The 57,393-nt window shown below is 72.7% G+C and carries 51 protein-coding genes; 11 read left to right on the top strand and 40 right to left on the bottom strand.

The genetic code is table 11. The features are described from left to right. Window positions 1–20: 20 nt before the first annotated feature. From ACFV88_RS16925 to ACFV88_RS16845, 17 genes are all read right to left on the bottom strand, one after another. Entirely contained in the window at window positions 21–329 is a 309-nt protein-coding gene (locus ACFV88_RS16925) for a DUF2469 domain-containing protein (protein ID WP_385491553.1), read from the bottom strand. Between the two features lie 55 nt (window positions 330–384). Continuing rightward, entirely contained in the window at window positions 385–924 is a 540-nt protein-coding gene (locus ACFV88_RS16920) for an NUDIX hydrolase (RefSeq protein WP_385491550.1), read from the bottom strand. Window positions 925–986: 62 nt separating this feature from the next. After that, window positions 987–1,766, bottom strand: coding sequence for a signal peptidase I (lepB, locus tag ACFV88_RS16915; RefSeq protein ID WP_385491547.1), 780 nt, complete (start codon window positions 1,764–1,766; stop codon window positions 987–989). A 163-nt stretch (window positions 1,767–1,929) separates the two neighbouring features. Then, on the bottom strand, window positions 1,930–2,820 hold the full coding sequence (gene lepB, locus ACFV88_RS16910) for a signal peptidase I (protein WP_385491794.1): 891 nt from the start codon (window positions 2,818–2,820) through the stop codon (window positions 1,930–1,932). After that, a complete protein-coding gene (gene lepB / locus ACFV88_RS16905; protein WP_385491545.1) occupies window positions 2,738–3,877 on the bottom strand; it encodes a signal peptidase I in 1,140 nt (379 codons plus the stop codon). Before lepB (ACFV88_RS16905) ends, lepB (ACFV88_RS16910) begins: the two co-directional genes overlap by 83 nt. Further along, entirely contained in the window at window positions 3,870–4,634 is a 765-nt protein-coding gene (gene lepB / locus ACFV88_RS16900; protein ID WP_385491542.1) for a signal peptidase I, read from the bottom strand. The genes lepB (ACFV88_RS16905) and lepB (ACFV88_RS16900) overlap by 8 nt, the downstream gene beginning before the upstream one ends. Before the next feature lie 256 nt (window positions 4,635–4,890). After that, complete coding sequence (rplS, locus tag ACFV88_RS16895; protein ID WP_385491539.1) at window positions 4,891–5,241, bottom strand: 50S ribosomal protein L19; 351 nt, start codon at window positions 5,239–5,241, stop codon at window positions 4,891–4,893. Between the two features lie 137 nt (window positions 5,242–5,378). Then, window positions 5,379–6,200: a tRNA (guanosine(37)-N1)-methyltransferase TrmD gene (trmD, locus tag ACFV88_RS16890; RefSeq protein WP_385491536.1), complete on the bottom strand. Its 822-nt coding sequence runs from the start codon at window positions 6,198–6,200 to the stop codon at window positions 5,379–5,381. Next, complete coding sequence (rimM, locus tag ACFV88_RS16885; RefSeq protein WP_385491532.1) at window positions 6,200–6,808, bottom strand: ribosome maturation factor RimM; 609 nt, start codon at window positions 6,806–6,808, stop codon at window positions 6,200–6,202. Before rimM ends, trmD begins: the two co-directional genes overlap by 1 nt. A 188-nt stretch (window positions 6,809–6,996) precedes the next feature. Beyond that, window positions 6,997–7,233, bottom strand: coding sequence for an RNA-binding protein (locus ACFV88_RS16880; protein ID WP_040247777.1), 237 nt, complete (start codon window positions 7,231–7,233; stop codon window positions 6,997–6,999). 4 nt (window positions 7,234–7,237) lie between these two features. After that, a complete protein-coding gene (gene rpsP, locus ACFV88_RS16875; RefSeq protein ID WP_385491530.1) occupies window positions 7,238–7,666 on the bottom strand; it encodes a 30S ribosomal protein S16 in 429 nt (142 codons plus the stop codon). Between the two features lie 628 nt (window positions 7,667–8,294). Continuing rightward, window positions 8,295–8,891 (bottom strand): hypothetical protein, encoded by a 597-nt coding sequence (locus tag ACFV88_RS16870; RefSeq protein WP_385491527.1) that lies wholly within the window; start codon window positions 8,889–8,891, stop codon window positions 8,295–8,297. 1,290 nt (window positions 8,892–10,181) lie between these two features. Beyond that, on the bottom strand, window positions 10,182–11,720 hold the full coding sequence (ffh, locus tag ACFV88_RS16865) for a signal recognition particle protein (protein ID WP_385491525.1): 1,539 nt from the start codon (window positions 11,718–11,720) through the stop codon (window positions 10,182–10,184). Between the two features lie 136 nt (window positions 11,721–11,856). Further along, window positions 11,857–14,397, bottom strand: coding sequence for a [protein-PII] uridylyltransferase (locus ACFV88_RS16860; protein ID WP_385491522.1), 2,541 nt, complete (start codon window positions 14,395–14,397; stop codon window positions 11,857–11,859). Between the two features lie 55 nt (window positions 14,398–14,452). Next, window positions 14,453–14,791 (bottom strand): P-II family nitrogen regulator, encoded by a 339-nt coding sequence (locus ACFV88_RS16855; RefSeq protein ID WP_385491519.1) that lies wholly within the window; start codon window positions 14,789–14,791, stop codon window positions 14,453–14,455. After that, window positions 14,788–16,137: an ammonium transporter gene (locus ACFV88_RS16850; protein ID WP_385491516.1), complete on the bottom strand. Its 1,350-nt coding sequence runs from the start codon at window positions 16,135–16,137 to the stop codon at window positions 14,788–14,790. The genes ACFV88_RS16855 and ACFV88_RS16850 overlap by 4 nt, the downstream gene beginning before the upstream one ends. 283 nt (window positions 16,138–16,420) lie before the next feature. After that, the gene (locus tag ACFV88_RS16845) at window positions 16,421–17,893 is read right to left on the bottom strand and encodes a hypothetical protein (protein WP_385491791.1); all 1,473 of its coding nucleotides are present in this window, start codon (window positions 17,891–17,893) and stop codon (window positions 16,421–16,423) included. Between the two features lie 475 nt (window positions 17,894–18,368). Here ACFV88_RS16845 and ACFV88_RS16840 point away from each other — a divergent pair, with 475 nt between their 5' ends. Then, the gene (locus tag ACFV88_RS16840; protein ID WP_385491513.1) at window positions 18,369–19,037 is read left to right on the top strand and encodes a bifunctional DNA primase/polymerase; all 669 of its coding nucleotides are present in this window, start codon (window positions 18,369–18,371) and stop codon (window positions 19,035–19,037) included. Window positions 19,038–19,178: 141 nt separating this feature from the next. On the opposite strand, the gene ftsY is transcribed toward ACFV88_RS16840, so the two are convergent. Next, entirely contained in the window at window positions 19,179–20,387 is a 1,209-nt protein-coding gene (gene ftsY, locus ACFV88_RS16835; protein ID WP_385491510.1) for a signal recognition particle-docking protein FtsY, read from the bottom strand. Between the two features lie 146 nt (window positions 20,388–20,533). On the opposite strand from ftsY, the gene ACFV88_RS16830 reads away from it, so the two are divergent. Beyond that, window positions 20,534–21,769 (top strand): GNAT family N-acetyltransferase, encoded by a 1,236-nt coding sequence (locus ACFV88_RS16830; RefSeq protein ID WP_385491507.1) that lies wholly within the window; start codon window positions 20,534–20,536, stop codon window positions 21,767–21,769. A gap of 59 nt (window positions 21,770–21,828) precedes the next feature. Here ACFV88_RS16830 and ACFV88_RS16825 read toward each other — a convergent pair whose 3' ends face one another. The 4 genes from ACFV88_RS16825 to ACFV88_RS16810 form a co-directional block, all read right to left on the bottom strand. Next, window positions 21,829–23,241: a sugar porter family MFS transporter gene (locus ACFV88_RS16825; protein ID WP_385491504.1), complete on the bottom strand. Its 1,413-nt coding sequence runs from the start codon at window positions 23,239–23,241 to the stop codon at window positions 21,829–21,831. Between the two features lie 246 nt (window positions 23,242–23,487). After that, entirely contained in the window at window positions 23,488–27,075 is a 3,588-nt protein-coding gene (smc, locus tag ACFV88_RS16820) for a chromosome segregation protein SMC (RefSeq protein WP_385491501.1), read from the bottom strand. Between the two features lie 408 nt (window positions 27,076–27,483). After that, on the bottom strand, window positions 27,484–27,693 hold the full coding sequence (locus ACFV88_RS16815; RefSeq protein ID WP_385491498.1) for a hypothetical protein: 210 nt from the start codon (window positions 27,691–27,693) through the stop codon (window positions 27,484–27,486). Between the two features lie 382 nt (window positions 27,694–28,075). Continuing rightward, window positions 28,076–28,357: an acylphosphatase gene (locus tag ACFV88_RS16810; RefSeq protein WP_385491495.1), complete on the bottom strand. Its 282-nt coding sequence runs from the start codon at window positions 28,355–28,357 to the stop codon at window positions 28,076–28,078. A gap of 136 nt (window positions 28,358–28,493) precedes the next feature. Here ACFV88_RS16810 and ACFV88_RS16805 point away from each other — a divergent pair, with 136 nt between their 5' ends. After that, window positions 28,494–29,918, top strand: coding sequence for a CAP domain-containing protein (locus ACFV88_RS16805; protein WP_385491492.1), 1,425 nt, complete (start codon window positions 28,494–28,496; stop codon window positions 29,916–29,918). Between the two features lie 33 nt (window positions 29,919–29,951). Here ACFV88_RS16805 and mutM read toward each other — a convergent pair whose 3' ends face one another. From mutM to recG, 8 genes are all read right to left on the bottom strand, one after another. Further along, window positions 29,952–30,827, bottom strand: a complete 876-nt coding sequence (gene mutM / locus ACFV88_RS16800; protein ID WP_385491489.1) for a bifunctional DNA-formamidopyrimidine glycosylase/DNA-(apurinic or apyrimidinic site) lyase — start codon at window positions 30,825–30,827, stop codon at window positions 29,952–29,954. Between the two features lie 92 nt (window positions 30,828–30,919). After that, complete coding sequence (gene rnc / locus ACFV88_RS16795) at window positions 30,920–31,747, bottom strand: ribonuclease III (protein WP_385491486.1); 828 nt, start codon at window positions 31,745–31,747, stop codon at window positions 30,920–30,922. Between the two features lie 19 nt (window positions 31,748–31,766). After that, window positions 31,767–31,940 carry a 50S ribosomal protein L32 gene (rpmF, locus tag ACFV88_RS16790; RefSeq protein WP_006139588.1) on the bottom strand — a complete coding sequence of 58 codons (174 nt, stop codon included), beginning with the start codon at window positions 31,938–31,940 and terminating at the stop codon, window positions 31,767–31,769. 2 nt (window positions 31,941–31,942) lie between these two features. Next, complete coding sequence (locus tag ACFV88_RS16785; RefSeq protein WP_385491484.1) at window positions 31,943–32,596, bottom strand: YceD family protein; 654 nt, start codon at window positions 32,594–32,596, stop codon at window positions 31,943–31,945. A 204-nt stretch (window positions 32,597–32,800) separates the two neighbouring features. Then, complete coding sequence (locus ACFV88_RS16780) at window positions 32,801–33,970, bottom strand: ATP synthase F0 subunit B (protein ID WP_385491481.1); 1,170 nt, start codon at window positions 33,968–33,970, stop codon at window positions 32,801–32,803. 395 nt (window positions 33,971–34,365) lie between these two features. Continuing rightward, window positions 34,366–34,860 (bottom strand): pantetheine-phosphate adenylyltransferase, encoded by a 495-nt coding sequence (gene coaD, locus ACFV88_RS16775; protein ID WP_385491788.1) that lies wholly within the window; start codon window positions 34,858–34,860, stop codon window positions 34,366–34,368. 26 nt (window positions 34,861–34,886) lie between these two features. Then, window positions 34,887–35,489 carry a 16S rRNA (guanine(966)-N(2))-methyltransferase RsmD gene (rsmD, locus tag ACFV88_RS16770; protein WP_385491479.1) on the bottom strand — a complete coding sequence of 201 codons (603 nt, stop codon included), beginning with the start codon at window positions 35,487–35,489 and terminating at the stop codon, window positions 34,887–34,889. A 94-nt stretch (window positions 35,490–35,583) separates the two neighbouring features. Beyond that, the gene (recG, locus tag ACFV88_RS16765; RefSeq protein WP_385491477.1) at window positions 35,584–37,875 is read right to left on the bottom strand and encodes an ATP-dependent DNA helicase RecG; all 2,292 of its coding nucleotides are present in this window, start codon (window positions 37,873–37,875) and stop codon (window positions 35,584–35,586) included. 374 nt (window positions 37,876–38,249) lie between these two features. Here recG and ACFV88_RS16760 point away from each other — a divergent pair, with 374 nt between their 5' ends. Together ACFV88_RS16760 and ACFV88_RS16755 are read left to right on the top strand one after the other, a co-directional pair. Then, the gene (locus tag ACFV88_RS16760; RefSeq protein WP_385491474.1) at window positions 38,250–40,100 is read left to right on the top strand and encodes an HSP90 family protein; all 1,851 of its coding nucleotides are present in this window, start codon (window positions 38,250–38,252) and stop codon (window positions 40,098–40,100) included. Continuing rightward, the gene (locus tag ACFV88_RS16755) at window positions 40,097–43,153 is read left to right on the top strand and encodes a tetratricopeptide repeat protein (RefSeq protein ID WP_385491472.1); all 3,057 of its coding nucleotides are present in this window, start codon (window positions 40,097–40,099) and stop codon (window positions 43,151–43,153) included. The genes ACFV88_RS16760 and ACFV88_RS16755 overlap by 4 nt, the downstream gene beginning before the upstream one ends. 21 nt (window positions 43,154–43,174) lie before the next feature. Here the strand turns inward: ACFV88_RS16755 and ACFV88_RS16750 are convergent, their stop codons facing one another. Next, window positions 43,175–44,929, bottom strand: coding sequence for a DAK2 domain-containing protein (locus ACFV88_RS16750; protein ID WP_385491469.1), 1,755 nt, complete (start codon window positions 44,927–44,929; stop codon window positions 43,175–43,177). Window positions 44,930–45,199: 270 nt separating this feature from the next. Between ACFV88_RS16750 and rpmB the strand changes: the two genes are divergently transcribed. Further along, entirely contained in the window at window positions 45,200–45,385 is a 186-nt protein-coding gene (gene rpmB, locus ACFV88_RS16745; protein ID WP_015036441.1) for a 50S ribosomal protein L28, read from the top strand. A 91-nt stretch (window positions 45,386–45,476) separates the two neighbouring features. Here rpmB and thiD read toward each other — a convergent pair whose 3' ends face one another. Together thiD and ACFV88_RS16735 are read right to left on the bottom strand one after the other, a co-directional pair. After that, the gene (thiD, locus tag ACFV88_RS16740) at window positions 45,477–46,325 is read right to left on the bottom strand and encodes a bifunctional hydroxymethylpyrimidine kinase/phosphomethylpyrimidine kinase (RefSeq protein ID WP_385491467.1); all 849 of its coding nucleotides are present in this window, start codon (window positions 46,323–46,325) and stop codon (window positions 45,477–45,479) included. 203 nt (window positions 46,326–46,528) lie between these two features. Beyond that, entirely contained in the window at window positions 46,529–47,494 is a 966-nt protein-coding gene (locus ACFV88_RS16735; protein WP_385491464.1) for a thiamine-phosphate kinase, read from the bottom strand. A gap of 263 nt (window positions 47,495–47,757) precedes the next feature. Here ACFV88_RS16735 and ACFV88_RS16730 point away from each other — a divergent pair, with 263 nt between their 5' ends. Together ACFV88_RS16730 and ACFV88_RS16725 are read left to right on the top strand one after the other, a co-directional pair. Continuing rightward, window positions 47,758–47,991, top strand: coding sequence for an Lrp/AsnC family transcriptional regulator (locus tag ACFV88_RS16730; protein WP_103548548.1), 234 nt, complete (start codon window positions 47,758–47,760; stop codon window positions 47,989–47,991). A gap of 20 nt (window positions 47,992–48,011) precedes the next feature. Then, window positions 48,012–48,500, top strand: coding sequence for a DUF3515 domain-containing protein (locus ACFV88_RS16725; RefSeq protein ID WP_385491462.1), 489 nt, complete (start codon window positions 48,012–48,014; stop codon window positions 48,498–48,500). 57 nt (window positions 48,501–48,557) lie between these two features. Here the strand turns inward: ACFV88_RS16725 and ACFV88_RS16720 are convergent, their stop codons facing one another. From ACFV88_RS16720 to ACFV88_RS16710, 3 genes are all read right to left on the bottom strand, one after another. Further along, a complete protein-coding gene (locus ACFV88_RS16720; protein WP_385491459.1) occupies window positions 48,558–49,709 on the bottom strand; it encodes a D-alanine--D-alanine ligase family protein in 1,152 nt (383 codons plus the stop codon). A gap of 90 nt (window positions 49,710–49,799) precedes the next feature. Further along, complete coding sequence (locus ACFV88_RS16715) at window positions 49,800–50,810, bottom strand: NAD(P)H-dependent glycerol-3-phosphate dehydrogenase (RefSeq protein WP_385491456.1); 1,011 nt, start codon at window positions 50,808–50,810, stop codon at window positions 49,800–49,802. Then, entirely contained in the window at window positions 50,807–51,610 is an 804-nt protein-coding gene (locus ACFV88_RS16710) for a lysophospholipid acyltransferase family protein (protein WP_385491453.1), read from the bottom strand. The genes ACFV88_RS16715 and ACFV88_RS16710 overlap by 4 nt, the downstream gene beginning before the upstream one ends. Before the next feature lie 210 nt (window positions 51,611–51,820). Between ACFV88_RS16710 and cofC the strand changes: the two genes are divergently transcribed. After that, complete coding sequence (cofC, locus tag ACFV88_RS16705) at window positions 51,821–52,501, top strand: 2-phospho-L-lactate guanylyltransferase (protein WP_385491450.1); 681 nt, start codon at window positions 51,821–51,823, stop codon at window positions 52,499–52,501. A gap of 10 nt (window positions 52,502–52,511) precedes the next feature. Beyond that, window positions 52,512–52,715: a hypothetical protein gene (locus tag ACFV88_RS16700; protein WP_385491448.1), complete on the top strand. Its 204-nt coding sequence runs from the start codon at window positions 52,512–52,514 to the stop codon at window positions 52,713–52,715. A 169-nt stretch (window positions 52,716–52,884) separates the two neighbouring features. Here ACFV88_RS16700 and ACFV88_RS16695 read toward each other — a convergent pair whose 3' ends face one another. From ACFV88_RS16695 to leuC, 4 genes are all read right to left on the bottom strand, one after another. Further along, window positions 52,885–53,562, bottom strand: a complete 678-nt coding sequence (locus ACFV88_RS16695) for an HU family DNA-binding protein (protein WP_385491445.1) — start codon at window positions 53,560–53,562, stop codon at window positions 52,885–52,887. A 171-nt stretch (window positions 53,563–53,733) separates the two neighbouring features. Continuing rightward, entirely contained in the window at window positions 53,734–53,961 is a 228-nt protein-coding gene (locus ACFV88_RS16690; protein ID WP_385491442.1) for a hypothetical protein, read from the bottom strand. Between the two features lie 369 nt (window positions 53,962–54,330). Next, window positions 54,331–54,924 carry a 3-isopropylmalate dehydratase small subunit gene (leuD, locus tag ACFV88_RS16685; protein WP_385491439.1) on the bottom strand — a complete coding sequence of 198 codons (594 nt, stop codon included), beginning with the start codon at window positions 54,922–54,924 and terminating at the stop codon, window positions 54,331–54,333. 5 nt (window positions 54,925–54,929) lie between these two features. After that, window positions 54,930–56,360 carry a 3-isopropylmalate dehydratase large subunit gene (leuC, locus tag ACFV88_RS16680; RefSeq protein ID WP_385491437.1) on the bottom strand — a complete coding sequence of 477 codons (1,431 nt, stop codon included), beginning with the start codon at window positions 56,358–56,360 and terminating at the stop codon, window positions 54,930–54,932. 187 nt (window positions 56,361–56,547) lie between these two features. Here leuC and ndgR point away from each other — a divergent pair, with 187 nt between their 5' ends. Continuing rightward, window positions 56,548–57,264 carry an IclR family transcriptional regulator NdgR gene (ndgR, locus tag ACFV88_RS16675; protein ID WP_010984119.1) on the top strand — a complete coding sequence of 239 codons (717 nt, stop codon included), beginning with the start codon at window positions 56,548–56,550 and terminating at the stop codon, window positions 57,262–57,264. The last annotated feature ends 129 nt before the right edge of the window (window positions 57,265–57,393 follow it).

Here is a 57,393-nt window from a genome sequence, read left to right as displayed (position 1 = left end):
GGGCCGAGCCCGCGGAAGGCTCAGCTGCCGGGGAGCTCCAGATCGCTCTTGTTCAGTTCCTCGATGTTGACGTCCTTGAACGTGAGCACCCGCACCTGTTTCACGAAGCGCGCCGGCCGGTACATGTCCCACACCCAGGCGTCGGCCATCGTGACCTCGAAGAAGACCTCGCCCTGAACGGACTGCACCTGCATCTCGTAGTCGTTGGTGAGGTAGAAGCGCCGCTCGGTCTCGATCACGTACGTGAACAGCCCGACGACGTCGCGGTACTCCCGGTAGAGCTTCAGCTCCATCTCGGTCTCGTACTTTTCGAGGTCCTCGGCGCTCATGGCATGTTCCCCTTCAGCCGTGCGTCCCCCCATTGTGCGCCAGCACCACGGAGCCCTAGACGATTTCGGTGTCCAGGACCTCGGGAGTGGCCGGGGGCCCTTCATCAAGCAGCCGGCGCAACAGTCCGGCGAGTCTGGTCGGGTACACCGTCTCATGCGTCCCGGCCAGTTCCCGGCACGACCACCAGCGTGCTCCGACGACGCTGCGCCGTTCCAGCTCGGTGAATCCGGCACCCCCGGGCGCCACCTCGGCGGTGCGGGCGGTGCGGGCTAGGTAGTACCACTCGTCCTGGTCCCAGCGGCGCCCGGCGAACGGGAACGAGCAGATCCGGCGCCACACCACGGGCCCCAGCACCACGTCCGTGATGCCGGTCTCCTCGGCCAGTTCCCGCACGGCGGCCTGTTCACGGGTCTCGCGGCCCTCCACGCCCCCGCCGGGGGTGAACCACCAGTCGTCGGCCGGATCGTCCGGCTCGTGGCCGTGGAGCAGCAGGACGCGGTCGTGCGGATCGAGCAGCACCACCCGGGCCACCCTGCGCAGCGGGCGCCCCGGGGCGAGCGGCGGAACGCGTCGGTCCTGCGGCGCCTCACCCATCCCGTCGTCCCCTCCCGACCTCTGGGATCACTGTATGCCGTGCGCTCCGGGGGCGTCCGGAGTCATCCGGTGCCGACCGGTTCCCCGGTGTCCTTTGGCGCCGCCGCACCCTTGCGGCGTCGGGCGACCCGGCGGGCGAGCGGACCGTACGCGGCCCCGCCCAGGACCAGCACCGTGCCCAGCACCGCCGCGGTCAGCAGGGGCCGCAGCGGACCGGGCTCGGACACCCCGCCGGGCAGCGCGGCGAAGGCGGCCGGGCGGGCGAGCACCCCGTCCACCGGCCAGACGACGGCGTCGACCCGGGCCACCACCGACGACCGCGGCACGGCGCCGCCGGCGCTCTGGAGGTGGGTGGTGGAGTCGAGGGAGCCGGCCCGGGCGTCGCCGAGCAGGAACAGCCCGTCGTCGGGCACGGTGGTGGTGGGGATGCCCGTGACGGAAGCGGCCTGGGCGGGCGCGAGGTACGGCTCGTCCAGTGCGGTGCCGTTGACGGTGAGCCTGCCGTCCGTGCAGCAGGCGACGGTGTCCCCGCCGACCGCGACGACCCGTTTGACCATGGGCAGGTCGCCCCAGGCGGCCTGGTGGAAGACGACCACGTCACCGCGGCGCACCTGCTCGCCGTCGATGCGCTCGGCGAGGACCCGGTCCCCGGTGCCGATGGTCGGTGCCATGGAAGCGGTGGGGACGGTGTAGGGCCGGTAGACCAGCGCGCCCCAGGCGAAGGCCCCGAGGAACAGCACGCAGCCGAGGGCCACGGCCACTCCGGACAGGGCCGCGCCCGTCCGCCCCGGGACCGGCGCACCGGTGTCGACCGTGCCCACGGAATCTTCGGTCCCGCTCATCGCAGCCCCCCGTACCCGATCGTCGAGCCAGCGGTCCCCGGCGGCGCGGACGGCGCTCCCGGGCCGGTGCTCTGGGCGGCACCCTACCCGGCGGTAGGCGCCACGCACAGCGGTGTCCGCCGTGCACCGTGCACGGCGGACACCGAGGGACGTGCGGTCCTGGCTAGGACGCCGAGCGGCGTGCGGCCCTGCGCCGCCACAGCACGATCGGCAGCGCGCCGGCTAGGCCCAGGAATCCGGGCGCCGCACCGAGCGCGGCGTTCAGACCGGGCTGGTCGAAGGTGTCGGGGACGGGCAGCGTCGCCCAGCGGGTGGGCGGCCAGGCGATCACCACGGCACGACCGACGACCTCGTCGACGGGGACGAAGCCCTCGTTCTTGTCGCGCTGGTGGTACCGGGAGTCCTGGGAGTCCTGGCGGTGGTCGCCCATGACCCACACCATGCCCTCGGGCACCTTCTTCTTGAACTGGCCGCCGTACTCGTCCACCGAACACGGGGTGTCCCCGGGGAAGACGTACGGCTCGTCGAGGGGCTTGCCGTTGAGGAGCACCGGGCCGGTGCCCTTGCACTCCACGGTGTCGCCGCCGACCCCGATGACCCGCTTGATCAGGTCCTTCTCCTCGGCGGACGGCATCAGGCCGATCCAGCTGAGGCCCTTCTGGATGACGTTGACCTCGGGGATCGGCTCGCCCGCCAGCCACTGGTCCGGATCGTGGAAGACGATCACTTCCCCGCGCTCCGGTTCGGACCCGAACCAGGGGGTCAGCTTGTCGACCAGCACCCGGTCACCCTTCTGGAGGGTGTCCTGCATGGAGTTCGAGGGGATGGAGAACGCCTGCACCAGGAACGTCTTGATCACCAGTGCCAGCACCAGGGCGATGCCGACGAGCAGCGGCAGTTCCTTCCAGAAGGAACGCGGCTTCTTCGGCTGGCCACCGCCCCGCTCGTCCCCGTCGTCCGGGGTGTCCCCGTCACCACCACCGCCGCCCGTGGGTGCGGTGTCCCCGCTGCGCGGCGCGGGGTCGGGCCCCGGGCCGCCCGCGTCCGACGGCAGCCCGCCCGGGCGCCCGGGGCGCTCTTCGGGGCCATCGTGACCGGATCGTGCGCCGACCGCCAAATCCCCCACATCCACTCCTCAGTCCGTACCGCTGCCTGCCCCACATGCGACGCAGGCCCACCACTCCCATAACGAGCGGGAGTTCCGCAGGGGTCGGGAGGGGGATCAATCCGTTGTGATCCGCGGAGGACACCCTATGCGACGCGGCCGTCACGGGCACCGCGGCGTCCTGGGCGGCGGTAGCGCCCGGCGCCCCGGGCGGATCCGGGACGGAGGCGTAGGTGTCCGGTTCGTCGAGCCGTCGCCAGTGGTCGAACGGCCAGGCGATGAACAGGGCCCGGCCGACGACGCTCTCCTCGGAGACGGTGCCGTCGTGCCCGCCGGTGCGGTGGTAGCGGGAGTCCGCGGAGTTCTTGCGGTGGTCGCCCATGACCCACAGCCGGCCCTGGGGGACCTTGACCTCGAACGTCAATTCGGAGGGTTGGTTGCCGGGGTTGACGTACGGCTCGTTGAGGGGTGTGCCGTTGACGGTGACCCTGCCGTCCGCGTCGCAGCACTTGACCGTGTCACCGCCGACGGCCACGACGCGCTTGATCAGGTCCTGCTCGTCCGCGGAGGGCATCAGGCCGATCCAGCCGAGCGCCTGCTTGACCTGTTTGATGACGACGGGGTCGTCGGGGGGCCGCACCGGTTCGTCCCCGAGCCAGCCGCCGGGGTCCTTGAACACGACGACGTCACCACGCTCCGGCTTGCCGCCGAACCAGGGCGTCAGCTTGTCGACCAGTACCCGGTCCCCGATCCGGATGGTCTGCTCCATGGAACCGGACGGGATGACGAACGCCTGGACCAGGAAGGTCTTCAGGACCAGGGCTATCAGGGCCGCCGCACCGAGCAGCAGCGGTATCTCCTTCAGCGCGGAGCGCCGGCGGCGGCGCTTAACCTTGCGCGCGAGCTTGCGGCGTTCGGCGCGGCCGGGCGGGCCGGTGGGCCGGGTGCCGGTCGGCAGCCGGGGGTCGGCGCCGGGGCCGGAGCGGGGGCGCCGGCGACTACCCATGGCCGCCGCCGACGGCGGGCGGATCGGGTACGCGCGCGAAACCGCCCCCGCGGTCGACTCCGGTCAGTCGGTCGAAGGGCCAGGTGATCCACTCGGCCCGGCCGATGACGTGGTCGAGCGGGATCATGCCGCCGCCGGGCGAGCCCAGGTGGTCCCGGGAGTCGCTGGAGGCGGAGCGGTGGTCGCCCAGGAGGAACAGGCTCGCGCCGGGCACGACCACGTCGAAGGGAACCTGTGAGGGCCGTTCGCCGGGGCCCAGGTAGGGCTCGTCCACGGCTCGGCCGTTCACCTCGATCCTCCCCCGCCGGTCGCAGCACACCACCCGGTCACCGCCGGTGCCGACGATGCGCTTGATGTAGTGGGCGTCGCCGAAGTAGCCGGTGCCGTCGAAGACCACGACGTCCCCCCGCTGCGGCTCCGCCCCCAGACGGTACGCCAACTTGTTGACGAGGACGCGGTCTCCTGCGCGCAGTCCCGGCTCCATGGAGGAGCTGGGGATCGCGAAGGGCTTCAGTACGAACGTGGTGACCAGCAGCAGGAGCACCAGCAGGACCAGGACGGCGAGCGTCAACCGGCCGCCGGGCAGCCACTCGGCGAGCCGGGAGCGGCCCCCTCGGGCCTCCGACGCCTCCGACGCCTCCAGTGACCCGGGTGACTCACCTGACTCCGACGGCTCGGCCGAGTCGGGCCCGTCGGGAACACCGGGCGGGCCGGGGGCACCGGGGTCGGGATCAGCGGGGGCCGGGGCGGGCTCCACGGCCGGTTCGGTGGGGGGTTCGGCGGAAACGGAACGCGACCGCCCCTCCGGGTCCCCCGGCTCCGGGGCGGGCCCGGATGCGGAGGAACGGGAGGAACGGTCGCGTTCCGATCGCTGTGCTGCGGTGTCCATCGGTGCCTGATGCTATCCGGCACCGATGAGGACCCGCGGGCGCGAGTGGCCGTGACGCACGTCACCCGGTCCCATCGAGGCACCAGGGGTGCCGCGGTCGGGGACCGGGGAGCGGTGCGACGACTCAGTTGTCGCGCTTCTCCTTGATCTTCGCGGCCTTGCCGCGCAGGTCGCGCAGGTAGTAGAGCTTCGCGCGACGCACGTCACCGCGGGTGACGAGCTCGATCTTCTCGACGATCGGGGTGTGCACCGGGAAGGTGCGCTCGACGCCGACGGAGAAGGAGACCTTGCGGACCGTGAAGGTCTCACGGACGCCCGAGCCCTGGCGACGGATGACGACGCCCTTGAACTGCTGCACACGGGAGCGGTTGCCCTCGATGACGCGCACGTGGACGTTGACGGTGTCACCCGGGCGGAAGGCCGGGACGTCGCTGCGCAGCGACGCGTTGTCGACGGTGTCGAGCAGGTGGGACATGATCGTCTGCTTCCTCGCCCATGCCACAGGTCATCGGCGAATCTCTTGGGAGGTGGTAGTGGGGTGTCGTGCCCACTGGAGCGGGCGTCGTGTCCCCCTGTGGCAGGGGCGCACGCCGAGCGACGCACGACAACGGCTCATTGTTCCACGGTGTGCGCGGTCCGCCCAAATCGACCGTCGGCGCCGGGCGCCCAGCCCAGGATCGACAGGGTCTCGCGGTCCTTCTTGTCGAACGCGGCCGGGTCGGCCCGCTCGATCAGGTCGGGTCGGTGGCGGCTGGTGCGATGTAGGGCCTCGTCGCGGCGCCAGCGGGCGATCTTGCCGTGGTGGCCGCTGACCAGCACCTCGGGGATGCCGCGACCGCGCCACTCGGGGGGCTTGGTGTAGACGGGGCCTTCGAGCAGGTCCGCCATCGCCCCGGGGGCGAAGGAGTCGTCCCGGTGGGACTCGGCGTTGCCGAGGACGCCGGGCAGCAGCCGGGCCACCGCCTCGGTGATCACCAGGACGGCCGCCTCGCCGCCCGCGAGCACGTAGTCGCCGATGGACACCTCGTAGACCGGGGTCCGCGTCGCGTACTCGTCCGTGACGCGCCGGTCGATGCCCTCGTAGCGCGCGGGCGCGAAGATCAGCCAGGGCCGCGCGGAGAGTTCGACGGCGAGTTCCTGGGTGAAGGGGCGCCCGCTCGGGGTGGGGACGACGAGCGCGGGGCCGTGCGCACCGGATTCGTAGCCGTCGGCGACGACCTCGTCCAGCGCCTCGCCCCAGGGCTCGGTCTTCATGACCATGCCCGGACCGCCCCCGTAGGGGGTGTCGTCGACGGTGTGGTGCCGGTCGTGGGTCCAGTTCCGCAGGTCGTGGACGTGCACACCGAGCTGTCCGCGGGCGCGCGCCTTGCCGACGAGGGAGACGTCGAGCGGGTTCAGGTACTCGGGGAAGATCGTGACGACGTCGATCCGCATCAGACGCCGTCCCCGACCGTCCCCGTGCCCGCACCGGACGTGTCGCCCGCACCGGAGGTGTTCCCGGCCTCGGCGTCCCGGGCGGAGGCGACCTCCGCCCGGTCGTCGATCAGACCGGGCGGCGGGTCGATGACGGCGCGCTGCTCGGCGAGGTCGATCTCCACGACGATCTCCTCGACGAAGGGGATCAGTTCCTCCCTGCCGTCGGGGCGCTCCACGACGAACAGGTCCTGCGAGGGCAGGTGGGAGATCTCGGTGATCCGGCCGACCGGGGTGCCGTCGATGGTGACGACGTCGAGGTCCATGAGCTGGTGGTCGTAGTACTCGTCGGGCTCGGCCGGGCTCTCGTCTGGGTCGATCTCGGCGATGAGCAGGGTGTTGCGCAGGGCTTCGGCGGCGCCGCGGTCGCGCACTCCGGCGAAGCGCAGCAGCAGCCGTCCGCTGTGGACGCGGCCGGTCTCGATGGTGAGGGGGCCCGTGGCGGCCGGATCGGTGGCGAGGACGGCACCGGGGGCGAGCCGCAGTTCGGGTTCGTCGGTGCGCACCTCGACGGTGACCTCGCCCTTGATCCCGTGGGCGCGGCCGATCCGCGCGACTACGAGCTGCACGTGTCTTGCTCCTGGTGAGGGGACGACTGGGGCGGACGGAAAGCAGGGGTGGAGCGGGGAGGTGGCCGGGGAACGTACTGGGGCCGGGGGTGGTTCACCCCCGGCCCCAGTACTTCAGCCATCACTGTGAGAACCGCCGTGCGAGCGGGCCGCGACCCCTGGGGGTCGGGCGCGCCCGGTGGGCGGATTCAGACCTGGTCGACGTCGACGAGGTCGACGCGGATGCCACGGCCGCCGATGGCGCCCACGACGGTCCGCAGGGCGCGTGCGGTGCGGCCGTTGCGGCCGATCACCTTCCCGAGGTCATCGGGGTGGACCCGAACCTCCAGAACGCGTCCGCGGCGCAGGTTGCGCGAGGCGACCTGCACGTCGTCCGGATTGTCGACGATGCCCTTCACGAGGTGCTCAAGAGCCTCCTCAAGCATCTCGTCAGCCCTCGGTCGACTCAGACTCGGCGGCAGCCTCGTCCTTCTTCTCAGCCTTGTCAGCCTTCTTCTTCTGCGTGATGGCCTCGCCCTTGCCGTCCGACTCGCCACCAAGCGACTCGAACAGGGGGCGGGCGGCCTTCTCGGCCGCGACGAGCAGCGGAGCCGGGGCGGGCTCGCCCTTGAACTTCTGCCAGTCGCCGGTCTTCTTCAGAATCGCGAGCACGGGCTCGGTCGGCTGCGCGCCGACACCCAGCCAGTAGGCGACGCGCTCGGCGTCGACCTCGATGCGCGACGGGTTCTGCACCGGGTGGTACAGGCCGATCTCCTCGATGGCCCGGCCGTCACGGCGGGTACGGGAGTCGGCGACGACGATGCGGTAGTGAGGCGAACGGATCTTGCCCAGACGCTTCAGCTTGATCTTGACTGCCACGGGAGTGGTGTCTCCTGGTGTTGACGGGTGTGGGCACGACGGATTGCCGCGTGGGGTTGCGGTACCCGAGTTGCCCGATGGACGCGTCAGCCGGAGGAGAGAGGGGTCCTGTGCGGCCGTCGAGTACAGCTAGTCATTGTGCCACATGAGGGAGGGGGCGCCCGAATCGCGTCCGGACGCCCCCTCACCCGTACTGACGGGTACTGCGTGAGTGCTGAGCGCTGCTCCGTACCACCGGGTGCCGCTGCGCGCCGACCCCCCGACGGTGCGGACCACCACCTACCTGACGGGTGGTGGTCTCCACGGTCGAGGGTCCGCCGCGCGGGCGGTACGGGAACTGCTGGCCGTCCGCGGCCCTCGCGGACGGTCCGACCCGCGGCCGTCCTGATCGGCCGCCGTGACGCGTGACGGAAGCGGAACGTGACTCCGCGAGCCCGCTCGCCGCGCGCCGAAACCTTGAGAAGTGGTCCCCCTTGCTGAGCCCCGACGCCCCCGGCGTCAGGTCGGAACGCTCCGGATGCCCTCGCGCGACGCCCCCACGTCACGCCCTGTGCATCCGCACGTTCCGGACGGTTCCGCCCGGCGCTCGCCGGCTGCGCGGTCCGTCCTCATCCCGTCGTGGCGGCCGTCAGCTGGCCACCGCGACGGGTTCGGGGATGCGGAAGGGCTTCCCGCACCCCCCGCAGACGATCGGCGCCTGCGCGAGGACCGACGGAACGACGCGCACGTTGCGCCCGCAGTCGCAGACCGCCTTGACACGGACACCGCCCCCGGAGGAGCCGTGCCGCGCGGCGGGACCGCGGAAGGTGCGGGCCACGTTGTCGGACTCGGTCGCCGCCGTGTGCGCCCTGAGCGCGCGCTGGAGGCGATCGATGGTCGGGCGGTACCGCTTCTTGGCCTCGACGTTCAGGGTGACCAGGGAGAAACCACTGCTCGGGTGTGGTTCCTCCGGATGGTCGAGGCCCATCTCCTCGGCGATCGCGAGGAATCTGCGGTTGTGGTAGCGGCCGGCGCGCGAGGTGTCGCGGACACCTCGCGCGGCGGCGATGCCGTGGACTGCCTCATGGAGGAGTCGCTCGAAGGAGAGTTCGTGCCCGCAGGCGGACGACGACTCTCCGATCAGTGATTCGGGCGCGGCCAGGTCCGGCAGCTCGGGGTGGTGCCTTTGAATGTCGGCCCACGCGGCTGCCAGCTCTGCGGCGAGAACTGGTGGTGTCGTGCTCACGTCGTGACAACGAGCCGGAGTGCCTCCGTGTTCCTATTCCGGGGCATCCCAAATATTTTGCACGTACCCGTCAGTTTGCGTTGTTCTGCACCTGATCCGTGGCGCACCCCCAGGGATGGGTCCGGGTGCGCTGATCTGCGGATATGTAGGGAGAAGAGGTGCACGGGCGGCGAGCTGTCCCGCCGGGCGCCGTACCCCGGGCGGTCCGGTACGACCGACGGGTTTCGGCCGATCGACGTATGGCACCGGCACGTGCCACGGGGCGGTGCTCGGCGTCTCGTGCGTCGGGATCGCCACGATGTAGTAGAGGCGGGCCACGACGGCGGGGTTCCCCCAGCAGGTCCTCGGCCGCGGGAACGGTGTCGTTCTCGGCGATCGGACAGCGGACGGACACCCCGTGCCGGGCGAGTCGTTTCTGCCCTTCGGCACCCGGTGCGGCCCGGGGGATGCGGGCCCGGCCACCCGAGACGGCGGCCTCCACGGCGTCCGCGACGTTGGTGACGTCGGCGGTGCGGGAGAGGCGGCGCTCGCGGGCCTGGGTGAGCAGGAGCGCCCGGCCAGGATATCCGGCACCACCGCCGCGAGCGCGTGGGATGTCACGGGTTTCTTGCCGTCGGGGACGCGCCGCACGAGGACCCCGGTACCGCTCCCGACGTCCCGGGGCCCGCTGTCCACGCGCAGCGGAACGCCCGTCAACTCCCGGTCCACGGAGCATCGTCCGAAGGCGAGGCCGGGGCGGTCGTCCAGCTGGGCCCGGACGCCCGCCACGCGGAGCCGGTCGGCGGTCGCCCGGACGGCTGCGTGCACCCCTTCGCCCCGCTTGGCCGCCCGGACCGGCGCAGGACGCGGCGGGACGCGCAGGCCGTGTTCGTCGCCGTGCGTGATCACCACGAAGGCCTCGACGTGTTCGAGCTCGCGGGTCGGGTCGTCCGGGTCGGGCCGCGTCCGCTCCCCCCGGCCGTACCCGTACGGTCGGATGACCGGGGTACCGCGCACCGGCCCGTTGACGGCCAACTCCGCCTCGGTCGCGAGGACTTGGTACCGGCGGGGGAAGTCCTCGGTCCGAGCGGTGAGGACGGGTGCCTGTGCCATCCGGGCATGGTACGGGGCGGCGCCCGGGGGCCGGGAATCCGATCGGGCGCCGGGTTGACGCGCCACCGTCGATCAGGGGTGCGCTCCACCCCTGACTCCAACGGGTTCCCGTCGTAACGGAGTTGGCGTCGGGGGTGGGAGCGCGGTCCCGGTACGGATGGTGGGGCGACCCTCGGCCGCCCCACCGCCGTGGAGAGGTCAGCCCATGAACTTCTTGAACTCGTCGGGCAGTTCGAAGTTCTGCGCGGGCTGGTCGGGCAGTCCGAAGGCCGCGCCCTGCTCACGGCGGGTGGCGGCCTCCTCCTCCTGCTGCTTGCGCTTCATCGGGTTGCCCGACCGCTGCTTGCCCTTGGCGATCTTCTGCTTCTTCTTCTGGCGACCGGGGCCGCCACCCATGCCCGGGATGCCGGGCATGCCGGGCATCCCGCCGCCCTGGGCCATCCGGGACATCATCTTGCGGGCCTCGAAGAACCGCTCCACCAGGTTCTTGACCGCGCTGACCTCGACGCCGGAGCCCCGGGCGACCCGGGCCCGACGCGATCCGTTGATGATCGTCGGGTCCTGCCGCTCCGCGGGCGTCATCGACTTGATGATCGCCGCGGTGCGGTCCACGTCCCGCTCGTCCAGGTTGTTGATCTGGTCCTTGATCTGCCCCATGCCCGGCAGCATGCCGAGCAGCTTGCTGATGGAGCCCATCTTGCGGACCTGTTCCATCTGGGCGAGGAAGTCGTCGAGCGTGAAGTCCTTGCCCTTGCTGGAGGCGAGCTTGGAGGCCATCTCCTCGGCCTCCTGCTTCGAGAAGGTCTGCTCGGCCTTCTCGATCAGGGTGAGGACGTCACCCATGCCCAGGATGCGCGAGGCCATCCGGTCCGGGTGGAACGCGTCGAAGTCGTCCAGCTTCTCGCCGTTGGACGCGAACATGATCTGACGGCCGGTCACGTGCGCGATCGACAGCGCGGCACCACCACGGGCGTCGCCGTCGAGCTTGGACAGCACCACGCCGTCGAAGCCGACGCCGTCGCGGAACGCCTCCGCGGTGTTGACGGCGTCCTGACCGATCATCGCGTCGACGACGAACAGCACCTCGTCCGGGGAGACCGCGTCCCGGATGTCGGCCGCCTGCTGCATCAGTTCCTGGTCGATGCCGAGGCGTCCGGCGGTGTCGACGATGACGATGTCGTACTGCTTGGAGCGCGCGTACTCGATGGAGTCCTTGGCGACCTGGACCGGGTCGCCCACCCCGTTGCCCGGCTGGGGGGCGTACACGCCGACCTCGGCCCGCTCGGCGACCACGCTGAGCTGGTTGACGGCGTTGGGGCGCTGGAGGTCGCACGCGACGAGCAGCGGCGAGTGGCCCTGACTCTTGAGCCAGCGGCCGAGCTTGCCGGCGAGGGTGGTCTTGCCCGCGCCCTGGAGACCGGCGAGCATGATCACGGTCGGCGCGGTCTTCGCGAACCGCAGTCGGCGGGTCTCGCCGCCGAGGATGCCGACCAGTTCCTCGTTGACGATCTTGATGACCTGCTGCGCGGGGTTGAGCGCCTGCGACACCTCGGCGCCGGTCGCCCGCTCCTTGACCTGCTTGATGAAGGCCCGGACGACGGGGAGTGCGACGTCCGCCTCAAGGAGGGCGATACGGATCTCCCGCGCGGTGGCGTCGATGTCCGCCTCGCTCAGGCGACCCTTGCCGCGGAGGTTCTTGAATGTCGCTGCGAGGCGATCCTGGAGAGTGTCGAACACGGCGGTCGCGAATCCTCGGGTCGAAGGGGGCGGACGGGTCGTCCCCCAGGGTAATCGGTCCCGCCAGCCGTAGGACCCTCTGCGACGGGTCCCGTACCGGTGTGGTGGCGGGCCCGTCGTCCGGGCGCTCCGGCGCTCACCCCCGCAGGGCGGACTCCAGGTCCCGGGCGAGTGCGGCGGCCCGGTCGGCGGCCAGGGGCGCACCGGCCGGGTCGGTGACGTAGAAGGCGTCCACGGCATTGGCACCCAGGGTGCTCACGTGCGCGCTGCGGACCCGTACCCCCGCGCGTTCCAGGGCCTGTCCGATGCGGTGCAGCAGTCCGGGGGCGTCCTGGGCGCGGACCTCGATGACGGTGGCCTGCCGGGAGGCGGACCCGGCCACGGTGACCTGCGGCGGGGGCGGTTCGATGCCCCGGCGCCGGGGGTGCGCGGCGTCCCGCTCGGCGAGGCGCGCGGCGATGTCGAGGGAGCCGTCGAGGGCCCGGACCAGGTCGGCGCGGAGCCGGGCGGCCTGTGGCAGCGACCCGTACTGGGCGCCCACCCGCCAGTCGAGGAGGAGCACCGCACCGCCCGGGCCGTCGGCGGATTCGGTGCCGAGCCCGGCGGGGAGGGCCTGCTCGCGGAGTTCGGCGGCGCGCACGGTGAGCCGGTGGGTGGCGAGGACCCCGGCGACGGCGGGCAGCACACCGGGCCGGTCGGGGACGGCGACGAGCAGTTCGACGCCGAGGGGCTCGGGGTGGTCGCCGTCGCCGGAACCGGCCGGGGGCGGCGGTTGTTGGGCCCGTAGCGCGAGGACCGGGCCGCCGGTGCGGTGGGCCTCGACGACGAGCCGTTCGTGGTCGGCGCACCCCCCCGACAACCCCGCCGACAACGACGCCGCCGACGCCACGGTCGGTGCGGCGGGGGGCGTCCCGCCGAGTCGGTCGGCGACCCTGCGGACCAGGTCGGCGACGAGGGTGCCGCGCCAGGTGGACCAGGCGGCCGGGCCGGTGGCGAGGGCGTCGGCCTCGGTGAGGGCGTGCAGCAGTTCCAGGGTGCCGGTGGTGCGGACGGCCCCGGCGACGGTCGCCACGGTGGCGGGGTCGTCCAGGTCGCGTCGGGTGGCGGTGTCCACGAGCAGCAGGTGGTGGCGGACCAGGGTGGCGAGGACCGCCGTGTCGGCCGGGTCGAAGCCGATGCGGGCGGCGGTGTCCCGGGCGATGGTGGCGCCGGTGACCACGTGGTCGCCGGGCCAGCCCTTGCCGATGTCGTGCAGCAGGGCGGCGACCAGCAGCAGGTCGGGGCGGGCGACCCGCCGGGTGAGGGCGGCGGCCCGGACGGCGGTCTCGACCAGGTGCCGGTCGACGGTCCAGGTGTGGACCGCGTTGCGCTGGGGGCGGCAGCGCACCCGTTCCCAGTCGGGCAGCAGTCGGCTGACCAGTCCCCCGGCTTCCAGCGCCTCCCACACCTGGACGGTGGGGTGACCGGCGCCGAGGAGGGTGACGAACTGTTCGCGGGCCTCGGCGGGCCAGGGCACGGGCAGCGGCCCGGTGGAGCGGGCGAGGTGGCGCACCGCGTGCGGGGAGAGCGGCAGTGCGGCCTGGGCGGCAGCGGCGGCGGCGCGCAGCGGGAGCACCGGGTCGCGTTCGGGGCGGGCGCTGCGGGCCAGGGACACCTCGCCGTCGTGTTCGACGACGCCTTCGGCGAGCGGGGTGCGGGGGGTGGGGTCGGTACCGCGGCCCCGACCGGTGAGGACGGCCCGCAGCCGGGGGCGGGCGGCGCGGGCGCGCAGCACCCGGCCGACCTCGCGCCAGGTGACCTCGGCGGCGTAGGCGAGGACGCGGCCGGCTTCGTAGACCTGGCGGAGCAGGGCGTCGGCGTCGAGGAGGCCGAGGGCGGCGGCGACCTGGTCCTGTTCCTGGAGGGCGAGGCGGTCGGTGGCGCGGCCGGTGGTGAGGTGGAGGGCGTCACGGGCGTCGAGGAGGCGCCGGCGGGCGTCGGCGAGGCCGTGCCGGGGCGCGTCGGCGAGCCAGGAGGCGGCGACGGCGGCCAGGGCGGTGGCGTCGCGCAGTCCGCCGCGGGCCTCCTTGAGGTCGGGTTCGAGGAGGTGGGCGAGTTCGCCGTGGCGCGCGGCGCGTTCGGCGCACAGGTCGCGCAGTGCGGGCAGCCGCTTGGGGGCGTGGTTGCGCCAGTCGGCGAGGGCGGTGGCGCGCAGCGCGGCGGTGAGGGCCGGGTCGCCGGCGAGGTGCCTGGCGTCGAGGAGGCCGAGTTGGACCTTGAGGTCGTCGGTGGCGGTGCGGCGCGTTTCGGCGGGGGTGCGCACGGAGTGGTCGAGGGCGAGGCCGAGGTCCCAGACGGGGTACCAGAGCCGGTCGGCCAGGGCGGCGGTCCGGGTCCGGTCCCCGCCGTCGTGCAGGAGCAGCAGGTCGAGGTCGCTGCGCGGGGAGAGTTCGCCCCGCCCGTAGCCGCCGACGGCGACGAGGCTGACGCCCCGCGGTGCGTCGGCGGCTTGGAACAGGGCGGCGAGCCAGTCGTCGGTGAGGGCGGAGAGGGCGGCGCGGCGTTCGGGGCCGGTGCGGGAGCGCCCGTGCAGGAGGCGCACCCTGGCCGCCGCGTAGCCGCTGGGCGAGGGGCCCTGCACCGGCCCGTCGGGTCCGTCGGGTTCCGGGGTGCTGCGGTGCTGGTCGACGGTGGTCACCCGGCGGCTCCGTTCTCTCGTTCCCCCGTGGGTCATCGGTGCGGTCGGCGCCGGCTCAGAGGGCGTCCGGGCCGCGTTCGCCGGTTCTGACCCGGACCGTGGTGTCGACCGGGACGGACCAGACCTTGCCGTCGCCGATCTTGCCGGTGCGGGCGGCCTCGACGATGACGTCGATGAGCTGTTCGGCGTCGTCGTCCTCGGCCAGCACCTCGATGCGGATCTTGGGGACGAGGTCGACGGTGTACTCGGCGCCCCGGTAGACCTCGGTGTGGCCGCGCTGGCGGCCGTATCCGCTGGCTTCGGTGACGGTCAGCCCGTGGACGCCGAAGGCGTGGAGGGCTTCCTTGACCTCGTCGAGCCGGTGCGGCTTGACGACGGCGGTGATGAGCTTCATGCGTCCACCTTCTCGTGGGACTCGGCGGGTGCGGACTCGCGGACCGGGGCGGAGGTGCGGGTGGTGGCGCCGCCGCCGGCGCCGCTGAAGTCGTAGGCGGTCTCGGCGTGTTCGGTGCGGTCGATGCCGGACACCTCGACCTCTTCGCTGACCCGCATGCCGAGGGTCTTGTCGATGACCAGGGCGAGGAGCGCGGAGACGACGAAGGAGTACAGCAGGACCCCGCCGACCCCGGCGAGCTGCTTGACGAGCTGGTCGGGTCCGCCGCCGTAGAAGAGGCCCTTGGCCTCGGACTGACCGCCGCCGGTGGCGAAGAAGCCGACGAGGACGGAGCCGGCGATCCCGCCGACGAGGTGGACGCCGACGACGTCGAGGGAGTCGTCGTACCCGAAGCGGTACTTGAGGCCGACGGCCATGGCGCACAGCACACCGGCGATCGCGCCGATGGCGAGCGAACCGAGCGGGGAGCTGGAGCCGCCGGCCGGGGTGATGGCGACGAGTCCGGCGACGGCACCGGAGGCGGCACCGAGGGTGGTGCACGCGCCGTGCCGGAGCTTCTCGTAGCCGAGCCAGGCGAGCATGGCGGCGGCGGTGGCGACCTGGGTGTTGAGGAACATCAGCGCGCCGACGCCGTCGTCGTTGCCGAGCCAGGAGCCCGCGTTGAAGCCGAACCAGCCGAACCAGAGCAGTCCGGCGCCGAGCATGACCAGCGGCAGGGAGTGCGGGCGCATCGGGTCCTTCTTGAAGCCGACGCGCTTGCCGAGCACCAGGATCACGCCGAGGGCGGCGGCGCCCGCGTTGATGTGGACGGCGGTGCCGCCCGCGAAGTCGATGACGCCCAGTTCGAAGGCCCAGCCGCCGGTGCCCCACACCCAGTGGGCGACGGGGAAGTAGACGACGGTCGCCCACAGGGCCACGAACAGCGCCCAGGCGCTGAACTTGACCCGGTCGGCGAGGGCACCGCTGATCAGGGCGGGGGTGAGGACCGCGAACATCAGCTGGAAGACCGCGAAGACGTACACGGGGACGGTGTAACCGTCCCAGAGTTCGGTGAGTCCGATCCCGCTGAGGCCGAGGTAGTCGGAGGACCAGCCGATCAGGCCGGCGCTGTCGGTGCCGAAGGCGAGGGAGAAGCCGTACAGCACCCACAGGACGGTGACGATGCCCAGACTGATGAAGCTCATCATCAGCATGTTGAGGGTGGACTTGACGCGGACCATGCCTCCGTAGAAGAAGGCGAGGGCCGGGGTCATCAGCATGACCAGCGCGGAGCAGATGAGCATGAATCCGGTGTTGGCGGCAGACAGCGCCGGGGCGTCTGCGGCGAACGTGATGCCTGGGGGCATCGGCGTCTCCTCGTCGTGGAACGGGCCCGAGCGGGCGGGGCCCGGGGCTGAGGGTGGCGTGAGGGGTGGCCGGAGGGGGCGCCGGGTGGCTCGGTCGCCCTCCTTGTGGGCCAGAGACTCGCGCGGCGCCGTTTCCACGGATGCCGCCGGTTGTTTCACGCCAGTGACGAAGAGACCGGGGGTGTTACGCACGGGTGAACACCCCAGGAACTCGGGGGCACGCCCGGAGCGGGCCTGCGCGGGAGCGGAAGCCGTTCCCGCGGACCGGGCGCAGCGGCTGCCGTCAGACCGCCTCGGCGCTCTCCGGCAGCTGCGCGGCCAGCCGCTCGGTCAGCTCGACGACGTCGTTGAGGTGGCCGTACTCCCGGGCGGCGTTGTCCACCGTCTTGCGGATGCGGGTGTTCACCCGCTCGGAACGGACCCGCTTGGCCACCGCCAGGGCTTCGTGGGCGAGCCGTGCGCTCTCCTCCGGTTCCTTCTGGAGGAGGTGGACGGTCGCCATGCCGATGAGGTTCAGCGCGTACGACCTCTGGTGGTCCTCGTCCTTCGCGAAGAGCTCGACGGCTTTGTTCATCACGGGCTCGGCGAGCGCCGCGTAGGTGGGGCTGCGGCCGGCGACGTAGGCCAGGTCGCGGAAGGAGTGCGCGTTCTCGCCGTTCAGCTCGGCCTCGGTGAAGAAGCCGATCCAGTCCGGCTCGGGCTCGTCGCACTCCAGGGCGTCCCCGAAGGTGTCCTCGGCCATCCGGACGGCCCGCTTCACCTTGCTGGGCTGGCCCATGTTGGCGTACGCGCGGGCCTCCATCGCATACAGCATCGCCTGGGTGCGGGCGCTGGCGCAGTCCCGGCTGCCGTACTGGGCGAGGTGGATGAGTTCCAGGGCGTCGTCGGGGCGGCCGAGGTGGATCATCTGGCGGCTCATGCTGGACAGGACGTACGAACCCAGCGGTTTGTCCCCCGCTTCCTTCGCGGCGTGCAGCGCGAGCACGAAGTACTTCTGCGCGGTGGGCTGGAGCCCCACGTCGTAGCTCATCCAGCCGGCCAGTTCGGCGAGTTCGGCCGCGACCTTGAACAGTCGCTGGCTGGTGGCGGCCGGCTGGGGTTCCTGGAGCAGGTCGGTGACCTCGTGGAGCTGCCCGACGACGGCCTTGCGCCGCAGCCCGCCGCCGCACTGGGCGTCCCACTGCCGGAACATCTGCGTGGTGGACTCCAGCAGGTCCAACTCGGGCTGGGAGAGGCGGTTCCCGCGGCGCAGGGCGGCGTCGTCGGGTTCGGGGCGCGGCGCGCCGGGGGTGGGGACCAACCAGCGTTGCATGGGTTCGATGAGTGCGGGTCCGGCGGCCAGCCCGAGGGAGGTGCCGAGGAAGCCGCGGCGGGCCAACATCAGGTCGCTCCGGGAGAACTCGCCGATCAGGGCCACTGTTTGGGGCCCGGTCCAGGGCAGGTCGACCCCGGCGACCGAGGGCGCCCGGTGAGGGGCACGCAGCCCGAGGTCCTCGACGGCGACCACACAGCCGAAGCGTTCGGAGAACAGCTCGGACAGGATGCGCGGGATCGGTTCGCGCGGATTCTCCCCGTCGAGCCAGCGGCGGACCCGGGAGGTGTCGGTGGAGATGTGGTTGGCGCCCAACTGCCGGGCTCTGCGGTTCACCTGACGCGCCAACTCGCCCTTGGACCACCCGCTCCGGGTGAACCACGAGCCCAGCATCTCGTTCGGGCGCTTCTCAGCGTTCGAACCGCCCTCACCGTTGCCGCCCACCGGAACGCCCCCATCCGTCACGCCATTTGTCCACACTTCTAGTCAAGCCCTATCAGCATGCCGTGCGTCACAGTGCCTTGTCCGGCGCTTGTCACCCTTCGAACGGGGGACCGAGCCGCCGCCGGCCCGCTCCGAAGGGGAATGGCCCGCGGGATCCGTGCACTGAAAGTAATCTGACGATCACGCATTCGGCGAGGCGGATCACGGAAACGCCACCATTCGCCACCCCTTCGAATGAACCCGACTGCCTTTCTGCGCGCTTGACTTGACGCAGATGCGGCGGCAAGGGCGGAGTGACGCACGGCGGAGCGCGGAATACCGCGCACGCCACGGAAAGTGCTTCCGGGCGCCGTCCGGATACCCGCGTTGACGGGGCATGACGCAAACGGACGGTCATCACGCGCATCCATATCGTGACCGAAGCTCGCGACCGTGAGTTCGTAACCACCGGCGCGCGGAACCTGTTGGAGGAGGCATGGACTTCACGATCGGCGGCATCCGTGACATCCGGTCGGGTTCGCGTCGCCGCGGACGCACCGACGAGTGCACGGCTGCGGCGGAGTTCACCGGGCTGTGGGGCTGGGACGTGGTGCCCGGCGCCCGGTCGACGGGCGGCTGCTGCTCCTGCGGCCGGACGGGGGCGGACGACCGCGGTCGCTGCGGGGCCCCGGGCGCCCATCCGCTGGAGGGCGCCCCGGTCATCCCCGCGGGGTCCACCCTCGACGAGGTCGCCCGGGCCTGGGCGCGGTTCCCCGGGGCCACGGTGATGCTGCCGGTGGGCCGGTCCTTCGACGTGTTGGAGGTCGGCGCGACGGCGGGCCGGCGCGCCCTGGTCCGGCTGGAGCGGATGGGCCTGCCGCTGGGGCCGGTGGCCCTGACCCCCGACCACCGCGCCCAGTTCCTCGTCGCACCCGGAGCAGCCGACGGACTCCCCCGGCTGCTGTACCGGATGGGCTGGGACGGCGCCGCCCTCGACCTGCGCGCACTGGGACCCGGCGACCACGTCACCGCACCGCCGTCCGACCGCGGCGGGCTCGGCCCGGTGCGCTGGCTGCGGGCCCCCGGCCTCGACGCGGCCCGCCCGCCGCAGGCCCACCTGCTGCTCGGCACCCTCGCCTACGCGGCCCACCGCTGCGACCGCTGACCCCTCGGGCGCCCGCCGTCGGGCCGCACGACGAGGGCCCGACGGAACCGAGGGGGGTCGGTCGACCACCCCTGGACTCCGCCGGGCCCGATGACGCGGCGCACACCCGGCGCGGGCGCGGTGGACCGCACCCCGCCCGGGTTACTCCCCGATAAGCGCATCCACGAACGCCTCGGGCTCGAAGGGCGCGAGGTCGTCCGCGCCCTCGCCGAGGCCCACCAGCTTCACCGGGACGCCCAGCTCGCGCTGGACCGCGATCACGATGCCGCCCTTCGCGGTCCCGTCGAGCTTGGTGAGCACGATGCCGGTGACGTCGACGACCTCCGCGAACACCCGGGCCTGCACCAGCCCGTTCTGCCCGGTGGTCGCGTCGAGCACCAGCAGCACCTCGTCCAACGGGGCCTGCTTCTCGACGACCCGCTTGACCTTGCCCAACTCGTCCATGAGGCCGGTCTTGGTGTGCAGCCGCCCCGCGGTGTCGATGAGGACGACGTCGGCACCCTCCTTGATGCCCTCCTTGACCGCGTCGAAGGCGATGGACGCCGGGTCCCCGCCCTCGGGGCCCCGCACGGTCCGGGCGCCCACCCGATCGCCCCAGGTCTGGAGCTGGTCGGCGGCGGCGGCCCGGAAGGTGTCGGCGGCGCCGAGCACGACGTTCTTGCCGTCGGCGACGAGGACCCGCGCGAGCTTGCCGGTGGTGGTCGTCTTGCCGGTGCCGTTGACCCCGACGACCATCACGACACCGGGGGTGTCGAGCCCGGACTCGGCGTTCACCTTGCGGTCGAAGTCGGGCACCAGCAGCGTCAGCAGCTCCTCGCGGAGCAGGGCGCGCAGCTCCTCCGGGGTGCGGGTGCCGAGCACCTTGACGCGCTCGCGCAGCCGCTCGACGAGTTCCTGGGTGGGCTGCACGCCCACGTCGGCGGTGAGGAGGATGTCCTCGACCTCCTCCCAGGTGTCCTCGTCCAGGCGCTCCCGGGACAGCAGGGTGAGCAGACCCTTGCCCAGCGCGTTCTGCGAGCGGGAGAGGCGGGCCCGCAGCCGCACCAGCCGTCCCGCGGTCGGTTCCGGCACCTCGATCGGGGGCGCGGCGGGCGCCTCCTCGACCTCGGCCTGGGCGGTGGCCGGAGCCGGGGCGCCGGAGAGGTCGACCTCCTCAACGGTGCGGCGGGGCTCCTCCCGGGGCGGCTCGGCCTCCTCACCGACGTGGGGCTCGGCCGGAGGGGCGGTGAGGTCGGGCGCGGCGGGCGGCGGCGGGGGCAGCTGCCGCTTGCGGCGACTGCCGACCACCAGCGCGCCGGTGGTCCCGAGCAGCACCACGGCGATGACTACAGCAAGAATGACGATGTCCATAACGCACCCAGTATCGACCACCCCCGCCGGCCCGGACGAGAAGCACGACCGAATGCCCCCGCACCCCGCCGTCCGCGACGGTCGCGCGGTGCCCGCCCCGGAAACTCGGATGCCCCGTTCGAGGGGTGCGGGTTAGCGTCACCGGCATGACCTTGGAGTACCGCACGATTCCCGAGGCCGAGCTCGACCATGCCTTGGACCTGCACTACCTCGTCTTCCTGGAGAAGTCACCCGAGGACGAGTCCCGTGCCAAGCACAAGGAGGCCCTCGCCCGCTGTGACCTCATCGGCGCCTACGAGGGCGAGGACCTCGTAGGGCTGTTGGCCGCCCACGACCTCGATCTGTCCGTGCCCGGCGGCTCCCTGCCCACCGCGGGGGTGACCTTCGTCTCGGTGGCACCGACCCACCGCCGCCGGGGCGTCCTCAGCGGCATGGTCGACGAGCTGTGGCGGCGCTGCGCCGAGCAGCGCAAGCCGCTCGCGGCGCTGTGGGTGTCGGAGGCGACGATCTACGGCCGCTACGGCTTCGACCCGGCGACCCACGCGTACACGGTGACCCTCGACGCCACCTATCCCCTGGACCTGCGGATCGAGCCCGACGGGCGTCCGTTGCGGCTGGTCCCGTTCGCCGGGGCGCCCGAGGTGATCAGCACCCTGCACGAGACGGCCCGCGGTGAGCGGGCGGGGCGGGTGCGGCGCGACGACTGGTGGTGGCGCCACCTCGTCCTGCCGGAGACGTTCGAGGAGGACGAGGACATGTCGGAGCCCCGGGTGGTGACCCTGGGCGATCCGGGCGAGCCGCCCGCGGGATACGTGGCGTACCGGACCAAGTCCGACGACGAGGGCCGCGGCACGCTGTACGTCATCGAGCTGGAGGCCGAGTCGCCGCAGGTGGCCGCCGCCCTGTGGCGCTACCTGGTCTCGATCGACCTGGTCGACAAGGTGCGCGCCTGGGGCCGGCCGTTGGACGATCCGCTGCTCCTCTTCGCGGCCGACCGGGACCAGGTCGACGTGACCCGCCAGTTCCCGGCGCTGTGGGTGCGGCTCGCCGACGTGCCGGCCGCGCTGGAGGGCCGGACCTGGTCGGCGCCGCTGGACCTGGTCCTGGAGGTGTCCGACCGGGGGGTGCCGGGCAATGCGGGCCGCTACCGGGTGACGGCGAAGCCGGACGGGGACGTCCACCGGGCCCGGGTGACCCGCACCGACGAGGCCCCCGACCTGACGCTCGACGTGCGGGAGCTGGCCGCCTGCTACCTGGGCGGGACCGCGCCCGTCGAACTGGTGCGGGCGGGCCTGCTCACGGAGCACCGGGCGGGCGCGGCGACCCTGTTCGGGCTGGCCTCCCGGACGGAGCTGCTGCCGCACACCGCGGACGAGTTCTGATCCCGGCCCCCCCGCTGCCGGGAGCCGGCGGCGGGGGGAGCCCGGGCCGGCGGGAGGGGTCAGCCCATCTCCTCCAGCGTCTTGCCCTTGGTCTCCTTCACGAACTTCAGGACGAAGGGGATCGAGAGCGTGGCGAAGCAGGCGTAGATGATGTACGTGGCCGACAGGTTCCAGTCCGCGAGGGACGGGAAGGTCGCGGTGATGAGCCAGTTGGCGATCCACTGGGCGGAGGCGGCGACGCCGAGGGCCGCCGCGCGGATGCGGTTGGGGAACATCTCGCCGAGGAAGACCCAGACGACCACGCCCCAGGACATCGCGAAGAAGAACACGAACCAGTGGGCGGCCACCAGCGCGACCCAGCCTTGGGTCGCGGGCAGTTTCCCGTCCACCAGGTCGTAGCTGAAGGCCCACGCCTCCAGGGCGAGCCCGATGGCCATGCCCACCGAACCGATCAGCGCGAGCGGCCGGCGACCGACCCGGTCCACGAAGATCATCGCGATGACCGTGCCGATGATGTTGATGATCGACGTGGTGAACGAGTAGAAGAACGAGTCCGTCGGGTCGACGCCGACCGACTGCCACAGCGTGGACGAGTAGTAGAACGCCACGTTGATGCCGACGAGTTGCTGGAACGCGGAGAGGCCGATGCCGACCCAGACGATCGGCAGGAACCAGAACCGTCCGCCGAGCAGGTCCTTGAACGTCGGTTTGTGCTCCCGGTGCACCTTCTCCTGGATCTCCGCCAGCCGGGCGTCGAGGTGGGCCTCGTCGCCCTCGACCTCGCGCAGCACCTCACGGGCCCGGTCGTTCTTGCCGACCGAGATGAGGTAGCGCGGCGATTCGGGGATGGCGAAGGACAGCAGCCCGTACAGGGCGGCCGGGACGACCATCACGCCGAGCATCACCTGCCAGGCCTCCACGCCCAGCAGCTGTCCGCGCTGATCGCCGTCGGCGGCCTGGAGGATGCCCCAGTTGACCAGTTGGGAGGTGGCGATGCCGATGACGATCGCGGCCTGTTGGAACGAGCCCAGCCGCCCCCGGTACGCGGGCGGGGACACCTCCGCGATGTACGCGGGGCCGATCACCGACGCCATGCCGATGGCGAAACCGCCGATGATCCGCCAGAACGCCAGGTCGTAGAGGGCGAACGGCAGTGCCGAGCCAACGGCGCTGATCATGAAGAGGACCGCCGCGATCTGCATGCAGCGGATGCGTCCGATCCGGTCGGCGATCCGGCCCGCGGTGGCCGCGCCGATCGCGCAGCCGATCAGGGCGATGGCGATGACCTGGGCGAGCGCCACCGAGCCGATGTCGTAGCGGTCCCTGATCGCCTCGACGGCGCCGTTGATGACGGAGCTGTCGTACCCGAACAGGAAGCCGCCCATCGCCGCCGACGCCGCGATGAAGATGACGTGCCCGAGGTGTTCGGGGTGTTCCTCGCGGGCGCCGGACGGGGTCGCTGCACTGGTCACGCATCACTCCTCGGGCCTCGGGGGCTGGTGAGCCCTTCCAGTGGCGCACAGGTCGACACCGCTCACCACCGGGAACACCCGCGTGCCGCGGTGCGGTGCCGCCGCCTCCCCCCAACGGGTGAACGGAGATCGATCCGGATCCGACGGAGATCGATCCGGATCCGGTGGATCCGGTGACCGGGTACCCCGGGGCGCCGCCGGCACACCCGCCGGCCGGGCGCCGCCCGTGCGCGGTGCGGGCGCGGTTCAGCGCAGCCGCTGGCTGATCACCTTGGACACCCCGTCGCCCTGCATCGACACCCCGTACAGCGCGTCGGCGACCTCCATCGTCCGCTTCTGGTGGGTGATGACGATGAGTTGGGACGCCTCCTGGAGCTCCCGCATGATCCGGATGAGCCGCTGGAGGTTGGTGTCGTCGAGGGCGGCCTCGACCTCGTCCATCACGTAGAACGGGCTCGGTCGCGCCTTGAAGATCGACACCAGCAGGGCCACCGCCGTCAGCGAACGCTCCCCGCCGGACAGCAGCGACAGCCGCTTGACCTTCTTGCCGGGGGGCCTGGCCTCCACGTCCACGCCGGTGGCCAGCATGTCGTCCGGGTCGGTGAGGACCAACCGCCCCTCGCCGCCGGGGAACAGTCGTGCGAAGACGCCCTCGAACTCCCGTGCCGTGTCCCGGTACGCCTCGGTGAAGACCTGCTCGACCCGCTCGTCGACCTCCTTGATCACCTGGAGCAGGTCCGCCCGGGTCTTCTTCAGGTCGGTGAGCTGTTCGCTGAGGAACTGGTGGCGTTCCTCCAGCGCCGCGAACTCCTCCAGCGCCAGGGGGTTGACCTTCCCGAGCTGCTGGTGGGCGCGTTCGGCGGCCCGCAGCCGCTTCTCCTGCTCCGCCCGGACGAACGGACGCGGGAGGTTGCGCGGGTGCCCGGGGTCCTCGGGCAGTTCCTCGCCGTCGGCGGGCGGCGGGGGCGGCACCGGCCGGTCGGGGCCGTACTCGTCGACGAGCGCGGTGGGCTCCACGCCCAGCTCCTCCAGCGACCGGGTCTCCAACTGCTCCGCACGCAGCCGCTTCTCGGCGCCCAGCACCTCGCCCCGGTGCACCGAGTCGGTCAGCTTGTCCAGCTCGGCCTTGAGCCCGCGGCCGGTCTCCCGCACCGCGGCCAGCTCGCGTTCCCGGTCCGCGCGGGCCCCCTCGGCGGCCGTCCGGTCCGCCTCCGCCCGCGCCGTCGACACCTCGACGTGGGCGAGGAGCTGCCGCGCGCCGGCGGCGACCGCCGCGGCGACGGTCGCCTCGTGGCGCAGCCGGGCCGCCCGCCGCTCGGCCCGGGCGCGGGCCTCCCGTTCGGCCCTGGCCGCCCGGTCCAGGCCGTCGGCCCGTCCGGCGAGTGCCTTGACGCGCTCCTCGTGGGTGCGGACCTGGAGCCGGGCCTCCATCTCGGTCTGCCGGGCGTTCGCCCCGTCGGCCGCGAGTCGGTCGCGGGCGTGGGTGTCGGGCTCCTCGCCCTCGTCGGCGACGGCGGCGCTCTCTTCGGCGACGGCGAGCCGTTCCGCCAGTTCCTCGACCTCGGTACGGGCCCGCTCCAGCGCCTCCCCGGCCTTCGCGGCGGCGCCCGCCGCCCGTTCGGCCTCCCCCGCGGCACCGCGGGCCTGGCCGGCGAGCCGCCCGAGTTGCTGGGCGACCGACGACTTGGCGCGCTCGGCGGTGCGGCGGCGCTCGGCCAGTTCGTCCACCAGCGCGGCACGGGTGGCGCGGTCCTCCTCGGCGGTGCGCTGCTCGGCGGCGAGCAGGGCGCAGCGCTCGTCGAGCTCGGCGCGTTCGGCCGCCGCCTCGTCGACGGACGCCTGCACTTCGAGGAGGCTCGGTGCGCCGGCCGACCCCCCGTGGGCGAAGTGCGCGCCGAGGAGGTCGCCCTCGGCGGTGACGGCGATCAGCTCCGGGCGGGCGCGGACCAGGTCCTCGGCGTCCTCCAGGGTGTCCACGACGACGTACCCGGCGAGCAGTCGACGTACCGCGGGCAGCAGTTCCGCGGGACCGCGCACCAGTTCGGCCGCGGGGGGCGGGTTGCCCCGCGGTACGGGGCCGGGGGTCGGTCCGGGGGACGGTTCGGGGGCGCCCGCGAGCAGCAGCGCGGCCCGGCCGCCGTCCTGTTTGCGCAGGAGGCGGATGGCGTCGGCGGCCTGGGCGGGCGAGGTGACAGCCAGGGCGTCGGCCGCCGCCCCGAAAGCCGCGGCGACGGGCACCTCGTACCCCTGCGCAACGGTCAGCAGTGCGGCAGCGGGGCCGAGCAGTCCGGTGAGGGCGTCCCCGGCGGCGAGCAGGGCGCCCGTACCGTCCTTGCGGCGCAGCCCGAGGGCGAGGGCGTCGTGGCGGGCGGAGACCGCGGCGCGGCGTCGGTCGGCGGCGGTGGCCGCCTCGCGGGCCTCGGTGAGGGCGGTCTCGGCGGCCGTGAGCCAAGTGCGCGCCGCTTCGTGGCGTACGGCGAGGTCGGCGTCGCCCGCGTCGAGTCCGTCGACCTCGGCGTGCAGCTGTTCGTACTCCTCCTGGGCGCTGGCGGCACGTTCCTGCGCGGCGTCGCGGGCGAGGGCGAGCCGGTCGATCTCGGCCTCGGCGGCGGCGGCGCGGCTGCGGGCGGCGCCCACCTGCCCGCCCAGCCTGGCGAGCCCTTCGCGGCGGTCGGCGAGGGCCCGGGCCGCGTCCTTGAGGCGGCGTTCCTCGTCCAGCAGGGCGCGTTCGAGGTCGGCCCGGTGGGCGACGGTGTCCTCCAGGGCGCGTTCGGCGGCTTCGAGGGCGGCCGTCAGTTCGGCTTCCTGTTCGCGGATGCGGGCGGCCTCGCGTTCCATCCGCTCGGGGGCCTCGGGGTCCTGGCCCCGGCGTTCCTCGGGCGGGGCGGCGGTGGCGCTGGTGACCCGGGCGTCGGCGAGGGAGACGGTGCCCCGGACGCGTTCGGCGAGCCGGGACAGGTCGAAGACGGTCTGTTGGGCGCTGCGGAGCCGGGGGGTGAGCTGCCGCACCTCGTCCTCCAGCCGTCCCTCGCGGGTGAGCTGGGTGCGCAGTTCGGCCTCGGCGGCGTCCTTGCGGCGCTTCAGCTCGGCCTCGTCGGCGACCTCGGTGGCGAGGGCCCGTCGCAGGGTCACCAGGTCGTCGGCGAGCAGCCGCAGCCGTGCGTCCCGCAGGTCGGCCTGGATGACGGCGGCGCGCCGGGCGACGGCGGCCTGTCGGCCCAGCGGTTTGAGCTGGCGCCGGAGTTCGTCGGTGAGGTCCTGCACCCGGGCGAGGTTGGCCCGCATGGCGTCGAGTTTCCGTAGCGCCTTCTCCTTGCGCTTGCGGTGCTTGAGGACGCCCGCCGCCTCCTCGATGAAGGCGCGGCGGCCGGAGGGGTCGGCGTGCAGGACGGAATCGAGTTGGCCCTGGCCGACGATGACGTGCATTTCGCGGCCGATTCCGGAGTCGGACAGCAATTCCTGAATGTCGAGGAGTCGACAGGTGTCGCCGTTGATCTGGTATTCGCTACCGCCGTTGCGGAACATGATCCGCGTGATGGTCACTTCGGCGTAAGCGATGGGCAGGGCGCCGTCGGAGTTGTCGATGGTGAGGGAGACCTCGGCCCGCCCGAGCGGGGGGCGTCCGGTGGTCCCGGCGAAGATGACGTCCTCCATCTTGCCGCCGCGCAGGGATTTCGCGCCCTGTTCGCCCATGACCCAGCTCAAGGCGTCGACGACATTGGACTTTCCCGAGCCGTTCGGTCCGACGACGCAGGTGATGCCCGGTTCGAATCGCAGTGTCGTGGCGGACGCGAAGGATTTGAATCCGCGCAGGGTCAGGGCCTTGAGGTGCACGCCGCCGGACTCTACCTCTCTGCTTCTCGCCGCCCGGTGAGGCCGGGGGTCACGATTCGGGCGTGCCGGCGTCCCACCGGGCCCCCGGGTGAAGTTGCGGTTTCACCGAGGAATGCGCAGGGCACATCAGACGGTAAAGGAAGGGGGCGCCGGGGGCGGGACCGTTCGGCGAGCCGGACGGGGCGACGCAGCCGGAAGCGTCCGCGCGGCAGCACCGCTCACCACGGGCGGACGCACCGAGGGACGCGAACGGGGCGCGGGGGCGCGGGACCGCACGGTCGAGGGGGCACGGACAGGGGCAATGACAGAAGGGACGCCGAAGCGTCCCTTGCTAGATCGGGCAAGCGATCTCGGTGGTACCGGTAGTAGGGCAGCCCGACCACGTGTCAGCGGGGCTCAGCAGAGTGGTCAGGTGAGCGCAGGCTCCGCCTGGGGAACGTCGATGCTCGTCAGTAGCGAATCGCTGTCGTGAGAAGCGGCAGCCGCCAACGCGTCGTTCTCGGCCTGAATCCGTACGAGCTCGGACTCAAGGTCCTGGACGCGTTGCTGGAGCCGTCGCATCTCGGCGAGGAGTCGCGGATCGGAGCCGCCGACGTAACCGAGAAGCGCCTTTGCCATGATGGATGGTCCTCCACAATGAGTGACCGACCGTAGCGGTTGGGTCGTGAGGGAATCGCACCCGCGATGCTTGGCACTGTTGAGTTCTTAATGCCGTTCTTCCATGCCAAACAGGTAAGGTGCGCGGGGCTTCCAGAGTCTCACCAAAAAGTTTGACGGTCAACACGATCACGCCCGGTACTGGCGGGTCACCCGGGGGCTCACGGCCGGAATCTAACCGGCCGGGCACCGACTTCGGGGCCCTGGGGGCGTGTCGATCATCCTTCTCTCGGGAGCCTGCCACGGCTCGCCCTTCTTGGCAACCACCAGGAACTTTCCCCGGTGACGGGGCCCCGCGCCCGGGGTGCGCGGAGGGCGTGGCGGCCCCCGTCGACGAGCGTCCTCAGCGGATCGCGAAACTGTCGTACCCGGCGCGCGGTGTGCCCCATATCTCGGTCACTCCGTCGACGCGGCCCGGCGTGTCGCCCTCCCTGAGCCAGTCCAGGAGCGCCGTGCACCGCTCTCGGCCGCCTTCCGCCACGACCTGGACGCGCCCGTCGTCCAAATTGAGAGCAAAGCCACTCAGCCCGCCGATCTCCAATGCTTTGGCACGCGTGTACCAGCGGAAACCCACTCCCTGTACACGGCCGCGTACCCATGCAGTGAGGCGCACCTCTTCATTCATGGCTGCACGGTAGCCGGCGAAATGCCCTATGGGTACTTCGTCCCCTTGTGCCATGGGGTAGCGTCCCGACGCAATGAGCCTCACCCGAATGGGGGAGTCGCATTGCCCGCAAGGAACAGAAAGGCCGGGACAGGACATGGGACGCCACCGACGCTCCGCCGCCGGACGCGCCTCCGGTACCGATGGCTACGCGCACGACACGCCTCATTCGGTTCCCGACGGCGACCACTCCACCCCGGAATCGACGGGAGCGCCGGACTTCACGGCACTGGGCGGCGCCGACTACTCCGATGAACCCCCGTACTCCGAACCCGGTGCGCACACCGAAGTGGCCCGGCCGTACGCGCCGCGCCCCGTCGACGACGTCGACCCCGGGTACGGCGGCTACGAGGCCGCGACCGCGCCGATACCCGTGCAGCGGTACGACGAGACGTACGGCGGGGCCTCCGCCTACGGGCGGGGACTGGCCGGGTACGGCACCGCAGGAACGGCGGGGCACGGTGCGGCCGGCGGCTTCCCGGACCTGACCGCAGCCGGCGCCTTCCCCGAGGACGGGACCACGGACGCCGCCGCCACCGCCGCCCTCGCCCCGCCGGACGGCGGGGCGGGCCCGTACGCGGTGACCACCGCCCTGCCGGTCGTCGCACCGGGCGCCGGGGGCGGGCGGTCCGCAGCGGGCGCGGCGAAGGGCTCCGGCCCGCGCAAAAGGTCCCGCAGACGGGTGTCCACTCCGGTGCGCACCGGGCTGCTCGGGGTGTCCGCGGCGATGGCGCTGGGCGCGGTGGCGGTGGCCGCCGGCGTACTGCCGGGCGGCGACTCCACCACCGTGGGCAACGGCGCCTCCGATCGGGTGCGCGCCAGTGAGGTGCCGGGCGGGGTCGACAGCAACGGGGGGAGGAGCAGCGCGCCCACCCCCTCGGCCGCCGCGCCGGCCCCGCCGTCGACCGGTGCCGGGAAGAAGGGCGGTGAGCGCAGCACCGCCCCGGCGAAACCGTCCCCGTCGCAGTCGGCGGCGGCCCCCGCCGCCCCGGAGAAGGAGCGGACGTCACCGCCGCCGAAGCCGGAGACGGCGCCCACCACCAGGGCCCCGCAGAGCACGCCGAGCACCTCCGCCCCCACGTCGAAGCCCGCGCCGTCGACCCCCGCCGCGCCCCCGCCCCCGCCGGCGACCGAGGCACCGGTCACCGGCTCGCCGGAGACCCAGGTGGTCGCCCTGGTCAATCGGGAGCGGGCGAAGGTCGGCTGCCAGCCGGTCAGCGCGGACGCCGGCTTGGCGCGGCTCGCGGAGAACTTCAGCCAGGACATGGCCGCGCGGGGCTTCTTCGACCACACCGACCCCGACGGGGACACCCCCTGGGACCGGGCCGAAGCCGCCGGGATATCCGACCTGGGCGGCGAGAACATCGCCCGGGGCCAGGCGGACGCGGCAGCGGTGATGGCCGCCTGGATGGACAGCCCCGGCCACCGGGCCAACATCCTCAACTGCGACTTCAAGACCCTGGGCGTGGGCGCCCACTTCGCCTCCGGCGGCCCCTGGTGGACGCAGAACTTCGGCTTCTGAGCCGGGCGTCCGCTCCCCCGCACCGCAGTGGCGCTACGGCACGGTGCGGGGCGGGCGCTGACAGTTCGGGCAGTAGTAGCTGGACCGGTTCATCCAGGGCCTGCGCCGCATCGGCGTACCGCACCGGCGGCACGGCAGCCCCTCGCGGCCGTAGGCGTCCAGGGAGCGGTCGAAGTAGCCGGACTCGCCGTTCACGTTGACGTAGAGGCTGTCGAAGCTGGTGCCGCCGACGGCGAGGGCCGCGTTCATCACGTCCCGGACGTGGCCGAGCAGCTCGGCGGTGCGGGGGCGGGTGAGGGTCGCGGTGGGGCGCTCGTAGTGGAGCCGGGCCCGCCAGAGCGCCTCGTCTGCGTAGATGTTGCCGACCCCGCTGATCAGCGACTGGTCGAGGAGCGCCCGCTTGACCGTCGTGCGGCGGCGGCGCAGCGCGGTGGGGAACGCCTCGTCGTCGAAGAGCGGGTCGAGGGGGTCGCGGGCGATGTGCGCGATGACGTCCGGGAGGCCGTCGGGGGTGGTGTCGTGCAGGCTGAGCCCGCCGAACGTGCGCTGGTCGACGAAGCGCAGTTCGGTGTCGGTGGAGTCGGCGAAGCGGACCCGGACGCGCAGGTGCTTCTCGTCGGGGGCGTCCTCCGGCTGGACCAGGAGCTGTCCGCTCATGCCCAGGTGGGCGAGGACCGCCGTGCCGGTGCTGTCGCCCGCCGGTTCCGTGAGCGGCAGCCACAGGTACTTGCCGCGGCGGCCGGGCACTCCGATGCGTTCGCCTTCGAGGCGCCGTCCGAAGTCCTCGGCGCCGGCGAGGTGTCGGCGCACGGCGCGCGGGTGACGCACCTCGACCTCGGCGACGGTCCGCTCGGCGACCCAGCGGGCGAGTCCGCGCCGCACCACTTCGACTTCCGGCAGTTCGGGCATGCGGTGTCCTGGGGTCGTGGGTCGGATCGTCGGTCCGTACACGTAGTGAGCGCCCGCCCCGACCGGGGTGGGCGCTCACGGGGAAGCGTGGATCAGGCCGTGGCCGAGGAGGCGTCGGCGTTCTCCTCGACCGTGTCCGCGGCGTCGGCGGCGTCAGCGGCCTCGGCCGCTTCGGCTGCACGTCGATCGGCATCGGCGCGGATCGACCGCCAGGCCGCCTCGGCGGCCTGCTGTTCCGCTTCCTTCTTGCTGCGGCCGGTGCCGGTGCCGTACGAGACGCCCCCGACGCGGGCAGCAGCGGTGAAGGTCTTCTCGTGGTCCGGGCCGGTCTCCGTGACCAGGTACTCGGGTACGCCGAGCCCCTCGGTCGCGGTGAGTTCCTGGAGGCTGGTCTTCCAGTCCAGTCCGGCACCGAGGTTCGAGGACTTCTCGATCAGCGGGTCGAAGAGCCGGTGCACCAGCTCCGCCGCCGCTTCGAGCCCCTGGTCGAGATAGACCGCGCCGATCACCGCTTCCAGGGTGTCGGCGAGGATCGACGCCTTGTCCCGACCACCGGTGCCCTCTTCACCCCGGCCGAGCCGGATGAACGCACCGAGGTCAAGACCGCGCCCCACCTCCGCCAGCGCGCGCGAGTTGACCACCGCGGCCCGCAACTTCGCGAGCTGCCCTTCGGGCAGATCGGGATGACTGCGGTACAGCGTGTCGGTGACGACCAGGCCGAGCACGGAGTCCCCGAGGAACTCCAGCCGCTCGTTGGTCGGCAGACCACCGTTCTCGTACGCGTACGAGCGATGGGTCAACGCACGCACAAGAAGGGCGGACTCCAGCTGATAGCCGAGCCGCCCTTCCAGGAGCGTGTGGGACGAAGCCGTCGGGCCTCCCCCGTTGGTACGGGGGTCATTCTTCTTGGCGTCTGGCATCGTGCCCCTCACCAGCCGCTCAGACCTCGAGGACCTGACGCTTGTTGTAAGTGCCGCAAGCGGGGCACGCAATGTGCTGGAGCTTGGGCTCGTGGCAGCGCTCGCACGCAACCAGGGTGGGGACCGCAGCCTTCCACTGCGACCGGCGGTGGCGCGTGTTGCTGCGCGACATCTTCCGCTTCGGAACAGCCACGGCTACTTCTCCTGCTTCTCGTCGACGCCCGCTTCGGCGCCGCTCATGTCGTCCTTCTCGCTGTCCTGGATGGAGTCAGCGAGTCCTTGCAGTGCCGCCCAACGGATGTCGACGGCCCCGTGCTGGTGGTCCGGGTCGTCCGCGAGCCGCACTCCGCATTCGGAGCACAGGCCCGGACAGTCGTCCTGGCACACCGGCTGCATGGGCAGTGCGAGCACCACCGCATCGCGCAGCACGGGTTCGAGGCCGATCAGGCCGTCCTCGATGAAGAGCCTGTCCTCGTCCTCCTCGTCACCGTCCTCCGGTTCCGCATTCACACGGCCCCGGTTGTCGGTCTCGGCATACGAGAACATCTCCTGGAAGTCCGCTTCGAGCTCCCGCTCCAGCGGCTCCAGACACCTTACGCACTCCCCCTCGACCACGGCACGGGCGGTGCCTGTGACGAGCACCCCTTCCATGACGGACTCAAGACGGAGTTCAAGCCGCACCGGGGCGCCCGAGGGCACCTTGATGACCCCGGGAAGACCGAGGGCGGCGTCTCCGGAGGGCGCATCGACCGTACGGGTCAGCCGCTGGAGCGCACCCGGACGCCGCCCCAGCTCGTGCGTGTCGAACACGAGGGGGTCGCGGTGGTCCAAGCGGGCGTTCAGAGCCATCCCTGCTTTCGGTCGTCGGCGCCCACGCGGAAGGGCCCGGCGAGCTGTGAAGGGAGTGATCGCGCACTTGACGCACGCGACCGAAGAGCCAGGATACTGGACCTTTCCCCCTGCTCCCAATCGTGACCCCTCGCGCTCCCCCGGTCGACCCTGGCCGACCCCCGTGAACCCGCCCCTGGTGGAGCACCCACGAGCGCGGAGCCGCTAGCGGCCCTCCTCGTACCGGCGCAGTTGCTCCGGGGTGATCATGGCGGTGTCGAACAGGCTCGTCTCGTCGAGCGCGGTGGGCTGCGGCGCCGGGGGCTGCGTCCCGTAGTCCCCGGGGGACTCGTAGCCACCGCCGCCCTGCTGCTGGGCGTCGTACGTCTCGTAGCCGCCGCCCTGCGTGTGCGTGCTGTAGTTCTGCTGACCGTACCCGTACGTCTCCTGGTACCCGTAGCCCTGCTGCTGCTCGTACCCCTGTGGATAGCCGTACGCGTCCTGGCCGTAGCCGTAGGCGTCCTGCTGACCGTACCCGTCCTGGGCCGGGGGCGGGGTCTGCGCGGCGGCGGGGACGGGCACGGGGGGCGGCAGTGGTGGTGCGGCGGGGGGCGCTCCCGGCGCGGCCGGTACGGGGCCGCCGGGGGTCGCTCGGCCGGTCGCGGGGTCCGACATGGCCGCGAGGTCGGCGAGGTAGTCGGCGTCGCTGGTGGGGCGGGGGCCGTCGGCCCCGTCGGCGAGCAGGCCCAGTTCGTCCGCGGCGACCCGGCCGTGCAGCTTCTGGCGGCCCCGGCCCACCGCCTCCAGGGTCTTGGCGAGCACCGCTTCGAAGGCCCCGAGCTTGACGTCGACGTACTCGTCGGCCCGGCGCCGCAGGGTCTCCGGGTCGTGGCTGCGCTCCGGCGCCTCCGCGTAGTCGGGGTCCACATGGCCGTCGAGAGCGGGGCCGGGACCCGTGCCGAGCAGTTTGTCCCGCCCCCGGCCGACCGAGCCGAGGGTCTTGGTGAGGACGACCTCGAAGTTGGCGAGCTTGGAGTCCACGTAGTCGTCGGCCTCGGCGCGGATCTCCTCGGCCTCCTGGCGGGCCTCGACGAGGATGCGGTCGGCCTCGCCCTGGGAGCTGCGGGCCACCTCGGTGTCGGCGATCAGCGAGCCGCGTTCCTGGTGGGCGGCGCTGACGATCCGTTCCGCCTCCGCGCGGGCGTCGGCGACCATGCCCTCGCGGTCGCCGAGCAGTTCGCGAGCCTGGGCGAGGGAGCCGGGCAGGGCCTCGCGTACCTGGGCGAGCAGGGCGAGCAGTTCGGCCCGGTTGACCACGCAGGAGGCGGACATGGGCATGGAGCGGGCGTTGCCGACGGCCGCGACGATCTCATCCAGCTTCTTCTGCACGTCCACGGTGTGTTCGCCACTCTCTGTGCCTCGTTGGGACGGACAAGGTGACTGTACGGCCACTTTGTGCCGTCCGGCATCGGCTGCGGGGGTGCGTGGTGCTTGCCCGCGCCGTTCCCCGCGCCCCTGGGGGGGTGCCTCTGGCGGTGCGTCGTTGGGTGCGGGTCCGCTTCGGTTGCTCGCGCAGTTCCCCGCGCCCCCTTTCTTCGGCCGGGGTGCGTGGTTCGGCGCGGGTGCGTCGTGCATACTCGCGTCGTTCCCCGCGCCCCTGGGGGCGGGGGGAGCGCGCGGTGAGTGGGGCGCATCTGTTGAGGGGCGCGGGGAACTGCGCGAGGCCGGGACGCACGGCGAGCGAACAGCGCACGCGCAGCGGATCGCACCGAAGGGCCGCGGGCAACCGGTCAGCGGCCCGCTTCGCGGCGTTCGCGGAGCCGTCCGGACAGCGCCCCGAGCACGGTCGGGGGAACCAAGTGGGAGACGTCCCCGCCCCACGCAGCGACCTCCTTGACCAAGGAGGACGAGAGGAAGCTGTACGTGGGGTTCGTCGGGACGAACAGCGTCTCCACACCGGAGAGTCCGATGTTCATCTGGGCCATCTGGAGTTCGTAGTCGAAGTCGCTGACGGCCCGCAGCCCCTTGACGATGGCGGGGATGTCACGCTGCTTGCAGAAGTCAACGAGGAGCCCGTGGAACGACTCCACCCGTACGTTGCCGTACTCGGCGGTGACCTCGCGGATCAGGTCGATCCGCTCCTCGATCTCGAACAGCCCCTTCTTGGACTGGTTGATCATCACGGCGACGTAGACCTCGTCGTACAGCTTCGAGGCACGGGCGATGATGTCGATGTGGCCATTGGTGATGGGGTCGAAGGACCCCGGACAGACGGCGCGGCGCAACTGTGGTTCCTCGCTCTCCGGTCCGGTCACGGTGCGTTGTCGCACGTGGGGGTGGTGTCGCTGGTGGCGGCGGCGCGACCGTACCAAAACGTTCCCTCGCCGTAGCGCCGGGACCGAACGGACTCGAAGCCGGCGGGCCAGGGGAACGCGCCGCCCCGGGTACTGCGCTCCACGGTGACGAGCGCGTCGACGGTGAGCCACCCCTCAGCACGGAGTGTGAGCAGGATCTCTTCAAGATCGCCGTTCTCGACGGCGTAGGGCGGATCGAGGAAGACCACGTCGTACGGCGCGGCCGGTGGGGGTCCGGTGACCACCTGTTCCGCGCGGCCGGCCCGCACCTCGGCACCGGCCAGGCCGAGCGTCCGGACGTTCTCCCTGATCACCTTGGCGGCCCGGGGGTCGGCCTCGACCAGCAGGGCGTGGGCGGCTCCCCGGGACAGCGCCTCCAGGGCCACCGCGCCGGAGCCGGCGTACAGATCGGCGACCCGCAGGCCGCTCAGGGTGCCGAGCAGGGACTCCCAGGTGGAGAAGAGCCCTTCTCGCGCACGGTCCGAGGTGGGGCGGGTGCCGTTGCCCGGGGGGACGGCCAGCCGCCGTCCACCGGCGAGTCCGGCGATCACGCGGGTCATGTGCGCTCGGGTCCTTCACGGTGCGGTCGGTGCGAACACCCCCACGATAGGCGTCCGGAGCGGGATGCGGTCGCGCGCACCCGGCCGGGCGGGCTCAGCCCTTCTCCAGGTACGCCTCCCGCTCGGCGTCGACCAGGGCGTCCAGGGCCACCCGCAGGCCCGGCAGTTCCCGTAGCTCCGGGTCGGCCGCGACCACCGCCGTGGCCTCTTCCCGGGCTTCGGCGATGACGTCCTCGTCCCCCAGGACGGTGAGGACCCGCAGCGAGGAGCGCACCCCCGACTGCGCCTGCCCGAGGACGTCGCCCTCCCGTCGCTGTTCCAGGTCGATGCGGGACAGGGCGAACCCGTCCAGGGTGTCCGCGACCGCTTCCAGCCGGGCCCGGGCGGTGCTCGCCTCGGGCATCTCGGTCACCAGCAGGCACAGGCCGGGGGCCGAGCCCCGGCCCACCCGCCCCCGCAGCTGGTGGAGCTGGGAGACGCCGAAGCGGTCCGCGTCCATGATCACCATCGCGGTGGCGTTGGGCACGTTGACCCCGACCTCGATGACGGTGGTCGCCACCAGGACGTCCGTCTCCCCGGCGGCGAACCTCCGCATCACCGCGTCCTTGTCCTCGGGCGCCATCCGTCCGTGCAGCACCTCGACGGCGAGCCCCTGCAAGGGGCCGCGGGCCAGTTCCTCCGCGACGTCCAGGACGGCCAGCGGGGGGCGCTTGTCCGCGGTGGCCGCCGCCTCCTCCTTCGCCGCGGCCTTGGCCTCCGCCTTGGCCGCGGCCTTCGCGTCGGGAGGGGGGGCGGCGGTGCCGGGCTCGGTCGTCTCGGGGTCGTCACCGATGCGGGGGCAGACCACGTACGCCTGGTGCCCCTTGGCGACCTCCTCCCGGACGCGCTGCCACGCGCGCGTCAGGAAGTGCGGCTTGTCGGCGGCGGGCACGACGTGGCTGGCGATCGGCGAGCGTCCGGCGGGCAACTGGTCGAGGACGGAGGTCTCCAGGTCCCCGAAGACGGTCATCGCCACCGTGCGCGGGATGGGGGTCGCGGTCATGACCAGCAGGTGCGGGGTGCGGCGCTCACCGCCCTCCCCCCGGGGTCCCTTGCCGCGCAGGGCGTCCCGCTGCTCGACGCCGAACCGGTGCTGCTCGTCCACGACCACCAGGCCCAGATCGTGGAACTGGACCTTGTCCTCGATCAGTGCGTGGGTGCCGATGACGATGCCCGCATCGCCGCTGACCAGGTCCAACAGGGCCTGGCGGCGGGCCGCCACTCCCATCGAGCCGGTGAGCAGCACGACCTTGGTGCCGTGTTCGGCGCCGCCGAGCATGCCGCCCTCGGCGAGCTCGCCCATCATCTCCGTGATGGAGCGGTGGTGCTGCTGGGCCAGCACCTCGGTGGGCGCCAGCATCGCCGTCTGTCCGCCCGCGTCGACCACGGCGAGCATGGCCCGCAGCGCCACCAGGGTCTTGCCGGACCCGACCTCGCCCTGGAGCAGTCGGTGCATGGGGTGCTCGGTGGCGAGGTCGTCGAAGATCTCGGCGGTGACCTTCCGTTGCCCGTCGGTCAGGGTGAACGGGAGCCGCGCGTCGAACGCGGCGAGGATGCCGTCGGGGCCGGGACGGCGGGCCGTGGCGGGCAGTTGGGCGTCGCTGGAGCGGCGGCGGGCCAGGGCGACCTGGAGGACGAACGCCTCGTCCCACTTGAGGCGGGCCCGGGCATCGGCGATGTCGGCCTTGGTGTGCGGGCGGTGGACCTTCAGCAGGGCCTCGGGAAGGGGGACCAGGCCGCGCCCCTCGCGCAGCGCGGGCGGCAGCGGGTCCACCGCCTCGGGGGCGCTGGGGAGGACCGCGTCCACGGCCTTGGCGATCTTCCAGGACTCCATCTTGGCGGTGGCCGGGTAGATCGGGATCAGGGCGCCGGCCCAGGAGTCGACGGCACTGCCCTCCTGCGCCCCGTCGGGCCCCGCCGCGGGGTCCGGGGTGCGGCGCAGCAGTTCGTACGCGGGGTGGGCCAGTTGGAGCTTGTGGTTGAAGAGCGAGACCTTGCCCGCGAACATCGCCCGGGTGCCGGGCAGCAGGTCCTTGTGCGGTTTGTGGACGCCCCGGCCGAAGAAGACGAGTTGCAGGCGTCCGCTGCCGTCGGTGATGACGACTTCGAGGCGCTGTCCGCTGCCCCCGTTGAACTTCAGGACCCGGGCGGTCTCGACCTGGGCGACCACGGTGACGTGTTCGTCCAGGGGGAGATCGGCGAGTCTGGTCAGCTCGCCGCGCTCGGCGTACCGGCGGGGGTAGTGGTGGAGGAGGTCGCCTACGGTGTGCAGGTCAAGGGCCTCGGCCATCACCTTGGCGGTGGCGGGGCCGAGGACCTTCTTCAACGGTTCTTCGAGCACGGGCACCCGACCATTGCACACCACCGCACTGACATCGACGCCGACATCGGCCCCATTCGTCCGGGAAATCCGCTGGTCAGCCGGTTCGTTCGGGGCCTAGGATGGTCTGTCCCTTGCCTGCCGCGGTCACCGCTCGCCGGGACCGCCCGACCCGCGCCGTCGTCCGTCCCCCCACCGGCGCAGCGACGATGGACTCCCAAACACCTCAGACGCCTCACGGGCCCCAGGACACCGATGCGCTCCCGAGCGCGCAGCCCTCCCCCGAGCCCCTTCCACCAGCGTCGGCAGCCGCGACCTCGACGGGGCCGAAGGACCGCGCACCGGAGCCGGGCGACACGGGCGAGGCGCCACCGCCGGCGCAGGCCCCCCACACCTTCCAGGTGGACCTGCGGGGCCTGGTGGACCTCCTCTCCCACCACCTCTACTCCAGCCCCAAGGTCTATCTGCGCGAACTGCTCCAGAACGCGGTCGACGCCATCACCGCGCGCCGCGCGGAACAGCCCGACGCACCGGCCCTGGTGCGGCTGGCCGTCGAAGAGGGCGGGACCGGCCGCGGCAGGACCCTGCGCATCGAGGACTCCGGGATCGGGCTGACCGAGTCGGACGTCCACTCCCTGTTGGCCACCATCGGCCGCAGCTCCAAGCGGTCCGGCCGTCCGGGCTCCCCGGGCCCGGTGGACCCGTCGGTCCCGGCGGACGCCGTGACGGGTCTCGAATCGGCGCGCTCGGAGTTCCTCGGACAGTTCGGGATCGGTCTGCTCGCCTGCTTCGTGGTCGCCGAACGCATCCGGGTGGTGAGCCGTTCGGCGCGCCACCTCGGGGCGCCCCCCGTGGAGTGGACGGCGCGCGACGACGGCTCGTACACCGTGCGCGCCCTGCCGGACGACGCGCGCACCGAACCGGGCACCACGGTGTACCTCCAGGCGCGCGCCGGCTCGCAGGAGTGGCTCGACGAGGAGCGGGTCCTCAGCCTGGCGCGGGACTTCGGTGCGCTGCTCCCCTACGACGTCCGGGTCGGGGAGCGCCCCGTGACGGACCTGCCGGCGCCGTGGGAGCGACGCCACCCGAGCCCGGGCGCACGGCGCGTGGCGCTGGCCCGGCACTGTCACGAGACGTTCGGGTTCAGTCCGCTGGACGCCATCGACCTGGACGTGCCGCTCGCCGGCATCCGGGGCGTCGCGTACGTGCTGCCGCAGGCGGTGAGCCCCGCCCAGCGCGCCGGCCACCGGGTGCACCTCAAGGGCATGCTGCTGACCGACCGGGCCGAACAGCTGCTGCCGGACTGGGCGTTCTTCGTGCGCTGCGTCCTCGACACGGACAGCCTGCGGCCCACCGCGTCGCGCGAGGCGCTGTACGAGGACGAGACGCTGGCCGCGGTCCGGGAGGCGCTCGGCGAACGCATCCGCAGTTGGCTGTCCGAACTCGCGGCGGGCGACCCGGACCGGCTGTCGGCCTTCGTCTCGGTGCACCACCTGGGCGTCAAGTCGCTGGCCCGGCACGACCGGGACATGCTGCGCACGATGCTGCCGTGGCTGCCCTTCGAGACCACCGACGGACGGCTGTCGTTGGAGGAATTCGCCCGGCGCCACCGGGTGGTCCACTTCACCCGCACGGTGGAGGAGTTCCGCCAGGTCGCGCCCATCGCGTCGGCGCAGGGCATCGGCGTCGTCAACGGCGGCTACACGTACGACACGGAACTGGTGGAGGCGCTGCCCTCGGTCCGCCCGGACACCTCGGTGGCGGAACTCGACGGGGAGACGGTGACCGCGCACCTCGACACCGTCGACCCCGCCGATGAACTGGCGCTCGGCGCCTTCCTGGCCGCCGCGCGCGCCCGGCTCGACCCGCTGGGCTGCGACGTGGCGCTGCGCGCCTTCCACCCGGTGTCCGTGCCCGCGCTGCACCTCGACGACCGGCGGGCCCGCCACGAACAGGCCCGCGCCGATGCCGAGGAGCAGGCCGACGACCTGTGGGCGGGCATCCTGGGCTCGCTGCGCGGCAGCGCCCCCCGGGCCCGGCTGGTGCTCAACCACCGCAATGCCCTGATCCGCCGGATCAGCGCCCTGCGCGATCCCGACCTGATCGGCACCGCGACCGAGTCGCTGTACGGGCAGGCCCTGCTGATGGCGCAGCGCCCGCTGCGGCCCGGCGACTCCGCGCTGCTGAACAGGGCGTTCCTCGGCCTGCTGGAGTGGGCCACCCACACCGAGCACGGGGAGCAGAACCGATGACGGCGCCCGACCCTGACGCGGACACCGCCCCCGCGATGGACCTGGCCGCGCTGCGGGCCGCGATCGCCGAGAACGACGCCCGGCCGGAGGGTCCCGCCCGCAACGCGCGCGCGGAGGCCCTGCTCGTGGAGGCGGAGAAGCTGGGCCTGCCGCTCGCGGTGATCGAGGCCCTGGGGCACCAGTTGCAGGTGTACTGCTACAGCTCCGAGAAGGACCGGATGTTCGTGCCCTTCGCGCGGCTGCTGCGCATGTGGGACGAGCGCCCCGAGGACTTCGACGCGTACGAGACCCACTCGCTGCACTGGGCGTTCAAGTGGATGTCCTCGGGCATGCTCGACCAACCGCACGTCCCGCTCGACTCGATCGAGCAGTGGCTGGGCGAGATGGAGCACCGCTACCGGGTGGCGGGGTTCTCGGAGCGGGCGGTGCGGGCCGGCGAACACAGCGTCGCCCTGCACATCGGCGACCTGGAGCGGGCCGAACGCGCCCACCGCGCCTGGCGGGCCGCCGACCGGGACCGGATGAGCGACTGTCACGCCTGCGAACTCCACGACCAGGCGTGGTTCAAGGCGTACCGGCGTCAGGACGCCCAGGCCCTGGAGTTGTGGCGGCCGGTGCTGGACGGCGAGTACACCTGTGCCCACGAGCCGCACGCCTCGCTGGCGGCGAGCCTGATGTCGTTGGTGCGCCTCGGCCGCCTCGACGAGGCCCGGGCGAACCACCTGCGGGGGCTGCGGTTGGTGCGCGAGACGGAGAGCATGCGCGAGGCGTACGCGCAGCACGTGGAGTTCTGCACGCTGACCGGCAACGAGGCGCGGGCCCTGGAGCTGTTGGCCGAACGTCCCGCGTACTTCACCGACAGCGGGCACCCGAGGAGCCAGCTGGGCTTCCTCGGGGTGGTGGCCCAGCTGATGGGGCGCCTGACCGAGTTGGGGCTGGGCGACCAGCCGGTGCCCGGACCGGCCGGGCGGGGCTGGACGGCGCGGGAACTCGCCGGCCACGCCCGGGCCCAGGCCCTGGCGATCGGTGCGCGGTTCGACGCGCGCAACCGCACCGCCCACATCGGTGACGAGTTGCGCGAGCGGATGGCCCGGCGGCCCCTGGTGGCCCGGCTGCCGCTCGGGGTGCGCGCCGGGCGGCTGCCCCCGGTGACCGCGCCGCACTCCGGGCCGGACCCGACGACCGCCCGGGTGCCGGGCGCCGGTGGCACCGACCGGGGAGCAACGCTGGACGAGCTGTTGGCCGAGGCCAGGCAGCGCACCCGGGACCGGCACCCGACCGCCCAGGACGCCTGGGCCGCGGTGGCCGAGGTCGCCGGGGCGCAGGGCGTGGTCCTCCCCGACCGGGACCGTGCGGAGATCGCCGACCACGCGGCGATGGGCGGCGGGGACCCCGCGCTGTTCGAGCGGGCGGCCGAGCTGTACGAGGCGGCCGGCGCCCCCGACGAGGCGGTTCAGGCCCGGGCGCGCGGGGTCTACACCCGGGCGCTGCGGGCGGCCGGTGCCGCGCCGGACGGGTCGGCCGAGGACCTCGCGGAGCCCACCCGGCGGGCGGTCGCCCGGTACGAGGAGTCCGGGGCGGGCGCCCGGCACGCGGCGTCGATGCTGCTGTACCAGGCGCGGACCCTGTTGGTCGCCGTCGGCCGCGAGGAGCAGCGGGCGGCCGACCCGGACGCGGCGCCCCCGCCCGCCGCCGGGGACCCGGCGGCGGCCGAACGGGCCGCCCGCAACGCCGCGCAACGCCTCCTGGAGCTGGCCGAACGCCATCCGGACGACCCCCGGTTGGTGTCACGCGCCGCCGCCGCCCGGGCGATGCTCGGCGAGCTCGCCGCGCACCGGGGCGACGCCGAGGCGGCCGTGGACCTCTTCACCGGTGCCTGGCAGGGGTACGTCGCCGCCGGCACCCCCTGGTTCGCGGCGGAGCCGGCGTCCCGGCTCGCCGCGCTCGCCCGGCACCTGGACGATCTGGACCTCGCCCACCGGGCGGCGCGCGCCGCCCTCGAACACGGGGGGTCGCTGCTGCCGCCGGTGCACCAGGCGCAGCTGCACCTCCAGCTCGCCGAGGGCCTGGCCAGGTCGGGGGACCTGCCGGGGGCGTGCGAGCACGCGTTGGAGGCCGCCCACTGGGCCGACGAGTCCGGTGCGGGGCCGGCCCTCGGTGCCTGGGCGCGGCACCAGCTCGGCGGGCTGCTGCTCCAGCTCGGGCGGTACGCCGAGGCCGCCGAGGTCCTGGAGGCCGCGCTCCTGGACCTGACCGAGGAGGCCCACGGGGACGGCACCCTGGTGCAGACCCGGTGGTGGCTGGGCGACTGCCTGCGGGAGTTGGGCAACCACCGGGACGCCGCCGAACAGTGGCTGCTCGCCGCCGAGACCGCCCGGACCTGGCCCGAGCAGCGGGACCACGCGATGCTCGCCCACATGGCCGCGGAGTCCCTGGGGCACGCGGGCCTGGCGGCCGAGGCGGACCGGGCGTACGAGCGGGCCGGTGAGCTGTGGCGTCCGCTCGGCAATCCGCACGGGTTGGTCCGTTCGCTGCGTTCGCGGGCGTGGCTGATGGTGGACGAGGACGCGGGGCACCTCGCCGGGGCCGGGCTCGACGAGGCGCGGGAGTTGATGGAGACGGCCCTGTCGGAGTGCGAACGGGCCCTCACCGCCGCCCGGAACGCCGCTCCCGAGGAGGTCGGCGAGGGGGCCCGGGAACGGCTGGTCTCCGAATCGGCGCAGACCCGGCGGCAGTTCGGCGAGCTGCTGGTCCGCTCGCAGGACGGCGCCCCGGAGGGCGATCCCGCGGTCCGTGCGGCGTACGAGGAGGCCCTGGACCACGTGGCGCGCGCGGTGGACGACTACGCCTCGTTGGGGCCCGCGGCGCTGGACAGCCGGACGGCGGCGGAACTGCACGCCGGCTGGCTGCTCTCGTACCTGGGGCGCCGCGACCGGGCCGAGGCGCGGGCCCGTTCGGTGCTCCTCGCCCACCGGGGCTCCTCGGACGAGACCGGGAGCGCCCGTACGGCCGCCGCCGAGGAGTTGTTGGCGCACCTGGCCGGGCGGGACTGAGCGGGGCCGGTGGCCCCGGGGCTACTCGACGCCGATGAGCAGCAGCGCGGAGTGCCGCCCGCCCCGGTAGACGACCGTGTCGACCGCGAGGTGGGCTTCGCGCACATGGCGTTCCAGCAGTTCCGCGACGCCGTCCGGCGCGTCCTCGCCGAGCACCAGGGTGACCAGCTCGCCGCCCGCCGCGAGCATCCGGTCCAGGACGGTGACGGCGGTGTGCGCGAGGACGTCGCCGGGGACCGCGCCGCTGGGCCCCGTGGGGTCGTCGTCGGGTGTCTCCCCGATGACCGCCACGTCGCCGTCGATCAGTCCGAGCACATCACCGGCCTGGCAGATGCCCGCCATGGTCCAGGACTGCCGTTCCGCGACGGCGAGCTCCCCGTACCGGGTGGCACCGGCGGCGGAGGTCATCGCCACCACGTCCTCGTCGAAGCGGCGGTCCGGTTCGTGGACGGCGAGCGCCGCGATGCCCTGGACGGCGGACCGGGTGGGGATCAGGGCGACCCGCACCCCGTCGGCTCGGGCCTGTTCGGCGGCTGCGGCGGCGGTGTGCCGCAGCCCGGCGTCGTTCGGCAGCAGCACCACCTCGCGGGCGTGGGCCCGGCGGATCACCTGGGCCAGTTCGCCGCTGGCCGGGGGCTCCCCGGGGCGGGCCAGCACGGGTACGGCCCCGGCCCCGGCGTACAGCTCGGCCAGGCCCTCGCCGGGGACGACGGCCACGACCGCCCGCTGCACCGGTTCGACGGCCTCCCGGGCGTCGCCCGGGCGGGCGGTGTGCGCGTCCCCGGCGCCGAAGTGGGTGATGCGGATGCGGTGCGGGCGTCCCGCCTCGACCCCGGCCTCCACGGCGGCCCCCGCGTCGTCCACGTGCACGTGGACGTTCCACAGCCCGTCGCCGCCGACGACCACCAGGGAGTCCCCGAGGGCGTCGAGCCGGGCGCGCAGCCGCTCCACGGCCGCGTCGGTGGCCTCCAGCAGGTAGATCACCTCGTACGCCGGCCCGCCCGCCGCCGCGTCCCGGTGCTCCTCGCAGTCGCCTTCGGCGGCCGGTGGCCGGGGTTCGCGGGCGGTCCGCGCGCGGCCCCCGGCGACGGTCGGCGGGCGCTCACCCGTCAGTGCCTCCACCAGGGCGCCCAGAACGGCGACCAGGCCCCGTCCGCCGGCGTCCACGACGCCCGCCCGTCCCAGGACCGCCAGTTGCCCGGGGGTGGCTTCCAGGGCCGTCACGGCGCCCCGGTAGGCAGCCCTGACCACGGCTGAGCAATCGCCGTCGACGTCGGCCGCCGCGTCGGCCGCCGCCGTCGCCACGGTCAGGACGGTGCCCTCCACGGGGTGCGCCACCGCCTCGTACGCCGACTCCGCGGCCCGGCGCAGCGCCCGCCGCAGCCGTTCGGCGGCTGCTGCGTCCCCGGCTTCGGATGCTGCGGCTTCTTCGGATGCTTCGGATGCTTCGGATGCTTCGGCGGCGAGCACCTGGGCCATGCCGCGCAGCAGCTGGGCGAGGATCGTGCCCGAGTTGCCGCGCGCCCCGATGAGCGCCCCGTGCGCCATCGCGCGCATCACTTCGGAGGGTGCCGGAAGCTGCGGCTCGTGCCCGGCGAACACCGCTTCCACGGCCTGGGCGGCGGATTCCAGCGTCAGGTAGAGGTTGGTCCCGGTGTCGCCGTCGGCCACCGGGTAGACGTTGATCGCGTCGATCTCCTCGCGGGCCCTGCCCAGCGCCTCCAGGGACCGTGCGCACCAGGCACGCACCGTGACGGAGTCGAGGATCTGGGGCACCTGCTGGCCTTCCTTCGGGCATCCGGACTGCGAGGCAGCGTAGCGCCCGGCCCCGGTCCGCGGACCGGGTGGGAAGAGCACCCGCAGCGGCAGGTGGGGAGGTCTCCGGGTGGAGCGTGGTAGTTTCGTTCTACCGAAGCAGCCGTAGTATGCTGCTCCGGTTGCCCGATCCACATCGGGCCTTTCCCCTGGCAACGCCACCCGATCACTGCACTGGTCCCGGCATGCCGGGTTCAACCGTAAGTGCATCTGAAGTCTTTGGAGTGACCCGTGGCTGCCAACTGCGACGTCTGCGGCAAGGGGCCGGGCTTCGGCAACAACATCTCCCACTCGCACCGCCGTACGCCCCGTCGCTGGAACCCCAACATCCAGCGCGTGCGTGCCGTGGTCGGTCGGACGCCGAAGCGGCTCAACGTCTGCACCTCGTGCATCAAGGCCGGCAAGGTCTCGCGCTGACGTATAGCTTTTAGCGCGGCCACTTGCTGGTTGCTGAGAAGCCGGTCCACCCTCGGGTGGGCCGGCTTCTTCGTGTCCCGGAGGAGCCGGGTCAGTGCTGCGTGACGTTCCGTGTGCACCAGGCGTGGTCCACCGGCCCGATGCCCGAACCGAGGGCGAACCCGGCGGCTATCGCCCCGGTCACGTACTCCTTGGCCGCCGTCACGGCGACCGGCACGGGGTCCCCGTGGGCGAGCCGGGCGGCGATCGCGCTGGCGAGGGTGCAGCCCGTGCCGTGGGTGTGCCGGTTGTCGAGGCGGGGCGCGCGCAGCCAGTGCTCCTCGGCGCCGTCCGTGAGCAGGTCCACGGCGTCCCCGGCGAGGTGCCCGCCCTTGATGAGCGCCCAGCGCGGTCCGAACCCGAGCACGGCATCGGCCGCCCGACGCATCCCGTCCTCGGAGCGCACCGTGATCCCCGTGAGTTGGGTCACCTCGTCCAGGTTGGGCGTGGCCACGGTCGCCGTCGGCAGGAGTTCTCGGCGCACGGCGTCCAGCGCGGAGGCCGCGAGCAGTGCGTCGCCGTGTTTGGAGACCCCGACCGGGTCGACGACCACGGGTGCCTCGGTGGCCGTGAGCAGGGCCGAGACCGTCTCCACCAGTTCCGCGGAGGCCAGCATGCCGGTCTTCACGGCCTGCACCCCGATGTCGTCCACCACACTGCGGTACTGGGCGCGGACGGCTGCCACCGGCAGTTCCCAGGCGCCCTGGACGCCGCGCGAGTTCTGGGCGGTGACCGCGGTCAGCACGCTCATCCCGTGGGTGCCGAGGGTCAGCAGCGTCTTCAGGTCGGCCTGGATGCCGGCTCCGCCGCCCGAGTCCGATCCGGCGACGGTGAGCACCCGGGGCGGCGCGGCGCGGGGCGGCGGCGCGGGAGTCGGGGACGGCGGGGGCTGGGGTGTCATGGAGGTCGTCCGTTCTCGGTGCGGTCGGGGCGCGGGACAGTGGCGGGGCTTCTTGACCAATCTCCTATAAGGTCACGGTCGCCCGTCCGGTCGCGTGCGAGGCGGCTCCTCCGAGCGGATCGACAAATCCCCAACAAGACAGTCGAGACGTCGGTCAGTCCGTGAGTCAGACCCGTCGGAGAAGCCACGTCACATCCTCACTGTCAGTCCTCGATGTCGCCGAAGTGGTCCCAGCCGCTGGCCCGGGTCCAGGGCGCCCCGTCCACGGTGACCTGCGGCAGCGCGGAGGGGTGCAGCACCTCGCCGATGACCCGCCAGCGTGCGGGCAGCTTCACGTCCGGCGGGAAGGTCGCCACGATCGCGTGGTCCTCGCCCCCGGTGAGCACCCACAGCAGCGGGTCGATGCCGACGGCGGTCGCGATGTCGTTCATCTGGGAGGGCACGTCGACCGCACCGGAGCGGACGTCGATGCGGACCTTGCTGGACTCGGCGATGTGTCCGAGGTCGGCGATCAGTCCGTCGCTGACGTCGGTCATGGCGGTCGCGCCGAGCCCGGCGGCGGCCGGACCCGCGTGGTAGGGCGGCTCCGGTCGGCGGTGGGCCTCCACGAAGGCGCGCGGCGAGCGGAAGCCGCGGGAGAGGACCGCGTGCCCGGCGGCGGACCAGCCCAGCCAGCCCGTCACGGCGACCACGTCACCGGGCTGGGCGCCGGACCGGGTCACCGGCTCGTGGTTGCGCAGATCGCCGAGCGCGGTGATCGACAGGGTGATCGTCTCCCCGCGGACGACGTCCCCGCCGACCACGGCGGCGCCCGCGACCTGGCACTCGTCGCGCAGTCCGTCCATCAGCTCGGTCGGCCAGGTCACCGGCAGTTCGGCGGGGACCACCAGGCCGAGCAGCAGCGCGGTCGGCACGGCGCCCATCGCGGCGATGTCCGCGAGGTTCTGGGCGGCGGCCTTGCGGCCCACGTCGTACGCGGTGGACCAGTCGCGGCGGAAGTGGCGGCCCTCCAGCAGGACGTCGGTGCTGGCGACGACCCGCCGGTCCGGGGCGGTCACCACCGCGGCGTCGTCCCCGGGCCCCAGCCGTACCGCCGGGGTGGTGGTGAGCCGGGCGGTCAGTTCCCTGATGAGCCCGAACTCCCCCAGCTCGCCCACGGTGCCCTTCATCCTCGTCCTGCCCCTTCCGCGCCGGTGCGACCGACCGGTCCGACGGCCGCCCCCGCACGCGCGGGTGTCGTGGGCCCTGCCGGCACGGTCGGCGCTGTGCTGGTGATGGGTGCGTTGCGCGGGGTCGGCGAGGCCGTCAACCCGTACCGCGCGTGCACCCCGTGCGCGCCACGGCGTCCGCGGGTCTCCCCGCGGCGCACGGCAACGCGATAACGTGGCGTCTCTTCTCCCCACATGATCCTCGTGGCCGCCCTGGAGGTTCCGTGGTACAGGCGTACATCCTGATCCAGACGGAGGTCGGCAAGGCGTCGACCGTCGCTGAGACCATCAGCAAGATCCCGGGGGTGATCCAGGCCGAGGACGTGACCGGACCGTACGACGTGATCGTGCGCGCCCAGGCCGACACCGTCGATGCACTGGGCCGCATGGTGGTCGCCAAGGTCCAGCAAGTGGACGGCATCACCCGCACCCTGACCTGCCCGGTCGTCCATCTGTAGTCCCCGTCTACCCTTGGCCGGTGAGCTCTCCCCGTCGCCGGCGCCGTCTGTTCGGGCCGTCCGCCCTCGCCCTGTTGTGTGCCGTCGCCGGTTGTTCCCCGGCGGGCGGTTCGGTGACGGCGGCGGTCCCTTCCCCCGCCGACTCGGCCGACCTGCTGTGCCGGAACCTGCACGGGGCGCTGCCGGAACGGGTGGACGGGCTCGACCGGGGTGACCCGACGCCCGCGTCCGAGTTGACCGCGGCCTGGGGCGATCCGGCGATCATACTGCGCTGCGGGGTGCCCCGACCCGCGAAGATGAACGATCCGAAGGCCGACAGCGTCGAGGTGAACGGCGTCGGTTGGCTGATGGAACCGCAGGGCGACGGCACGTTCCGGTTCACCACCGCGCTGCGCCGCGCGTACGTCGAGGTGACCCTGCCCGGGTCCCGCAAGGATCGCGGGCTGGCCCCGCTGACCGATCTCGCGGAGCCCGTCATCGCCGAGGTCCCCGAGGGCATAGCGGACTGAGGTGACGGCCCCGCCGGCTGGCGGTGTCCCGACGCCCGGGGCGGCGGGACGGCTCCGCTAGCGCAGTCCGGTGGACCGCCGGAGCGCGGCCTGCACCAGTCGGTCCACCAGTTCCGGATAGGAGACCCCGCTGGCCTCCCACATCCGCGGGTACATGGAGATGGGCGTGAAGCCGGGCATCGTGTTGATCTCGTTGATCACGAAGCTCCCGTCCTCGGTGAGGAAGAAGTCCGCGCGGACGAGTCCCTCGCAGCCCACGGCCTCGAACGCGGCGACGGCCAACCGCTGGATCTCGGCGGTCTCCTCGATGCTCAGCGGAGCGGGCACGATCCCGGCGGCGGAGTCGATGTACTTCGCCTCGAAGTCGTAGAAGTCGTGGGACTGCACGGGCGGGATCTCGGCGGGCAGGCTGGCCCGCGGCCCGTCCTCGAACTCCAGCACCCCGCACTCGATCTCCCGGCCCCGCAGCAGCGACTCGACCAGGAACTTGGGGTCGTGGCGCCGGGCCTCCTCGATCGCCTCGTCCAGGCCCTCGAAGGAGTCGACCTTGGTGATGCCCATCGAGGAACCGGCGCGGGCGGGCTTGATGAACAGCGGCCAGCCGTGCTCGCCGGCGAACGCGGCGATCCGCTGCCGGGCGCCCTGTTCGTCCCGCTCCCACTCGCGGGGCCGGACGACCAGGTACGGCCCGACCGGCAACCCGAAGGAGACGAAGACGCGCTTCATGTACTCCTTGTCCTGGCCGACGGCCGAGGCGAGCACACCGGAGCCCACGTACGGCGTCCCGGACAGTTCCAGGAGCCCCTGGAGGGTGCCGTCCTCACCGTACGGGCCGTGCAGGACGGGGAAGACCACGTCCACGTCGCCGAGGGCCTTGGGCACGGCGCCGGGTTCGTGGTAGACGGCCTCGCGGCTCGACGGGTCGACCGGGAGCACGACGGTGCCCTCGGGCGATTCGGCCAACTGGTCCACGTTCGGGACCGTGCGGTCGGTGATCGCCATCCGGTCGGGCTCGTCCGCGGTGAGCGCCCAGCGCCCGTCCCGGGTGATGCCGATGGGCAGCACGTCGTACTTGTCGCGGTCGATGGCGCGCATGACGGCGCCCGCCGTGACGACGGAGATGCCGTGCTCGGAACTGCGACCGCCGAACACGACGGCCACGCGCGGCTTGCGGAGCCTGAAGCTCTGGGGTGAGGTCTCGCTGCTCATAACGGACTGAGCGTACCCGCTGCCCCGTCGTGGGTCAGCGCCCGCGGGGCCGTGTGCCGCCCGGCGTCCGTCCGGCCGCCGGGGCGCAGGTCAGCGGCGTTCGGGTTTGGCGCTGCGGGACATGAGTTCCTTCAGGGCGACGACCGGCGGCTTCCCCTCGTGGACGATGTCGACGACCGTCTCGGTGATGGGCATGTCGACGCCGTGCCGGCGGGCCAGATCCAGCACGGACTCACAGGACTTGACGCCCTCGGCGGTCTGCTTGGTGACGGCGATGGTCTCCTGGAGGGTCATGCCCTTGCCCAGGTTGGTGCCGAAGGTGTGGTTGCGGGAGAGCGGCGAGGAGCAGGTGGCCACCAGGTCCCCGAGCCCGGCGAGACCGGAGAAGGTGAGCGGGTCGGCGCCCATGGCGAGGCCGAGTCGGGTGGTCTCCGCCAGCCCCCGGGTGATGAGGGAGCCCTTGGCGTTGTCCCCGAGGCCCATGCCGTCGGCGATGCCGACCGCGAGGCCGATCACGTTCTTGACCGCACCGCCCAGCTCGCAGCCGACCACGTCGGTGTTGGTGTACGGGCGGAAGTACGCGGTGTGGCACGCGGCCTGGAGGCGCTGGGCGACGGCCTCGTCGGCGCAGGCGACGACGGCGGCGGCGGGCATCCGGGCCGCGATCTCCCGCGCCAGGTTGGGGCCGGTGACGACGGCGACCCGCTCCGCGCCGACTCCCGCCACGTCCTCGATGACCTCGCTCATCCGCATCGCGGAGCCGAGTTCGACGCCCTTCATCAGGGACACCAGGACCGTGCCGGGCGCCAGCAGGGGCCGCCAGGCGGCGAGGTTGCCGCGCAGGGTCTGCGAGGGGACCGCGAGGACGGTGAGGTCGGCGCCGGCCGCCGCCTCGGCCGGGTCGGTGGTGGCCCGCAGGTTCGCGGGCAGTTCGACGCCGGGGAGGTAGTCCGGGTTGGTGCGGGTGGAGTTGACGGCGTCGGCGAGTGCGCCGCGGCGGGCCCACAGGGTGACGTCACAGCCGGCGTCGGCGAGCACCATGCCGAAGGCCGTGCCCCAGGAACCGGTGCCGAAGACGGCCGCCTTCACGGTGCTGGTCACTTGCCGTCCTCCACGTCGTTCTCGTGCTGTCCGGCCCGTGAGGGCCGTTCGTTCGGTTCGCTGCGCCCGGCCGTGGTCCGGCTGCGCTGTTGGACCCGTGCCCGGCGCGGGTCGTAGGGGGTGTCCGGTGCCTTCTCGCCGCGCAACTGCTCCAGCTGGGCCGTGATGGCGGCCATGATGACCTCCGTGGCCTCCTTGAGCAGTTCGGGCGTCGGCTCCTCGCCGTAGAACCGGGACAGGTCCACGGGCGGCCCGGCGAGCACCCGGTGGGTCTTGCGGGGCCACAGGTGCGGCTTCTTCGCGTACGGCGGCAACAGCAGGTTCGCGCCCCACTGGGCGACCGGGATCACCGGGCAGCGGGTGCTCAGGGCGACCCGGGCGGCGCCCGTCTTGCCGCTCATGGGCCACTGGTCGGGATCGCGGGTGAGGGTGCCCTCGGGGTAGAAGGCGACGCACTCACCGCGCTCCACGGCGTCGATGGCGGCCCGGAACGCGCTGAGCGCGTCCGTGCTCTCGCGGTAGACGGGGATCTGCCCGGTACCGCGCATCGCGGCCCCGACGAACCCCTTGCGGAAGAGGCTGTGCTTGGCAAGGAAACGCGGCACCCGTCCGGAGTTGTACTGGAAATGACCATAAGCGACCGGGTCCACGTGGGAATTGTGGTTCACCACCGTGATGAATCCGCCCGAAGTCGGGATGTTCTCCATTCCGCGCCAGTCCCGCTTGAACAGCACCACCAACGGCGGTTTGCACAGGACCGCCGCGAGGCGGTACCAGAAGCCGACTTTTCGGCGGGACACGCGGACACCTTCCCTCTAGCTTCACCCGGCCCCGGTCCGGACCTGGTCAGGCGCCCAAGTGTGGCTCCGAGCCGCCTCTCTGTCGAGCACACGGTACGCCCGGGACCGCGCGCCTCCCGCCCCGGCGACACGGGTGAGCGGGGCCCCCTGACCGACGGAAGGGGTGGGGCGCGGGTGACAATGGGAGCGATGTGTGGGGACGGAGCGCGCGTGCAGTGGACCTTGATCGTCCCGCTGAAGCCCTTGGCACAGGCCAAGAGCAGACTCTCGGACACGGCATCGGACACGGTTCGTCCCGGTCTGGTCCTCGCCTTCGCCCAGGACACCGTGGCCGCGGCGCTGGCCAGCCGGGCGGTACGGGATGTGGTGGTCGTCACGGACGACGCGCTGGCGGACCGGGAGCTGACGCGCCTGGGGGCCCGGATCGTCCCGGACGCGGTCCGGGGCGGCGGGCTGAACGCCGCACTGGCGCACGGAGCCGCTACGGTGCGCCGCGGCCGGCCCGGAGCCCCCCTCGCCACGCTGAACGCCGATCTCCCCGCATTGCGGCCCGAGGAATTGACCCGGGTTCTCGACCGGGCCGCACAATTCCCGCGCGCATTCGTGCCGGATGCCTCGGGAATCGGTACGACCCTGCTGACGGCATTGCCCGGCACGGAATTGCGCCCCCTCTTCGGCGGGGCGTCGCGCGCCCGGCACCGGGCCTCGGACGCGGTGGAGATCCTGCTCCCGGACACCGATTCGGTGCGCCAGGACGTCGACACCGGTCGAGACCTGTGGACCGCCCTGGCGCTGGGCGTCGGCCCGCACACCCGGCGGGCGGCGCCACGGCCCCCCGCCGCGGACGGGCAGAGCACCCGGCCAGCGGTCTGCCGGCAACCGCGCCGTTAGGCTTTCCCCCATGCAAGCCACCGCTTACACGTACGACCCGGACTCCCGCAGCGGCAGCGTCCTCCTGGACGACGGGACTCCGGTCCCGTTCGACGGCCCGGCGTTCGACGCGGGGGGTCTGCGCCTCCTGAGGCCGGGCCAGCGCGTGCGGATCGAGGTCACCGGCGACGGGAACGACCGGCGCGTCACGCTGGTGACCCTCCAGACGTTCTAGCGCCGGCCCTGACGCCCTCCTCCGGCCCGTCCGGCCCGGAAGTCCCCCCGGCCCCTTTGACACGCGTCAGCGCCCGCTCACGCGCGCCGGCGGGGTCCGGGACAGCCCGCGGGCCGGACTCCCCGGGGGGAGTCCGGCCCGGCGCGTGAGTGACCGTTGCGGCCCCGTCCTACCGCTTGCGGGCGGTGGTCTTCTTGGCCGTGGTCTTGCGCGCGGTCGACTTCTTGGCCGGTGCCTTCTTGGCCACCGCCTTCTTCGCCGGAGCGGTCTTCTTCGCCGCGGCCGTGGTCTTCTTCGCCGCGGCCGTGGTCTTCTTGGCCGCCGTGCTCTTCGTCGCGGTCGCCTTCTTGGCGGCGGCCGTGGTCTTGCGGGCCGTGGCCGTGGTCTTCTTGGCCGTGGCGGTCGTCTTCCTGGCGGCCGTGGTCTTCTTCGCCGCGGCCGTGGTCTTGCGAGCCGTGGTCTTCTTGGCAGCGGCCTTCTTGGTCGCGGCCTTGGCGGTGGTCTTGGTGCCGCCGGACAGGCTGCCCTTGGGAGCCTTCTTGACGGAGACCTCGCCGCCCTTGGGGAGCTTCTTCGAGCCGCTCACCAGGTCCTTGAAGCCCTGACCCGCACGGAAGCGGGGCACCGAGGTCTTCTTGACCCTGACCCGCTCCCCCGTCTGCGGGTTGCGGGCGTAGCGGGCCGGCCGCTCGACCTTCTCGAACGAGCCGAAACCGGTGACCGAGACCCGGTCACCCGCGACGACCGCCCGCACGATGGCATCGAGTACGGCGTCCACGGCGTCAGCGGCCTGCTGACGGCCACCGACCTTGTCGGCAATGGCTTCTACGAGCTGCGCCTTGTTCACGTCTTCCCCTTCGGAAACATTGCTCGAACGAATCTGTTCAAGACTTTTTCGCACGTTAGGCAGATATATACCGCAAATCAAACACGAAACGGGCTAATCACCCTTGTGCCGCAACGAAATCGACCGCTGCCTGCTCGGTCGACCCGCATCGCGACCCGATGCCGGTGCCACTCAGCCCTCTTCAGGGAAACGACCCTCGTCGAGGTCCACACTCAATCGCTCCAGACGCCTTGCCGCATCGGCGAGATCGTGCTTGGCCACGGCCGTGATGACCAGCAGCTTCCGGGTCAGCGCCATCCGTACGCCCTCCGGGACTTGCAGTGCGCGCACCTTGGCGTGCGCCTCCTTCAATTGGTCCGCGACGACCCCGTAGAGCTGGAGTTGGTCATCGCGATCCATGCACCGATTGTGCCATCTAGGGCGAGTTGTCGCCCGCCCAGGGTGCAACTATGCAGCTCGGAGGGCATTTCGCGTCACCTTCAGGGTCTCATCCGCAAGGCAACTTTCGGCCTCTTGTGGCCCTGGACTGCGGCGAGTTGACGACCGGCGGAACGCCCCGCGGAGGGGTTGCGGGAGCGCACACGGATGTACCCCCAACCGTGGGACGGATGGGGGTACATCATCGGGATTCGAAGGGGGTCGCGGGCCTCGAAGGGCCTCGCGGGGGGCGCAGCGGCCCCCGGGCCGCCGGGGAGCGGGCGCCCCGGGGCCCCGGCGGCCGGTCCCGCGCGGGAATCCGCGGGGCCGACCGGACCGGGGCCGGGCGGTTCAGAGCGTCAGCGTGCGCGGCTTGTACGAGGGGCGGCGCGCCTCGTACGCGGCGATGTCCGGCTCGTTGGCCAGGGTGATGCTGATGTCGTCCAGGCCGTTCAGCAGCCGCCAGCGGGAGTTCTCGTCCAGCTCGAAGGCGGCCGTGACGCCCTCGGCGCGCACCTCGCGCGCTTCGAGGTCAACGGTGACGGGCGCCTGGGGGTCCGTCTCGGTCAGCTCCCAGAGCGCGTCCACGATCTTCTGGTCCAGAACTACCGTGAGCAGGCCGTTCTTGAGTGAGTTGCCCCGGAAGATGTCGGCGAAGCGGGAGGAGATGACCGCTTTGAAGCCGTAGTTCTGGAGCGCCCAGACGGCGTGCTCGCGGGAGGAGCCGGTGCCGAAGTCGGGGCCCGCGACCAGCACGGTGGCCCCCTCCCGCTCGGGGCGGTTGAGGATGAACTCGGGGTCCTTGCGCCACGCCTCGAAGAGCCCGTCCTCGAAGCCGTCGCGCGTGACCTTCTTCAGCCAGTGGGCGGGGATGATCTGGTCGGTGTCGACGTTGCTGCGGCGCAGCGGGACGGCCCGGCCGGTGTGGGTGGTGAAGGCTTCCATGGCTCTCAGACTCCTGCGGGGGTGGCGACGTCGGCTCCGGCCAGGTCGGCCGGTGAGGCCAGATGGCCGAGGACCGCGGTGGCGGCGGCGACCTGCGGGGACACCAGGTGGGTGCGCCCGCCCTTGCCCTGCCGTCCCTCGAAGTTGCGGTTGGAGGTGGAAGCGGAGCGCTCGCCGGGGGCGAGTTGGTCGGGGTTCATGCCCAGACACATGGAACAGCCCGCGTGCCGCCACTCGGCGCCGGCCTCCTTGAAGACCTTGTCCAGGCCCTCGTCGACCGCCTGGAGCCCGACCCTCACCGAGCCCGGGACGACCAGCATCCGTACGCCGTCGGCGACTTTGCGGCCCTGGACGATGTCGGCCGCGGCCCGCAGGTCCTCGATCCGACCGTTGGTGCAGGAACCTACGAAGACGGTGTCGACCTTGATGTCCCGCAGCTGCTGTCCGGCGGTCAACCCCATGTACTCCAGGGCCTTCTCGGCGGCGAGCCGCTCCGAAGCGTCCTCGTACGAAGCGGGGTCGGGGACGCTCGCGGACAACGGGGCGCCCTGGCCCGGGTTGGTGCCCCAGGTCACGAACGGCGACAGCGCGGCGGCCTCGATGACCACCTCGGCGTCGAAGACGGCGTCGTCGTCGGTGCGCAGGGTCTCCCAGTACGCGACGGCGGCGTCCCAGTCCGCGCCCTCGGGGGCGTGCGGGCGGCCCTTCAGGTACGCGAAGGTGGTCTCGTCGGGCGCGATCATGCCCGCGCGGGCACCGGCCTCGATGGACATGTTGCAGATGGTCATCCGGGCTTCCATCGAGAGCTTCTCGATGGCGGAACCGCGGTACTCCAGGACGTAGCCCTGGCCGCCGCCGGTGCCGATCCGGGCGATGATCGCGAGGATCAGGTCCTTCGCGGTGACGCCGTCGGGCAGTTCGCCGTCCACGGTGATGGCCATGGTCTTCGGGCGGGCCAGCGGCAGGGTCTGGGTGGCCAGCACGTGCTCCACCTGGGAGGTGCCGATGCCGAACGCCAGACCGCCGAAGGCCCCGTGCGTGGAGGTGTGCGAGTCGCCGCAGACGACGGTCATGCCGGGCTGCGTCAGCCCCAGCTGCGGGCCGACGACGTGGACGACGCCCTGCTCGACGTCACCGAGCGGGTGGAGCCGCACGCCGAACTCGGCGCAGTTCTTGCGCAGCGTCTCCAGCTGTGCGCGCGAGACCGGGTCCGCGATCGGCTTGTCGATGTCGAGGGTCGGGGTGTTGTGATCCTCGGTGGCGATGGTGAGGTCGAGCCTGCGCACCGGACGGCCGTTCTGCCGCAGGCCGTCGAACGCCTGCGGGCTGGTCACCTCGTGCAGCAGGTGCAGATCGATGAAGAGGAGGTCGGGCTCGCCCTCTGCGCGCCGGACGACGTGGTCGTCCCAGACCTTTTCCGCGAGTGTCCTACCCATCGCTTTCCCTCCGGTCGGCCGTCGTTGGTCGACCCAACTAGGTGTGTGAGCGTCGTCTCCGGTACCCCTCGTCCCGGACAGCGACCGCCTGCCCCGTCGGTCTGCGGGCGGCGTGTGACATACAGGGTGACAAGTTCCCTGGAGAATTGAACTTGCGTTTCACAGAGTGAGACGCGAATATCGTTGCATGGACAACTCTAGTGGTGTCGGCGTACTCGACAAGGCCGCTCTCGTGCTGAGCGCCCTGGAGTCCGGTCCGGCCACCCTCGCCGGGCTGGTCGCGGCGACCGGGCTCGCACGGCCCACGGCCCATCGTCTCGCGGTCGCCCTGGAGCACCACCGGATGGTGGCACGGGACATGCAGGGACGATTCATCCTGGGTCCGCGCCTGGCGGAGCTGGCCGCCGCGGCGGGCGAGGACCGCCTCCTGGCCACGGCCGGGCCCGTGCTCACCCACCTACGGGACGTCACGGGCGAGAGCGCCCAGCTCTACCGCCGCCAGGGCGACATGCGGATCTGCGTGGCCGCCGCCGAGCGGCTGTCCGGCCTGCGGGACACGGTGCCGGTGGGTTCCACGCTCACCATGAAGGCGGGCTCCTCGGCCCAGATCCTGATGGCCTGGGAGGAGCCGGAGCGACTGCACCGCGGCCTCCAGGGCGCCCGCTTCACGGCCACCGCGCTCTCGGGCGTGCGCCGTCGCGGCTGGGCCCAGTCCATCGGGGAGCGCGAGCCGGGCGTGGCCTCGGTCTCCGCTCCGGTGCGCGGACCGTCCAACCGCGTGGTCGCCGCCGTCTCGGTCTCCGGCCCCATCGAGCGGCTGACCCGACACCCGGGCCGGATGCACGCCCAGGCCGTCATCGACGCCGCGGGCCGCCTTTCGGAGGCCCTGCGCCGCACCGGCTGACCGGCCCGACCCGCACCACGGGGTCCGGGGGGGGCCGGGCACACCCACCCCCCCCCCCCCCCACACCGGCCCCCCCCCGGGGGGCTAGGGCACCGCGCGGAGGCGGGGCGCCCGCCACCCGGCCCCCCG

The sequence above is a fragment of the Streptomyces sp. NPDC059816 genome (assembly GCF_042732055.1).
Lineage (GTDB): Bacteria > Actinomycetota > Actinomycetes > Streptomycetales > Streptomycetaceae > Streptomyces.
Note: the sequence above shows the minus strand (reverse complement) of the source record. Positions and strands in the feature narration are given on the sequence as shown.

What these genes read in the sequence shown, in the direction of transcription:
- ACFV88_RS16925 (WP_385491553.1), bottom strand. Translation starts at nt 329, where the DNA reads ATGAGCGCCGAGGACCTCGAAAAGTACGAGACCGAGATGGAGCTGAAG.
- ACFV88_RS16920 (WP_385491550.1), bottom strand. Translation starts at nt 924, where the DNA reads ATGGGTGAGGCGCCGCAGGACCGACGCGTTCCGCCGCTCGCCCCGGGG.
- lepB (WP_385491547.1), bottom strand. Translation starts at nt 1,766, where the DNA reads ATGAGCGGGACCGAAGATTCCGTGGGCACGGTCGACACCGGTGCGCCG.
- lepB (WP_385491545.1), bottom strand. Translation starts at nt 3,877, where the DNA reads ATGGGTAGTCGCCGGCGCCCCCGCTCCGGCCCCGGCGCCGACCCCCGG.
- rplS (WP_385491539.1), bottom strand. Translation starts at nt 5,241, where the DNA reads ATGTCCCACCTGCTCGACACCGTCGACAACGCGTCGCTGCGCAGCGAC.
- trmD (WP_385491536.1), bottom strand. Translation starts at nt 6,200, where the DNA reads ATGCGGATCGACGTCGTCACGATCTTCCCCGAGTACCTGAACCCGCTC.
- ACFV88_RS16880 (WP_040247777.1), bottom strand. Translation starts at nt 7,233, where the DNA reads ATGCTTGAGGAGGCTCTTGAGCACCTCGTGAAGGGCATCGTCGACAAT.
- ACFV88_RS16855 (WP_385491519.1), bottom strand. Translation starts at nt 14,791, where the DNA reads ATGAAGCTCATCACCGCCGTCGTCAAGCCGCACCGGCTCGACGAGGTC.
- ACFV88_RS16850 (WP_385491516.1), bottom strand. Translation starts at nt 16,137, where the DNA reads ATGCCCCCAGGCATCACGTTCGCCGCAGACGCCCCGGCGCTGTCTGCC.
- ACFV88_RS16840 (WP_385491513.1), top strand. Translation starts at nt 18,369, where the DNA reads ATGGACTTCACGATCGGCGGCATCCGTGACATCCGGTCGGGTTCGCGT.
- ftsY (WP_385491510.1), bottom strand. Translation starts at nt 20,387, where the DNA reads ATGGACATCGTCATTCTTGCTGTAGTCATCGCCGTGGTGCTGCTCGGG.
- ACFV88_RS16830 (WP_385491507.1), top strand. Translation starts at nt 20,534, where the DNA reads ATGACCTTGGAGTACCGCACGATTCCCGAGGCCGAGCTCGACCATGCC.
- ACFV88_RS16815 (WP_385491498.1), bottom strand. Translation starts at nt 27,693, where the DNA reads ATGGCAAAGGCGCTTCTCGGTTACGTCGGCGGCTCCGATCCGCGACTC.
- ACFV88_RS16810 (WP_385491495.1), bottom strand. Translation starts at nt 28,357, where the DNA reads ATGAATGAAGAGGTGCGCCTCACTGCATGGGTACGCGGCCGTGTACAG.
- ACFV88_RS16805 (WP_385491492.1), top strand. Translation starts at nt 28,494, where the DNA reads ATGGGACGCCACCGACGCTCCGCCGCCGGACGCGCCTCCGGTACCGAT.
- mutM (WP_385491489.1), bottom strand. Translation starts at nt 30,827, where the DNA reads ATGCCCGAACTGCCGGAAGTCGAAGTGGTGCGGCGCGGACTCGCCCGC.
- rnc (WP_385491486.1), bottom strand. Translation starts at nt 31,747, where the DNA reads ATGCCAGACGCCAAGAAGAATGACCCCCGTACCAACGGGGGAGGCCCG.
- ACFV88_RS16785 (WP_385491484.1), bottom strand. Translation starts at nt 32,596, where the DNA reads ATGGCTCTGAACGCCCGCTTGGACCACCGCGACCCCCTCGTGTTCGAC.
- rsmD (WP_385491479.1), bottom strand. Translation starts at nt 35,489, where the DNA reads ATGACCCGCGTGATCGCCGGACTCGCCGGTGGACGGCGGCTGGCCGTC.
- ACFV88_RS16755 (WP_385491472.1), top strand. Translation starts at nt 40,097, where the DNA reads ATGACGGCGCCCGACCCTGACGCGGACACCGCCCCCGCGATGGACCTG.
- thiD (WP_385491467.1), bottom strand. Translation starts at nt 46,325, where the DNA reads ATGACACCCCAGCCCCCGCCGTCCCCGACTCCCGCGCCGCCGCCCCGC.
- ACFV88_RS16735 (WP_385491464.1), bottom strand. Translation starts at nt 47,494, where the DNA reads ATGAAGGGCACCGTGGGCGAGCTGGGGGAGTTCGGGCTCATCAGGGAA.
- ACFV88_RS16720 (WP_385491459.1), bottom strand. Translation starts at nt 49,709, where the DNA reads ATGAGCAGCGAGACCTCACCCCAGAGCTTCAGGCTCCGCAAGCCGCGC.
- ACFV88_RS16700 (WP_385491448.1), top strand. Translation starts at nt 52,512, where the DNA reads ATGCAAGCCACCGCTTACACGTACGACCCGGACTCCCGCAGCGGCAGC.
- ACFV88_RS16690 (WP_385491442.1), bottom strand. Translation starts at nt 53,961, where the DNA reads ATGGATCGCGATGACCAACTCCAGCTCTACGGGGTCGTCGCGGACCAA.
- leuD (WP_385491439.1), bottom strand. Translation starts at nt 54,924, where the DNA reads ATGGAAGCCTTCACCACCCACACCGGCCGGGCCGTCCCGCTGCGCCGC.
- leuC (WP_385491437.1), bottom strand. Translation starts at nt 56,360, where the DNA reads ATGGGTAGGACACTCGCGGAAAAGGTCTGGGACGACCACGTCGTCCGG.
- ndgR (WP_010984119.1), top strand. Translation starts at nt 56,548, where the DNA reads ATGGACAACTCTAGTGGTGTCGGCGTACTCGACAAGGCCGCTCTCGTG.